The organism is Telluria sp. GW821-FHT07G12 (assembly GCF_059418525.1).
This window is the reverse complement of record NZ_JBWKQA010000010.1, coordinates 1-56,357: the sequence shown is the minus strand read 5'-3', so window position 1 is coordinate 56,357 and position 56,357 is coordinate 1. Positions and strand designations below refer to the sequence as shown.

The following is a 56,357-nucleotide window of genomic DNA, read 5'->3' as shown; positions in this document are numbered from 1 at the left end:
CACCGGCGAAGGCCGCCTGCAGCCGGGCGACCAGGACGACGGCAAACCGCTGGCGGAAGTTCTCCCGCTGCACATGGACATCGGCCATATCGCCGCCGCCGGCATCACCTCGATTTCGCTGTACATGGTGGGCATGCTCAGCTTCCGCCTCTTCGATTTTCCGGCGCCGGTCGTCATGTTGTTCGTGGCCGTCATGTTCAAGCTGTCGCGCGCGGTCTCGCCCCAGCTGCAGCAAAGCTCTTACGTGGTCTACAAATTCTTCTCGACGGCCGTCACTTATCCGCTGCTGTTCGCGATCGGCGCATCGATGACGCCCTGGGACAAGCTGGTCTCGGCCTTCAACCTCGTCAACCTCACCATCATCGCGTCGACCGTCGTCAGCCTGATGGCGACCGGCTTCGTGGTCGGGCGCAGGATGAACATGTACCCGATCGAGGCGGCCATCATCAACGCCTGCCACAGCGGCCAGGGCGGCACCGGCGACGTCGCGATCCTGACCGCGGCGAACCGCATGCAGCTGATGCCCTTCGCGCAGATTGCGACGCGCATCGGCGGCGCCATCACGGTCACCCTGACGCTGATTGCGATGGCGAAGCTGCACTGATGTTCGCCGTCTGCTGCCAATGAAAAACGCCACCCGAGGGTGGCGTTTTGCTTTGGAGCGCAGCTAGCCGGCGATCAGCCGCGGCGGCGGCGCGCCCAGCCCATCGCGCCCAGGCCGCCCAGCAGCAGCGCGATGCTGAAAGGTTCCGGCACGTCGCTGGCGAATGCGGTGGCAGTGACGCCGACACTGTCGACGAACAGGGTGGAATCCGCGGCGCCCGACAGGTTGACCGCGTTGAAGCTCAGCGTGTGGGTGTCGCCGCTCAGGCCATTGATGTCGAAGGAGTAGGAGGTCCATTCGTAGTCCACCGGGGTCAGCGTGGCCGCCACGGCTTTGCCGTCGAGCGTCACGTTGACGCTTTCCTGGTTGCCGCCGCGCTGGCGCAGCTGGAAGCTGACCGTGTAGCCGGTGGCCTTGGAGCTGAAGGTCTGCTGCAGGGACGGGTCTGCCCAGTTGAATGGGCTGTAATTCTGCAGGAAGGCCATGGTGCCCGGACCGCCCCAGGCGTTGTTCAGGATGCCGCTGCCGTTGATGAAGGTCCAGCCCGGCGCCTGCACGAGGGTGTAATTGAAACCGTTGCCATACAGGCCGACGCCGTAAGGGGCATTGGAATCGTCGAAATCACCGTTTTGAATCAGTGCAGCGTTGGCGGCGCCGGCCAGCATCAAGGTGGCGAAGGCAGCGATCAGAGTACGACGAATCATGGTGGGCCCTGTATGGAATGATTTAATTTCCATATTGTACATGTAATTACAAAATGGAAATACAAATTTTTATTTGACAACAGTTTCCGAGCGCATGAAACCCGATTAACAACAAAAAAGCCGCAGTCTCAGAGGAGAACTGCGGCTTTTCTTGAATTCTTGGTGGCCCGGGGCGGAATCGAACCACCGACACAAGGATTTTCAATCCTCTGCTCTACCAACTGAGCTACCAGGCCAAGGCGGCGAATTTTAACACATCCGCGCGCCTCGTCCATAGCCCTACGTGCGCATTGCCTGGCGCTCGGCGTGCTGGCGGTCCAGCGTCAGGCGCAGTTCCTTGCGGCCCTTGGCTTCCTCGAAGCGGCGTTCCTCGTCCGGGGTGGACGGCTGCAGCGGCGGCACCGTCACCGGCTTCTTGTCGTCGCCGACCGCCACCATGGTGAAGAAGCAGCTGTTCACGTGGCGCACTTCCTGGGTGCGGATGCTTTCGGCCAGCACCTTGATGCCGATTTCCATCGAGCTGCGGCCGGTGTAATTCACGGCGGCGAGGAAGGTCACCAGCTCGCCCACGTGGATGGGCTGGCGGAAGGTGACCTGGTCGACGCTCATCGTCACCACATAGGCGCCGGCATAGCGGCTGGCGCAGGCATAGGCGACCTGGTCGAGCAGCTTGAGGATATGGCCGCCGTGGACGTTGCCCGAGAAATTGGCGGTATCCGGGGTCATCAGCACTGTCATGCTGAGCTGATGGCTGGGAAGATTCATTCGATAACTCCTTGCTGATTGACGTGGTCCGGCTAGCGCATGCTGACATGGAAAGTCCAGCGCGGCAACCGCAGGCTCAGAACTCTTCCCAGTCCTCGGCGACGGCGGCCGGCTTGGCCGGCTTGGGTGGCGGCGCTCTGCGCACGGTGCGTGGGGCCGCAGGCTTCGCAGCCGCCGGCGCCGGCGCCGCGGGCTTTTTGGCCGGCAGGGCAGGGCGCGTGGAAGCCGAAGCCGGCGCACGCGCCGCCACCTCGACCTGGAACACGGCCACCAGCTCCTTCAGCTTGTGCGACTGCTCCTGCATGGCGAGCGTGGCCGCCGCCGACTCCTCGACCAGCGCCGCATTCTGCTGGGTCGCGCCGTCCATCTGCGTGATCGCCTGGTTGACCTGGGCGATGCCGCTGGCCTGTTCGCGGCTGGAAGCGACGATGTCGTTCATGATGCCGCTGACGCGGTCGATGCTGGTGACGATGCCCTGCATGGTTTCCCCAGCCTTGCCGGCCAGGGTCGAGCCTTCCGTCACCCGGCCGGTCGAATCGTCGATCAGGACCTTGATCTCCTTGGCCGCCGCGGCCGAGCGCTGGGCCAGCGCGCGCACCTCGCCCGCCACCACGGCAAAGCCGCGTCCCTGCTCGCCGGCGCGCGCCGCTTCCACCGCGGCGTTCAGCGCCAGGATATTGGTCTGGAAAGCGATGCCGTCGATGACGCCGATGATGTCGGCGATGCGCGAGGACGACTCATTGATCGCGCCCATGGTCTCGACCAGCTGGCCGACCATCGCGCCGCCCTGCTGCGCGACCCGCGAGGCCTTCGCCGCCAGCTCGTTGGCCTGCTCGGCGTTGTCGGCGCTGTGCTGGATGCCCTGGGTCAGCTGCTCGATCGAGGATGCGGTCTCCTCGAGCGCGGCGGCCTGGCTTTCGGTGCGGCGCGACAGCTCCTGGGATTCGGCAGACATTTCCGCGATCGATTCGCCGATGGAGGTGGTGCCCTGGCGGACCTGGCCGACGATGCCGGCCAGGCTGTCGCGCATGCGCTTGAGGGCGGCCATCAGGCTCGCCTGGTCGCCGTCCGCCAGCTTCACCTCGACGCGCAGGTTGCCGGCAGCGATCTCGCCGGCCACCGCCGCGGCCCAAGCAGGTTCGCCGCCGAGACGGCGGAACAGGGCGCGCGCGAACAAGTGCGCCGCGCCGATGCTGAAGATCAGCGTGGCCAGGCACAGGCCGACCAGCACGTTGGAACTCTGCTCGGCGCTGCTCAGCACGTCGTCGGTGCGCGCGCCGATCGCCTTCTGCTGCAGCGCCAGCAGGTCGCCGACGCGGGCGATGTAGGCGTCCATCACGGGCGCGAAGCTCTTCTCGTAAAGGGCGATCGCTTCATCGTTCTTGCCTTCGGCCTTCATCGCCATCAGGCGGTCGCGCACCGCGATGTATTCCTCGCGCGCCGCGCCGATCTGCGCGTAGACGGCCTTTTCGTCCGCCGTGTCGAGCAGCTCGCCGACCTGCTTCTGCAGCTCGGTGGTGCGCTTCGACTGCTCGACGGTCTCGCTGGCGAAAAACTTCGCCAGCTCGGCGTCGGAGGCGCGGGCGATGGCCGCGGTGCGCTTGGAGGAGGTCGAGATGTTCAGCAGCCAGCTCGAGACCAGCCGCTCCTTCGCCAGCGGGCGGTGGGTCAGTTCGTTGGTGTCGTTCGACAGCACCTGCAGGCGCCAGATGGCGACCGCGGTCGAGACGAAGGAGAGGATGATCACGATCGCGAACGCGAAGCGCAATTGGTTCCGTACGCTGGCAGTGAGGGTAGTGAACACTTCGTTTCCTTGTAGAGAGGGAAAAGTCAATTTAAGCATGGGCCGCACCTTGCTGCCCTGAGATGGCGCAACAATGGAAACGTTACCTAGAATGAATAATATATACCGCTTGTTAATATTTTTCAGGCAACGCCGGTTTTTCATCGCTTCGCTGCTTCTGCTACGATGGGCGCATGTCTCTCCTGCTCGTCCCCGGCTTCATGGCCGATGAAACCCTGTGGTCCGACCTCGAGGCGCCGCTGGCGCCTTTCGCGCCCCTGCATTACGCCGACCTGCGCCACGACGGCTCGATAGCGGCGATGGCACGCCGCGCGCTGGATACGGCGCCGCCTTCCTTCATGCTGGTGGGGTTTTCGATGGGCGGTTACGTCGCGCGCGAGATCGCCCGGCTGGCGCCGGAGCGCGTGCGGGCGCTGGTGCTGATCGCGACCTCGACCCGCCCCGACACGCCGGCGCTGCGCCAGCGCAAGGGCGCGATCGGCAATGCCGCGCCCTCGATCGCCTTCAGTGGCTTGAGCCGCATCGCGGTCGCTTCCTCGCTGCACCCGAAGGAGCGCAACAACGAGGCGCTGATCGAACGGGTGAGGGCCATGGGCACGCGGCTGGGCGGCGAGGTATTCCGCCGCCAGTCGATGCTGGAGCGGCCCGGCGACCTCGATCGCCTGCATGAGATCCGCTGCCCGACCCTGGTGGTGGCGGCCGCCCAGGACCAGCTGCGTAGCCTCGAGGAAGCGCGCGAGCTGCAGGCCGGGATCCCGGGCGCCACGCTCGACGTCATCGAGGACACCGGCCACATGATCCCGATCGAGGCGCCGCAGCGCCTGGCCGCGGTGATCGTGCCCTGGCTGGCGCAGTACGCGGACTGAAACGCCTCAGGCGCCGTAGGGCGTGTACACGATCCCGCTGCTGCCGACCACCTCCGCCACCGTCTTCACGTTCTCCTCGCTCTCGCTGAAGAAAGCCAGTACCCAGTTCAGCGGCGCCTGCTTGTTGTCGAGGATGCCGAGCCAGTAGGCATAGCCGCCCGGATCGGGCTCGCGATGCAGGATGTTGTGGTACAGGCGGTTGACGATGTCGGCATTGCTGGCGGCGCTGCCGTACAAATCGATGAATTCCTGCGAATGCGCGAAGCCGTCGGCGACGTCGCGCAGCGAAGCGCCATGCTGCAGGCGGTCGATCCAGTAGCCGAGGCCGCCGAAGTCGGGATCGCGGTCGAAGGCGGCGCGGTACAGGCGGTAGGCCTGGGATTCGAGCGCGTCGGCCGGTACGTCGAGGGCCACTGCCTGGTCGGCGAAGCTCAGCTTTTCCACGCCCTGCAGGGTGTCCCTGCCGTCGCCGTTGCTGCGCTTGTCTTCCACGTGCCAGCCGCTGGCGTCGTGGGTGATTTTGTAGTTCTCGAACTTGCTGTCGTAGGTGGCGGTGTCCCTGCCGTCGCCGCCGATCAGCAAGTCGGTGCCGCCGCCGCCGTGCAGGATGTCGTCGCCGGCGCCGCCGTCGAGCTTGTCGTCGTTGGCGCTGCCGGTGAGCTTGTCGGTGGCGTCGCTGCCGGTGCTGACCACGCCGGGGATGACGGGAGGGGAAGGTGGGGTGACGACGACCGGTGGGGTGACCACGGGTGGCGGCGTGACGACCGGTGGGATCACGACAGGCGGCGTGACCACCGGGGGCGGCGTCGGCGTGGGATCCGGCGTCAGCGGCCCCCCATGCGGATCGATATGCTGGACGAAGTTGTCGGCCGTGAGTGTGGAGGCCTGGACGTCCTTCAGGATCAGCAGGACCTGGGGCAAGGCGCTGCCGGCGGCGCCGTCTGGATCGTATTCCAGCCAGGTGTCCTTGCCGACCTGGGTCAGGAGCAGAAGATGGCTGCCGCCAAAGGGGTTGTCGCCGGCCTTCAGTCCCGGCATGAAGCGCAGGTCGCCCAGCGCGATCTGGTCGCCGTTCGCGCCGGCCTGGAAGTCGGTCACGGTGTTCCACTTGCCATAGCTCTGGTAGCCATCCCCGAGATCGAAGATGTCGAGTCCCGCGCCGCCGGTCGCCATCACCGAATCGGTCGACACGTCGCCTCTGTTATTGAAGCGGAAGGTGTCCTTGCCGTCGCCGCCGAGCAGCGTGATCGCATGGCGCGTCGAGGCGAACTTGTCGCCGACTTCCAGCAGGTCGTCGCCCGCGCCGCCGTCCAGCGTCGCGTTGTCGTCGCGGGCGATAAGGTGGTCGTTGCCATTGCCGCCCAGCGCCAGGTCGTTGCCCAGAGTCGCGTCGATGTAGTCGTCGCCGTCGCCGCCCAGCAGGGTGTCGCTGCCGAAGTCGCCGTGGATGGTGTCGTTGCCGGGGCCACCGTCGATGCTGTCGTTGCCCAGGTCGCCCACGAGGGTGTCGTTGCCCTGGCCGCCAGAGATGGTGTCGTCGAGCGCGGTGCCGGCAAGGAGATCGCCGGCATCGGTGCCCGTGATGACCTGGCCCTTGGTTGGACCGGTCGACGGCCAGCCCATCGTGTTCTCGGCAGTCAGCTTGGTGCGGTCGACGTTCTTCAAAGTGACGATGTCCGAGAACGCGGCGCTGCCGGAAGGACCGTCGGGATCGTACTGCAGCACCGCGTCGGTGCCGCGCTGCACGAACTGGTAGTAGCCGCTCGTGAACGGCGAGGACCCCTTCCACAGGCTGGAGTCAAAGGCGCTCAGGCGGTCGCCGCCGGCGCCGGTCTCGAAGTCGGTGATCGTCAACGCCAGGCCCGGCACATTGACGGGAAGGGCGAAGAGGTCGCTGCCGGCGCCGCCGGACATGGTGATGCCGAACGCGGACGTCGACGGATAGTAGGCGCTGACGAGGATGAAATCGTCGCCGTCGCCGCCGTTCGCCACCACCTTGTCGCCCAGGCGCGGGCCGACGCCGATCTCGTCCCCGATGAAGATGCTGTCGCCGCCGGCGCCGCCGTTGAGGGTGTCGCTGCCGGCGTAGCTCGACAATTGATCGCCGCCGCCACCGCCGTCGAGGCTGTCGCTGCCCTTGCCGCCGTCCAGGGTGTCGGTACCCAGGCCGCCGCTGAGCGTATCGTCGAGGATGCCGCCGGTGAGCTTGTCCGCGCCATCGGTGCCGGTGAGCGTCATGCCGGCGCTGCTGCCGTTCGGGTTGTAGCCGCTCCAGAAGTTGCTCGGCGTGAGCTGGTCCTTGGCGACGCCCTTGATGACGAGGAGATCGACGAAGCCGAGCGCGCCTGCGCCGTCCGGATCGAACTCGATTACGCTGTCGTCGCCGCGCTGCACCAGCTGGGCCACGCTGCCCGGCGCGAACGGATTGCCGCTCACGTTCCGCGTCAGGAAGCCGAGGTCGACCAGGTCGCCGCCGGCGCCGGTCTGAAAGTCGGTGACCGTGACCGTGCTGTCGCGGGAGGCCGCGATGAATTCGTAGGTGTCGCTGTCGGCGCCGCCGCTGACCACGACGTCGAGGGGGTTGGTGCTGTCGAGCGAAAACGTGAAGGTATCGTGGCCGGCGCCGCCGCTCAGCTTGACCTCGTGGCGCGGCAGCTGGACCGGGGGATAGCCGCCTGGTGAGTTGGCCACGTTCACGTGGTCGTCGCCATCGCCGCCGTCGACCGTGTCGTAGCCGCCATACGTGAGCACCAGGTCGTTGCCGGCGCCGCCGGACAGCAGGTTGTGGCCACGGCTGCTCGAAAAGAGCTGGTCGGCGCCGTCACCACCGTCCAGCACATTGTCGCCGTTGAAGACGTTCAAGGTATCGTTGCCTGCGCCGCCCCACAAGCTATCGCTGCCGGCGCCTGGGTAGGCGGCGCCGGTGAGCTGGTCGTTGCCATCGTCGCCGAACAATTGGGAGTGGCCGCCCGAAACCTCGATCCAGTCATCGCCGCCATTGCCATGGATGAGGTCCGCGCCGGCGCCGCCCTTGATGGTGTCGTTGCCGCCGCCGCCGCTGATGGTGTCGTCGAGCAGGCTGCCGTAAAGTCGATCGGCCTGGTCGGTGCCGGTGATCGTCAGGCCGGTCGAGGCGCCGTCCGGACGGAAGCCCAGCGGGAAGTTGTCGGCCGTGAGGCTGGCGGGCGCGAGATTCTTCAGCACCGCGACCGTGACCCAGTCCGTTGGGCCGGCCTTGCCGTCCTGGTCGAACTGCAGCAGGGTATCCGTGCCGCTGGCCGTCAGGCGCAGGTAGCCGGCGCTGCCGAAGGGATTGCCGGTGGGCGGGGTCGTCAGCAGGGTGCTCACGTCCAGTACGTCGCCGCCCGCGCCGGCCGCGAAGTCCAGGATGGTCAGCGCAACCGACTTCAGGGTCGTGGCATCGAGCAGGTAGGTGTCGCGGCCGGCGCCGCCGGTAGCGTCGACCGTGATCTTGCCCCCGCTATAGCCGGACACGGAAATAATGTCATCGCCATCGCCGGCATCGGCCACGACGTGGCGGTCGCCGGCCCAGCTGTCCAGCTGGACGTTGACTGTGTCCTTGCCGGCGCCGCCGGACAGCAGGTCGTTGCCGTTGCCGCCGTAGAGCGTGTCGTCGCCGTCGCCGCCATCGAGGATGTTGTCGCCGTGGTCGTAGGGAAGGTATTTATTTGCCGGTGTGGCGCTGACGACGTCGAGCACGTCGTTGCCGGCGCCGCCGTGCAGGGCGTTGGCGCCGGCCCTGTCGTAGAGGCGGTCGTCGCCGGCGCCGCCGTCCAGCGTGTCATTGCCTTCGTCGCCGTTCAGAACGTCGTTGCCGCCACCGCCGTCCAGGATGTCGTTGCCGCTACCGCCGCCCAGCGTGTCCGCGCCCAGGCCGCCGTGGATGGTGTCGTCCCCGGTCCCGCCGGACACCAGGTCGCCGGCGCCCGGCACCGTTTCGTCGCCGCCGTCGATCAGGTCATTGCCGGCGCTGCCGTCGATGACGTCGCTGCCGTCGCCGCCCTGGATGGTGTCGCCGAACAGGCCGCCGGTGATGGTGTCCGGCCCGGCGGTTCCGGTCAAGGTCAAACCAAGGCCCTTGCCGCTGATGTCGAAGCCGCCGACGAAGGCGCTGGGCGTCAGGGAGGCGAGGTCGACGTTCTTGAGCGTGACGAGCGAGGCCAGCTGGTAGCCGGTGTCGACGGAGCCGTCGGCATCGTAGCTGATCACGACGTCGCTGCCGGTTTGCGTCGCCTTCAGGTAGCCGGCGTCGAAGGGATTGTCTTTCAGGTTGCTCGGTAACAGCGCCACCAGGTCGATCTTGTCGCCGAGCGCCGCGGAAAAGTCGGTGATGGTGATGTCGCTCTTGCCGGGCAATCCATTGAACCGGAACAGGTCGGCGCCATTGCCGCCGCTGGCGCTGATGGCAGCGCCGGGGTTGATCATGAAGTTAAGGACGTCGTTGCCGTCCGCGCCGGACACGCTGATCGCATGCACCGCGGCGCCGCGATAGTACTGGCCGACGCTGATGACATCGTCGCCGGCGCCGCCGAGCAGCGTGTCCGCGCCGTAGCCGTCGGCGGAAAGCTGGTCGTTGCCGGCGCCGCCATCGAGCAGGCTGGCATGGCTGTCCATGGTGGTCAGCGTGTCGTTGCCTTCGCCTCCGAGCAGGACGTTGTCGCCGCCCTGGTCGAACAGGAAGTCGTTATCGAGGCCGCCCGACAGGGTATCGTTGCCCCTCCCGGCGAACAGATGGTCGCTGCCGGCGCCGCCATCGAGCGAATCGTTGCCGCCCTGGCCGTCGATGTCGTCATTGCCGCCCATGCCGGCGATGGTGTCGTCCAGCAGGCTGCCGTTCAGGATGTCGCCGTTCTCCGTCCCCGTCAGCCTGACGGCAACCGGGCTGAGCGCGCTAACGAAGCTGATCATGCTCGAGATCGAATCCGGCAGCGAAAAGCTGTTGCCGGCCATGTCGTTCACCTGCGCGCCGATCATCCAGATCATGTAGTAGGTCCCGTATTCGAGATGCTGGGACAGGTGCAGGGTCAGCGTATTACCGGAAATGGTGATCTCCGGGCTGGCGTTCACGATGCCTGAAAAGACCGTGTGCTGGCTCGCGTCGGTCAAGGCAAGGCGGCCATCGCCGGCCTTGATGGGTTCGTTGAACGTGAAGACAAGGTCGCCGTCGATGGCTTGGCCATTGATGGGCTTGGCGATCAGGACTGGTGGGGAGGTATCGGCCGTATCGGCGCCGCCGCCGGACATCGTGCCGTTCTGAAGAGTGGTCATCCCGGTTTCATTGTAGTTTTTATATGAACGATACTATGGATGAGCTCCTTTGTTGAGTCCAGAAAAAATTGAATGAAATGAATGGCTTAGTCGTGATTTTTGGTGAGAATTTCCTTCCAGAAATGAGGAAGCCGGGCGATGTCGGCGCCCGGCTCTTTGCTTGTCGCTGCTGTTGGTTCTGGCGCGTCAGGCCTTGTTGGCCAACGCGTAAATCGCCTCCGCCACCCCATTCCCATACGCCGGATCGGCGCGCAGGAAATGCCCGATCTGGCGGTCCTGGGTTGCCGCGTCGGCCTGGCTGAGCGCCCCGGCGATGTTGGCGATCAGGTTGCGCTTGCCTTCCTCGCTCAGCAGGCGGAACAGGTTGCCGGCCTGGGTGTAATGGTCATCCGTGGCGCGGGTGTCGTAGCGGCCCGCGGCGCCTTCGAGCTGCCAGCCGGCGTCGCCGTGGCCGAAGCCGCCGGCTGCCGGGACGCCTTCACGAACCGGATCGTAGTTGCTCGCCGCGCCGCCGTTGGCGATCGCCATCGCGCCGTCGCGCTGCTGGTTGTGGAAGGGGCAGCGCGGACGGTTCACCGGCAGGTGCTGGTGGTTGGTGCCGACGCGGTAGAGCTGGGCGTCGTGGTAGGCGAACAGGCGCGCCTGCAGCATCTTGTCCGGGCTGTAGCCCATGCCGGGGACGATGTTCGACGGCGACAGCGCGGCCTGTTCGACGTCGGCGTGGTAGTTGTCCGGGTTGCGGTTCAGCTCCAGGATGCCGACCTTGATGCGCGGGAAATCTCCCTGCGGCCAGACCTTGGTCAGGTCGAACGCGTCCCAGCCGGTTTTCGCTTCCCAGGCGGCGCGCTGTTCGTCGTCCATCACCTGGATCTCGACGCTCCAGCACGGGTAATCACCCTTGGCGATGGCATTGAACAGGTCGCGCTGGGCGTAGTCCGGATCCGCGCCGGCCAGGCGCACGGCGTCAAGCGCCGGCAGGTTCTTGATGCCCTGCAGGGTCTTGAAGTGCCACTTGACCCAGACGCGCTGGCCGTCGGCGTTGATCAGGCTGTAGGTGTGGCTGCCGAAGCCGTCCATGTGGCGGTAGCCGTCCGGGGTGCCGCGGTCCGAGAACAGGATGGTTACCTGGTGCAGGCTTTCCGGCGCACGGCTCCAGAAGTCCCACATCATCTGCGCGGATTTCAGGTTGGTCTGCGGATCGCGCTTCTGGGTGTGGATGAAGTCCGGGAACTTGATGCCGTCTTTCAGGAAGAAGGTCGGGGTGTTGTTGCCGACCAGGTCCCAGTTGCCTTCCTCGGTATAGAAGCGCAATGCGAAGCCGCGCGGATCGCGCTCGGTGTCGGCCGAGCCCTTCTCGCCGCCGACGGTGGAGAAGCGCAGGAAGGTTTCGGTCTGCTTGCCGACTTCGCCGAACAGCTTCGCCTTGGTGTACTTGCTGATGTCGTGGGTGACGGTGAAGGTGCCGTAGGCGCCCGAACCCTTGGCGTGGACCACGCGCTCGGGGATGCGCTCGCGGTTGAAATGCTGGAGCTTTTCGATCAGGTGAAAGTCCTGCAGCAGGACCGGGCCGCGCGGGCCGGCGGTGATCGAGTTCTGGTTGTCGGTGACGGGAATGCCGGCGGCGGTGGTGAGATCGGTCATGGCAGCTTTCTTCTTTGAAGTAAGGCTATCGATTTTCAATTTTCGATAGGATTTATGTGAGCGAGTCCATGGTAAGTCCGGGGCGGCATTTGTGCAAACTATCAATTTATATGGAGGCTATAGAAAAAATAAATGTAGATCCGGCTTGCCTATCAAAGTAGGCTATTGCTTGGAATCATCAAATTTTTCACCATGAACAAGCTATCGAGCACCATGAAAGCCGAAATTCTCCCCGCTGCAGAGCTGAAACTGTCGGAATTGATCGCTTCTCTCAGCTACGCCCTCGATATCACCGAGGGCCAGCCGCCCGGCCATTGCGTGCGCGCATGCTGGATCGGCATGCACATAGGCCGCCAGTTCGGCCTGCCGCCGGAGCAGTTGTGGGAGCTTTACTACACCCTGCTGCTGAAAGACCTCGGCTGCAGCAGCAATGCCGCCCGCATCTGCGAGCTCTATTTAACCGACGACCTGGATTTCAAGCGTGACTACAAGATCGTCGGCGACAGCCTGCCGCAAGTGCTGGGCTTCGTGCTCAAGCACACCGGCTTGAAGGCCGGGCTGGCGGAGCGCTTCCGCAGCGTGATGACGATCCTGCGCGACGGTCCCGAGATCGCGCGCGAGCTGGTCGCGACCCGCTGCCAGCGCGGCGCCGACATTGCGCGTCTGCTGCGCTTTCCGGAAGCGGTGGCCGAAGGGATTTATTCGCTGGACGAGCATTTCAACGGCAATGGCAAGCCGGCGCGGCTGGCGGGAGAGGCGATTCCCCTGTACGCGCGCATCGGCCTGCTGGCGCAGGTGATCGACGTCTTCCATACCGAAAGCGGCCGCGCGGGCGCGCTGAAGGAAGCCCGAGCGCGTATGGGCCAATGGTTCGACCCGGCCCTGGTGCAGGCCTTCGAGCAGGTGGCGCAGTCGGACGCCTTCTGGACCGTGCTGGCAAGCGAAGACATCGACGCGGCAGTGACGGCGCTGCTGCCGGCCGGGGCAGGGCGCCAGCTTGCGCTCGACGACGACTACCTCGACGACATCGCCACCGCCTTCGGCCAGGTGGTCGACGCCAAGAGCCCCTACACCAGCGGCCATAGCGCGCGGGTGGCGCTGTACACCGACATGATCGGCGAGTCGCTGGGGTTGTCGATGGACCGGCGGCGCTGGCTCAAGCGCGGTGCGCTGCTGCACGACGTCGGCAAGCTGGGCGTGAGCAACAGCGTGCTGGACAAGGCGGGAGCGCTCGACCGCGCCGAGTGGGACGCCGTCAAGCTGCACGCCGAGTTTACCGAAACCATCCTGGGCCGAATCGGCGCCTTCCGCGAGCTGGCGGCGATCGCCGGCGCGCACCACGAGCGCCTGGACGGCAGCGGCTATCCGCGCGGCCTGGCGGCGGAGGAAATCCGGATCGAGACGCGCATCATCACGACAGCGGACATCTTCGATGCAATCACCGCCACACGGCCTTACCGCGGCGCGATTCCGATCCCGCAGGCGCTGGAGATGATGAGGAAAACGGTGGGGACGGCACTCGATCCGGACTGTTACGACGCCCTGGTGCGGGCGGTGGAGCGGGTGCCTTTTCCTGAGGCTGCCTGAGCAAGCCCTTGCAGCCGGCCGGCAGCGGCCCGGGAGGAGGAGGGGACTCCCGGGCCGCGCGGCAGGTCTTACACGAGGGTCAGGGTGACGTCGATGTTGCCGCGGGTCGCGTTCGAGTAAGGGCAGACGCCGTGGGCGGCTTCGATCAGGTCCTGTGCAGCGGCGCGGTCCATGCCCGGCAGGCTGACTGCCAGTTCCACGGCCAGGCCGAAACCGGCCGGGATCGGGCCGATCGAGACGCTGGCGTCGATGGCGGCGTCGGCCGGCACGGCGATTTTCTTCTGGCCGGCGACGAATTTCATCGCGCCCATGAAGCAGGCCGAGTAGCCGGCAGCGAACAGCTGTTCCGGGTTGGTCGCGTCACCCTTGCCGCCCATTTCCTTCGGCGGTGCCAGGCGCACGTCCAGCAGGCCGTCGTCGGTGGTGGAACGGCCGTCGCGGCCGCCGATGGTGTGCGCTTTTGCGGTGTACAGGACTTTGTCGAGCTTGGTGGTCATCGCGTTACCCTTTCGTGGTTGAGTCGGTTAAATGTTGTGTCTGCTTTGATGGGATGAATCATAGCGCGAAATTAAATAGCGCGCTATTTAATTATTCCGATGAGGCCGATAGATGAAAATAATAACAAGCTTTTTTAGAGCGTCTTACAAAGCCCCAGGGCAAGGCGCACCGTCGAAGACAGTACTTTAGTACGGCGAGACGGTGCAACGCCGCCATGGGGTTTTGTTAGGCGCTCTACGGGCGGCCGAACATCTGGGTCCAGTAGGGGGTACGGTTCTCATTGGCCGGATTGACCGCGTAAGCCGCGCCCATCTCCGTAAAGGCCGGATTCATGATGTTGGCGCAGTGGCCGGGGCTGCCCAGCCAGTCGTTTACCGCCTGCGCCACCGAATGCTGGCCGGAGGCGATGTTCTCGCCGATGCGGCTCCAGCGGTAGCCGGATCGGGTGGCGCGCTCGGCCGGGTCGCTGCCGCCGGGCTCCTTGTGGCTGTGGTAGCGCTTGGTCGCCATGTCCTCGCTGTGGCCTAGCGCGGCCTGGGCCAGGTTCTCGTTCCAGGTCAGGGGCGGCGCCGCGCTGAAGGCTTGATCGCCGCAGCTGCGCGGCGCGGCGCGCGCTTCGTTGACGCGGGCCAGCAGTTCCTGGCTCAGCTGGGCCGGATCGGGCAGGGCGGGGAAGACCAGCGGGTGGGCCAGGATCACCTGCCACTCGTTGCCGCGGCGCGCCGTGCCGACCGCCGAGAAGTCGCCGCTCAGGATGCGGCCGCAGAATTTATCGCGGATGACCGCCATCGCCGCCGGCGCATCTTCCGGCCCCGTCACCGAGATCATCTCGGCGAGATCGGCGGGATAGCCGGCCTTCTTCAGCGCCGGTTCCAGAAAGGTGCCGGCGCCGATGCGCAGCCTGGCCAGCACCGCCTCCTTCGTCAGCGGCGCGGCGGGGCGGGCGGCGCGGCCCGCGCAGCTGCCGGGCGCGCTGCGGTAGGCGTTGATCAGGTCGGCGAGTTCGTCACCCTCGCGTGCGAAGACGGGCGGCGTGGCCGCGGCGGCGCAGGCGAGCGCAGCGGCAAGTAATGGCGGAAGTGCGCGATGGAATGCGGGCATGCAGCCGATGATGGGGCCGGCAGCCGCGATGTCAAGCGGGGCCGTCCTGAATGCAACACATGCATACGCAAAAACCATGGTGAAACCTTGGCATGGGGCAAAGATTAAATTAGGATCAAAGGTCCGATTTATCCGATTCACCATGGAGACACACCAATGAAGCGTACCCTGTGCAGCGCCCTGATCGCGGGCCTGTTCGCCGGCTTTGCCCACGCCGGCGCACCCGCCGCCAACCCGGCAACGGACGCACCTTCCGCCACGAGCGCAGCAGCAGCCCATGCCCGCTCCGGCGTCGACGCCGGCGCGCTGGACGCCGCGGTACGCCCGCAGGACGATTTCTTCCGCTACTCGCAAGGCAAGTGGCTGAAGGACGTCGACATCCCGAACGACCGCTCCAGCTGGGGCGCGTTCAACATCGCCGCCGATGGCGTCGAGACCCAGATCCGCACCCTGATCGAGCAGGCTTCCCAGGACAAGCATGCGAAGGCCGGCTCGGACACCCAGAAGATGGGCGATTTCTACGCCAGCTACATCGACGAAGCGCGCCGCAACCAGCTCGGCCTGGCCCCGCTCAAGAGCGAACTGGCCAGCATCGATGCACTGAAGGACAAGAAGGCGCTGGCCAAGGTGGCTGCGCGCTTCGAGCGCATCGGCGCCGGCTCGCCGGTCAACATGGGCGTCCACCAGGACAACAAGGATTCGACCCGCTACATCGTCGACATCTCGCAGTCCGGCCTCGGCATGCCCAACCGCGATTTTTATCTGCAGGACGAAGCGCGCCTGAAGGATACCCGCGCCAAGTACCTGGCCCACATCGAGAAGATGCTGACCCTGGCCGGCCACAAGGACGCCGCCGCTGAAGCGCAGGCCATCCTGGCGCTGGAAACCGAGATCGCCAAGGCGCAGTGGAGCGCCGTCGAGAACCGCGATCCGGTCAAGGGCTACAACAAGATGAAGGCGGCCGATCTGGCCAAGCTGGCGCCGGGCTTCGACTGGGCCACCTACCTGAAGGACTGCGGCGTTGCGGCCAAGGCCAAGGAAGTGATCGTCAGCCAGCCGTCCTACCTGCAGGGCCTGGACAAGATCATCGCCGCGACCCCGGTCGACACCTGGAAATCCTACTTCGCCTTCCGCCTGATCAGCGCCTACGCGCCTTACCTGTCGCAGCCTTTCGTCGACGAGAGCTTCGCCTTCCGCGGCGGTGTGCTGAGCGGCGCCAAGGTGAACCGCCCGCTGGACAAGCGCGCGATCGCCGAAGTCAACCGCGACCTGGGCGAAGTGGTGGGCAAGGTCTACGTGAAGAACTATTTCCCGGCCGAGCGCAAGAAGCAGGTCGAGGAGATGGTCCACAACTTCCTGCTGGCCTATAAAGAGCGCATCGAGACCCTGGACTGGATGAGCCCCGAGACCAAGAAGCAGGCCCAGGCCAAGCTGGCGAAGATTTCGGTGAAGGTCGGCTATCCGGACAAGTGGCGCGATTACTCCTCGCTGACCGTCAAGCGTGACGACCTGGTCGGCAACGTGATGCGCTCGCGCGAGTTCGGCCACATGTACGGCGTGAACAAGCTGGGCCAGCCGGTCGACCGCGGCGAGTGGCACATGACCCCGCAGACCGTGAACGCGTACTACAGCCCGGAGATGAACGAAGTCGTGTTCCCGGCCGCGCGCCTGCAGTCCCCGCTGTACGATGCGGACGCCGAACCGGCGATCAACTACGGCGCGGTCGGCATCTCGATCGGCCATGAGATCAGCCACGCCTTCGACGACCAGGGCTCGCAGTACGACGGCGACGGCAACCTGCGCAACTGGTGGACCAAGGAAGACGGCGAGAAGTTCGCGGCCAAGGGCAAGGTGCTGGTCAAGCAGTACGAAGGCTACAGCCCGGTGGACGGCTATCACCTGAACGGCGAGCTGACCCTGGGCGAGAACATCGCCGACAACGCCGGCGCCATCATGGCCAGCCGCGCCTACAAGATCTCGCTGAAGGGCAAGCCGGCGCCGGTCATCGACGGCTACACCGCCGAGCAGCGCATCTTCATGGGCCTGGCGCAGGCGCGCCGCGGCAAGGCCCGCGACGCGGCGCTGATCGCGCAAGTGAAATCGGATCCGCACTCGCCGGCCGAGTTCCGCGTGAACGGCAGCCTGCGCAACCACCCGGGTTATTACGAAGCCTTCGACGTCAAGCCGGGCGACAAGATGTACCTGGCGCCGGAAGACCGCGTCATCTTCTGGTAAGCGTGTTTTAGCCAGTAAAAAAGCCAGCCCACGGGCTGGCTTTTTTATTAAATGACTTTATAGGATAAAAAAGAAAATATGCTTATATTTCAGTAAGATTATCTATCAAGCTTTAGCCATCGCTCTTCAAGTTTTGCAAGTTCTGTAATGGCAATGTCTGCAGACATTGATAGCTTGAACCCTTCCGGCCATTCGCCAATTGCTACAGTCTTTTTATCTGATATTTTTCGTACAACAGCCAAGCGAAGTCTCGGAAATTTTAGTGACGATAAAATCTGAGCAATCTCATCCCTTGTCATTCTTGATGTGATATCAATCCGTCTGAAAATTTTCCAGTCCCGTATGTAGTCGCGAAGGGTGAGGATCAAAGCAATAAGAACTCCGCCGCCAAGAACTATGGCAACAGCGGATGCAACAACTATTTTAACTAAGTGCGACGAATGGTCAATAAGCCAAATAATCAATGTCACAAAAAGACCAAGTGCTGTTGCAAATGCAAGAAATTGAAGTATTGCAATCAAACGTTTCACCATAGATATGCGAAAAAATATCTGAAGCAAACTTTTTGCACGTCCAACCCAAAGCCAATCTATTGATAAAACAGCGAGAATGTACGCAACGCTAACAAGTTCGAATGATTTTGCGTAAGTTGATGGAAAAATGGAAATGCTTTCTCCCGCTGACTTCGTTGTTGTTATCGTGAACTGAGAGAGTGATACGATCCAAAGCAATCCAAGTGCGAACAAATGTTGATATGCTCTAAACATAGTGCGGGTACTAATTATCTTTAGAGTCGACCTAGTAGATTCTTTTTTTATTTCTGCTCTTGCGTGTGCCACGCTTGGATAGATTACGTAGTCCATAACAAAGAAAGAAAGGAGCCATGAAATAATCACAAGACACAGCTTTGGTACGAGTGCCGCGCCAACGAATAGGGCTCCGACTGAAGCGATAAGATTGCGCTTGCGCCAAATTGCAATTCTATGCGTCTCCTTCAGTGCATCAGATAACGCTAATGAAAATATTAAAGTACGACGATTATGCCAAAATTGATGCGCAGGCAAATTGATAACGTAAGCGTTAATTAGATTTTGAAGATCTGGTGATACCCTCGGTAAATGACGGCATGCACGAAAAGCCGTTTCTTGTAACCAGGAATTTGGACGTGACATTGCAGTTTGTAAAATTGGGATCGATGCAGAGTCTTTTAGAAGTCCTGTTGCCTCTAGGCAAATTTTAGCCTGAATAAGATCGTCTAAATCATTAACATGCTTGTTAATGAATATTTCTAATTCGTCTGTAAACGAGTTGACGGCAGTTCGTCTGGATCGGAAAGCATCCGTTAGAAAGCGAAGGCTGTGTATTGCCCGTAAACGGTTCTGCGGCTCATCAAAATGCTCGCAAACTTCTTTCCAGCAGAGTTGCGCTAATCTCGCAGCGTTTAAATCGTCACATAGCTGAGCATACAAGACCATTGCATCTCTTCCACGTGAGTCAGTAGGAATATGATCAAGAGGCAGATCTTCTGGGGCTGCTAATAGACGCGTCGTAACTAAATATTCGAGAAATCGACGATGGACAAAAGCAAAAGAAATCGTTTCGCCAGTTGTGACTCGTGCAATACGTGCATAACTTAAAATCTCGATAGTTTCACTCGCATGTAAGATTGTTGGCTCGTCTTTGAGTACTGATACAGGAGCTTCTAGTCCATACGATGGTGAATTAAAGACAAATGAAGCTATCTGCTTTGCACTTTCTAGAACGTCGTCAACGGTTAGCTTAAATTTTGCAGTTTTTGTATGGACTTTGCTTAGGCGGCTGTAAAGGTAGTTGTTATATAGCTCGGCTTGAGTGGTGGGAAGGGCCCTATGGTTACTTACCCATTCGCCAAGTAGCGCCATTAAGAACGGATTTCTTATTATTGATATAAGATCATAACGATCACGGAATAGCTGATTTTGAAGTTCTTGGGTAAACGCCGGATAACGTGCTAACGCCGATACGATTCTGTCTTCCGTCATTGGACGAATGTCAAGAATTTTTTGCGCAAGAAAAGCTTGTGTAGGCCGACGAAACATGCGGGAAGCGAGCACTCCGCGTGCGTTAATATTTGAGGATATAAATCGAGAAAGCAAGTCTGATAGACAGTCGATTAACCAAGATTCCTCGTTTACGTCGAGAAGTTCTGGAATCTCGTCAAAAGAATCAAAAATAAAAAACAGTCGACCGTGTTGCCACAAATCACGGAAGTATGTATCTGCAAAATCTTCGGTAAATACATCTCCTCGAGATTTGATATTTTCGATGACGAAAGCTTCCAACTCCTGCATCGTGGGAGGCTTCTGTTCCGTCCAAGAGGATTGTCGAAGGCCAATTACAGGTAGCCACTCGCGAAGATTAATATACAAAGGTATCCGCCCGGTCCGGTCAACTTCCAGTAGCATATCTCGGGCTAACTTGCGTAATGCCACACTCTTGCCACCGCCAGGGTCGCCAAGTATTAGAAATGCCTGGGTTTTTCGGTCTAGCCGAAGCGCGGATTGTAGATTAACAATTTTCTTTTTGCTACTAGCGCCTCCGATCGGGACAATCTCGACTTCTGCTTCCAACTCTGTGTAATAGTCTGGACTCCAATTAGCTTGACGATCAGTGGTCTCTAAGTGCTGGCGCAATGCAGCACAAAAAGACCGCAGCTTCAACTGGAAGCTGGGTTCTGTAAATTCTTTTTTTATCGGTATCGGATGAGTGCCTGCGATCGTTTTCTACGACATAAAATAGTTTACAATTAATATGACTATGGCTACAAAAACTAATACGGCGTTTGACGGCTCTGTGGGAAATTCAAAATTTTTTAGCCACGGCGCTGATTTAACGATAGACGGATAAGATGTAAGTGATTTGATCGCGGCATTGGCAACGTCAGCCCATAGACTATGTGATCCAACTAGGGAAAAAGTGGCTAGTAACGATATGATCCTTACTTTTGTCGCGCCTGCACCAGGCGGAAGCATTAACGGACGTAATAACCAAAGCAGAGATAAAATAAGCACTCCAACAGCTATTACTAATATACTTGGGAGGAAAATTGAGGAGGCAACAAAAAGGGAGATGGATAGTGAAAATATAAATAGGATTAAGCGGTGAGATGAGGTGAGATTATTGAACAAAATGGCCCCAGTGTAGATTAATTTGATAATTCTTATTGTTGGTATTCTTTTGCAATCTGATGAAAGATTTTTACTTTCCGCCACCGAGAATGGAAAGAATGACTTGATGTGGCCTTAACGGCCCAGCATCTCATGCAGGTCGTAACTCATGATGGCCAAAAACGCCGCCAGCCCCAGATACATCACCGCATAATTGACGCGCGCCTCCTGCGGCACCTGGTAGTACTCCGGCGGACGGCCATGGTCGCCGCTCAGCGCCGCCTTGATCTGCGGGTAGGCCAGCACGGCAATCAGGATCAGCATGGGACTCGGACGCCAGAAGAACAGCGCCGCCAGCAGCGGCACCCCGAGCAGCCAGACCTTGGGCGAGATGATCGCCGTGATGCGCCCGCCGTCCAGCGGCGAGACCGGGATCAGGTTGAACAGGTTCAGCATGCAGCCCGAGTAGGCCAGCGCCAGCAGCAAGTCGCTGCCGGTCTGGCGCGCCAGGCCGTAGCAGGCCATGGCGCCGGCGGTGCCGGCCAGCGGACCGGCAAAGCCGACGAAGGCCTCGGTCTCGACGTCGTGCGGCATCTCCTTCATCTCGATCCAGGCGCCGACGAAAGGAATGAAGGTGGGCATGCCGACCGCCAGGCCGCGCTTGCGCGCCGCGAGATAATGGCCCATCTCGTGGACGAAGATCAGCAGCACGAAGCCGACCGCGTAGCGCCAGCCGAAGATCCAGCTGTAGGCCAGCATCGACAGCAGCATGGTGCCGCCGGTGGTCAGCATCTTGCCGAACTTGCCGGCCACCAGTAGCCAGGCGAGGAGCTTGCCCATTATCGTTTGCTCAGGTCGACTTTGTCGGATTCATGCGCGGACCCGGGTGCGGGGTCGGCCGGGGTGTCCTCGAAGTGGACCGGCGGCGGCGCCGCATTTTTCTCGCGCTTGAAGAACTTCCAGATTCCCGAACCCACCGCGGCAACGCCGACGATGATCAGCTTCTTGAACGCCAGCAGCAGGGCGAACAGCTTGCCGAAGAAGCCCAGCTTGGCCGCCACGCCGCCCGCGACCAGCGCCGCGATGCCATATTCTGCCACCTTGTCGGTGCTGCCGTTGAAGTCCGCGTAGCGGTTGCCGGCCGTGAAGTTGGTGAAGGCCGTGACCTTCTGCATCTCGGTCTTGATCTGGCCGAGCTGCTCGATGCTGGCCACGGCGTTCAGCACCAGCACGCCTTCGCGGCCCAGCACGCGGATGTTGTAGTTCAGGCCGTGGTGCGCCTCGCCTTCGCTCTGCAGTTCCTTGGCCCAGTACAGCTTGTGGCTGGCCTTGTCGTAGTGCGGCTGCTCGGCCCAGCCGACCAGGCTCATGGCGCGGTAGCCCTGCTTCTTGCGCTCGGCATTGCTCTCCGCGAGGCCTTCCTGCATGTCCTTCAGCAGCTTGGTGTAATCGATGCCGTCGGCATCGTCGTCCTTGACGTGGCCGTCCTTGTCATAGGTGATGACCACGCCCCAGCTTTCGTTCGACAGCGGATTCACGCCGGCTGGCACGATCATGCCCAGCGTTTCGGCGCCGGGCGGATTGCCCCAGGCTTCCAGCAGGCGCGCGCTGTCGGCGACGCTCAGGTAGCGGAAATTCGCCGGCAGGTCCAGGGTCGCGATATTGCCCGGCAGGGTGATCTTGCCTTCCTGCGGCTTGAAGGAGGCGACCAGCTGCTGCTCGGACTGTTGTTGCGCCTGTTGCTGGGTTTGTTGTTGGGATGCGGCGTCGCCGCCGGGAGCGGCGCCTGCGCTGCCCAGCGCCAGGCACACCAGGGTTGCGAGCAGGATTTTGCGCATGATGTCTTTCAGTCAAAAACTTGAATATTACTGAAAGGAAATCTGTACAAAAACGCGAATTATCACGCTGTTGTTTTCTTGCTCTCAAACCATGTCGCGATTGTTACGCCAAGCGTAACAAACAATCCCCCTCCATCGCTATTTTTCGCCTTGGCCCCAGCGCTTACCATTTGCCTGTCAGCAAAACGCCCACAACAAGGCGACTGACGTGCCACCGTCGCCAGGTGGCACACCAGAACAAGGCCGGTGCGCCCACGGGCGCCCGGCACATCCAAGGGAAATCACCATGAACACCAAGCTGCTCCTGCCCATCCTCACCGCCGTTACCCTCGCCGCCGGTTCCACTGCCCTGGCCGCCGCCCAGCCGGCCGATTTCCGCGGCAACGCCGCCCCGGCCCAGGCCAGGGCCGACCACGTCATCGTCATCACCGAGGCGACCCGCCACGTCAACGTCACCGGCGGCTCGACCGTGCGCTTCGTGGTTGGCGGGCGCTCCTTCAGCTGGTGCTTCCAGAACGGCAGCGCCCAGGTGGTTCCGTTCGACCTGCAGCTGATCGCCCCGCAGGGCCTGCTGAGCCATCCTGTCACGGCTTACGTGTCCGATAATCCGCTCTACCGGAATAATTAAGTAAGATGCGGTCCTATGCGCAAGGATCTCGATTACGGACTGCTGCATGCGATGAACGCCTTCGTGCATGTGATGGATGGCGGCAGCTTTACCGCCGCCGCCGAGCACCTGGGTATGTCCAAGGCGCAGATTTCGCGCCTGGTGACCCTGCTGGAAAACCGCCTGCAGACCAAGCTGCTGCACCGTAGTACCCGGTGCATCTCCGCCACCGAAGCCGGCGAGCGCTACGCCGGCCATTGCCGGGCCATCCTCGACATGGTGGCCCAGGCGGAAGGGGAGGCCGCCGGCGCCGCGCACGAACCGGCCGGCCGCCTGCGGGTGATGAGCATGGCCGCCTTCGGCAACCGCTACGTGACGCCGCTGGTGAGCGCCTATTGCGCGGCCAACCCGCGCGTGACCGTCGAATACAGCTCTTCGCAAAGTCCGCCCGACCTGCTGGCGGAAGGCATCGACGTCAGCATCTACCTGGCGCAATACCTGCCCGATTCCGCCCTGGTGGCGCTGAAGCTGGGCCGCATGTTCTCGGTGCTGTGCGCGGCACCTGGCTATCTTGCGCAGCGCGGCGTGCCCCAGCATGCGCAGGAGCTGGCCCGGCATACCTGCCTGCGCCTGGTGAATTCCTCGTTCACCTCCTGCTGGCAGCTCGACCGCGACAAGGAACACCTGACCCTGGACCCGGAAGGTCCGCTGATCGGCAATACCACCGAGGTGCTGCTCGACGCCGCGCTGCGCGGCCTGGGCATCGCCCTGCTGCCGGCGTACAGCGTGGTCGATGACCTGCGCAGCGGCCGGCTGGCCCAGGTGCTGCCGGGCTGGCGCTCACCGGAGATCGGCATCTTCGCGCTGCTGCCTTCGAGCCGCTTCATCGACGCCAAGACGCGCGCCTGGATCGAGCTGCTGAAGGAAGAGCTGCCGCCGGCCATCGAGCGCGACATGGCTTACTTCACGGACGCCGCCACCTGCTGAAGCGCGACGGCAGTGCGGGCATCGATGCCAAGGTCCTTCGCCACCTGGTCGCCGGCACCCACCGAGCGCGGATCGCGCCCGGTGATATTGGCGAAGATGGTCAGCGCCTCGAGGTAGTAACCATACACGCTGCCGTGGTAGGCGTCCGGCGCCCACAGGTCGATGCCGGTCACTTTGCCGTCGTAGGGATTATCGTCCGCCAGGCCGATGGCGAAGGCGCGGTTCCAGGCCTGGCCGATCGGGATCACGCCGCCAATCAGGTCCGATGCCTGGTCCGCCTTGTCATAGCCGGCGCGCACGTCGAGCGCCATCTTGTAAATCGGCTGGCCGTACCAGGCGCCGCCCTGTTTATAGGTCTGGTCGGCGCGCGACCAGGTGGCGGCGAGGCGCACGTCAACCTTCGGGTTCTTCTCGTAAAAGGCCTGGGCCAGCAGGCCGGAATACTTGACCAGGGTGGCCGGATCGCCGGGCCTGGCGGCGTCCAGCGTGCTGTAGCTCTGCAGGACCACCTTGTCGAAGGGCCTGGCGATGGCGGCCAGCCTGTTCTCGTAATGCCAGTCGAGGCCCTTGCCGGGCGCGGTCTCCAGGCTGACCTCGTAGTCCAGCCCAGCCTGCACGGTCAAGGCCTTGAACAGGGCCGGCACGCCGCCGAGGTGGGTGCCGTTCAGGTCCGTCACCGTGTCGGGACGGTATTCGCGCACCAGCGGGGCGGCGCCGGCCGGATCGCCGTAGGTGAAGCTGTTGCCGATGAAGAGGATGGTGGTGGCCGCTGAAGCAGGCACCGCCAGTGACAGGATGCTTAGTAGGGCGACGGTGCGGGGTGAGGACATGATGGTCTCCGATATGGTGTGCCCATATTGTAGAGCCAAGAACGCTTAGGCCTTCCCCGCTGGTTTCGCCGCGCGCCGGCAGCGCTCGGAACAATACTTGACCTGGTCCCAGTCGCGCTCCCACTTCTTGCGCCAGCTGAAGGGCAGGGCGCAGTGGGCGCATAGCTTCTGCGGCAGGTCCGCCTTCTTGCGCATCTTCATCGCCCGCTCCTCATGCATGCCGGGCGTATGATGCCACGCGTCCGCGGTTTACTGTCGCAGCTCGGAGCGGTCCGGCTGGCCCGTCTGCAGGGTTTGCAGCGCGGCCGTCGCCGGCGCCGTGTCGTAGTAAGAGTCGACCCGCTCGACCATGCCGTCGCTCAGCGTGAACACATGGACCCATGGCGTTTCGTACTCGCGCCCGGTCAGGCGGTTGTGCCAGGCGCCTTCGCCGATCGCGACCACCTTGTCGCCTTCCGCGATCAGGTCCTTGACGGCGAAGCTGGTGGCCTGGACGGTGGCGTCGAGCTTGGCGAAGAACTGCGCGATCCCCTGCCTGCCGTGGAAATGGCCGGCAAACGGTATGAGCTCGGAATCCGGGCTTGCCCACACGGCGTCGTCGCGGAAGCGCGCCAGCAGGCCGGCAATGTCACCGGCCTGGAACAGCCGGTAGCCTTCGAGGACGAGTTGCTTGTTTTCTTGTGTGCTCATGGTCGTCTCCTGTGTGCGGCGCCCGACGGCAAGCGCGGATGCCCATGCCGCAAGTGGCCGCTTCCTGAGCCTAGTTGTCATATGCCTAAAGTCAAGGGGCGTTTGCGACTTTCGGTTGCATTTGCCGTGCATGGGCGTAGCGCCATTACAATCGGACAACCATCGTCATCGGAGAACACCATGCATTGCCGCGTTTTCATCGTCGCCACCCTGCTTCCCCTTGCCGCCGCATCGGCGTCCGCCCAGACGACGGTGAAGATCGGCAGCGTCTCGCCGCTGTCCGGCACCGGCGCCCACCAGGGCAAGGACATCGAGAACGGCGCGCAGATGGCGGTGGACGACCTGAACGCGAAAGGCCTGACGATAGCCGGCAACAAGCTGCGCTTCGTGCTGCAGGCCGAGGATGACGGCGCCGACCCGAAGATGGGCACGGCGGCGGCGCAGAAGCTGGTCGACAATGGCGTGGTGGCGGTGGTCGGCCACCTGAATTCCGGGACCACGGTGCCGGCCTCGAAGATCTACAACAGCGCCGGCATCCCGCAGATCTCGCCTGCCGCGACCACGCCGCTGTACACCCGCCAGGGCTACAAGACGGCCTTCCGCGTGGTCGCCAGCGACAGCCTGGTCGGCAAGACCCTGGCCGCGTATTCCATCCAGACCCTGAAGGCGAAGAAGATCGCGGTGATCGACGACCGCACCGCCTTCGGCCAGGGCCTGGCCGACGAATTCACCAAGGGCGTGAAGGCGGTCGGCGGCGCCCAGCTGGTCAGCCGCCAGTTCACCACCGACAAGGCGACCGACTTCAACGCCATCCTGACCCAGATCCGCGCCCACAAGCCGGACGTGATCTTCTATGGCGGCATGGACGCGGTGGCCGGCCCCATGCTCAAGCAGATGAAGGCGCTCGGCATCGAGGCGAAGCTGGTGTCGGGCGACGGCGTGTGCTCGGAAAAGCTGCCGCAGCTGGCCGGCGACGCGCTGGGCAGCGACAAGGTGTTCTGCGTGGTGGCCGGCGGCGTGACCGGCGCAAAGGAAGAAGCGGCGGCCGCCGCCTTCGCCGAACGCTACCGCCAGCGCTACAAGATCCCGCTGCAGACCTACGCGCCCTACGCCTACGACGCGACGATGGTGTTCGCCAGCGCCATGCAGCAGGCGAATTCCACCGACCCGGCCAAGTTCCTGCCGGCGCTGGCGAAGATCAAGTATCACGGGGTCACCGGCGACATCGCCTTCGACCCCAGCGGCGACCTGCACAACGCCGCGCTGACGCTCTACACCTACCGCGAGGGCAAGCAGGTCAAGCTGCAGGTGGTGCGCTAAGCATCAGCTGCGCCTGGCGCGCACGGCGCGCAGGCCCAGCAGGCCGGCGCCGAACAGGGCCAGCGAGAGCGGTTCGGGCACCGGCGTGTCCGGGCGCGCATAGGCTGCCACGTACATGGTTTCCGGCGTCGCTTGCGTCGTGCCCTCTTGGAACTGCAGGCCGCCGCCGATCACGCAGCGGTCCAGGTCCGGGCAGAAGCTGTTGGCCTGGCCGGCCTGGATCGCATCCATGATGAACAGGTTGTCCCCGGACTGGCCGACGCCGCCCGAATCGCCCAGCTCCAGCGGCGCGCCGGTATAGAGGAAATTCTTTTGCGTTCCGAGGTCGAGGTTGTACAGGCTCAGGTACAGCTTGGTCATGACCGCCGTACCGCCCGGCTGGCCTTCGCTGACGTTGACGACCAGGGCCAGATCGCCGGCGTGCATCAGCTGGTCGATGTCGGATGCCAGCTGCACCTGGTTCAAGCCCGTGTTGTCGCCGCCGTCCAGGCCCTCCTGGCAGGCAGTGCTCGGCGTGTCGAGATGCCCGTTCTGGAAACCGTTGTAGGTCACGCAGCCAGACTCCAGGCCTGGCACCTGGCGCGCGCTGGGGACCGTATTGTCCTGGATGGTAGCCAGGGTGCTCACATGCCCGAGTCCAGTGCCGGTGACCTGGGTGCCGGGTACTTGCATCAGGCCGGCGAAGGCCGGGATGGCGGAGGCCAGCAGCAGTGCTGCAATTACCGGCTTTAAAACGGGGACGTTCATGGCGTTTCCTTTCATTGAACCTGGTGGGTTGAAGGACGCAAGAGCTACGTAAAGACAGAGCCAGCCCTATGCATAAAGCGCGCCAGTCCAGATAAGCCGTATGGATTCAAGCACTTGGCGGAGAGCCTGACAGCAGCGGCGGAAAAGTGTAAATTCCATCGACGCTGTAGAGTGTTTCGATTTTGCAATTTATCGCCGGATGTACGTCCGCGAACGTTGCCAAGGCCTGGATTTCTCTAGACTGGGCCACATCGACATCGCTGTGCGAGGTACCCGTGCGCTATATGGATTTCAGTTCATGGCAGGGCGTGTTCACGACGCTGATGAGCCTGATCGTGGTTACCCTGCTCGGTGTCGGTATCCGCGTGCTGATGATGCAGACCATCCAGCAGCGCCGCGAGCGCATGAACCGGCAGATCAACGAGCGCCTGCGGACCCTGATCGCGGCCTATAAGACCCTGGGCGGCTCCTTCACCGGCGAGCTGACGGTCGATCCAACCCATCTGCGCGAGCTGCGCACGGCCGCGCCGGTGGCCGGCGACACTCTACCTGCGGCGCAGCCGGACGCACGCGTCAATTCCGACCGCGCACGGCGCATCCGCGACGCCGTCGAAGCGGCGCTGGCCGACATCCTCCTGCTCGGCACCGAGGAACACTGCCGGCTGGCGGGGCAGGCGGCCACCGACATGGCGGCCGGGCGCCCGATTCACACGGCGGAGCTGGTGGTCGCGCTGCGCGACTTCATCCGCGAAGCGCTGGACCTGGGGCCGATGCCGAAGGATGTCGCGATTCCGTTGCAGGGACCGACCCGCACCCAGGGCAGCGGCGGCGCGCGCGGCCGCGGAGAAGGTGGTGGTGGTGGCGGTAAAGGTGGCGGTGGCGGAGGCGGCGGCGCCGATGCCGGCGGCGGCATGGGCATGGGTCTCGGCATGGGCCTCGGCCACGCGGCCGGCGAGCACGATCACAACGGCTAGCGCGCGTCACGATCCTGTCACGATCCCGGTCTACATTAGCGGCACACACAGACCGGGGTCTCTCATGCTGCCGATATCGCCGTATCAAGCCGTGCCGCGCCTGCCCGCCGTTCACGGGACGGGTGCATCGTGAGGGATACCGGCTCAGGCGCGCCCATGGCCGGCAAGACCATCCTCCTGCTCAGCGTGCCCGCCGGGGCCGGGCATACCCGCGTGGCCGAGGCCATCCAGGCCTGCGCCGCGGATGCCGGTGCGGACATCGATATCGCGCACCTGGACGCCACCGCCTTCGCATCGAAGCGCCTGCGCAGGGTGTATACGGACCTGTATCTGTTCCTGGTAAAGCGCATGCCGGCGCTCTGGAGCCTGGTCTACCGCTGGACCAACCGCCCCGGGCCGGAGCGCTGGATGGACCGCCTGCGGCGCCGCATCGAGCGCCACGACAGCCGCGCCCTGATCGCGGAAGTGCGCAGGCGCGATCCCGACATCGTCGTCTGCACCCACTTCCTGCCGGCCGAGATCCTGTCGCACGAAGTCGGCGCCGGCCGTTTGCGCAGCCAGGTCTGGGTCCAGGTCACGGATTTCGATGTGCACCGCATGTGGGTGCATCCGCACGTCACGGGCTACTTCGCCGCCAGCGAGGAAGTGGCTTTCCAGCTGCGCCGTCTGGGCGTGGCGGCAGGCCGCATCCACGTCAGCGGCATTCCGGTCATGCCGGGTTTTGCCGCGCGTCCGGGGCGGGTCGAATGCGCGCACGCGCTCGGGCTCGATCCGTGGCTGACGACGGTGCTGCTGATGGGCGGCGGCGCCGGGCTGGGAGACCTGAGCGGCGTCGCCCGCCACCTGCTTGAGACGGACGACAGGCTGCAGCTGATCGTCCTGGCCGGCAGGAACGCGGCGCAGCTGGCCGCGCTGCGCGAACTGGCCAAGGCCTATCCGGGCCGGCTGGCGCCGCAGGGCTATACCGGCCAGGTCGAGCGCCTGATGGCCTGCGCCGACCTGGTGATCACCAAGCCGGGCGGTTCGACCACGGCCGAGTGCCTGGCGATGGGCCTGCCCATGATCGTGAATTCGCCGATTCCTGGGCAGGAAGAATGCAATGCCAACTATCTGCTCGAGCAGGGCGCGGCGCTGAAGGCCAGCGACCTGCCGACCCTGGAATACCGCGTGCGCTGGCTGCTGGCCTGCCCGGCCAGGCTCAAGGCCATGCGCATGCGAACCAGGGAGCTCGGACGCCTGCGCGCCGCCGGGCAGGTGCTCGCCACGGTCCTGCAGCACCCCCAACATGAAAGCCAAGATGCAAGAATTTGAGTGGCCGATGCTGGCCGGGGTCCTGATCGCGGCCTATTTTTTCGCGCGTGTCGAAGTGGAGATCGAGGGCGAGGCCGGCTGGGCCGCTAACCTGCCCACCTGGCGCATCGAGAACCACCGTCTTCTCGACCTGTTCTGGGGCGGGCGCGCGATGACCGGCTACCACGCCTGGATGTTTTCCTTCATCGCTCTCATCTTCCACTTCCCGCTGTGCTTCATGGGCGAGTGGTCGCTGCGGCTGGAGGGCAGGGTGCTGGCATGCGTGATGCTGTTCTGGGTGGCCGAGGATTTCCTGTGGTTCGTGGTCAACCCCGCCTTCGGCTGGCGCCGGTTCAAGCAGGAACACGTGTCCTGGCACAAGCACTGGGCCTGGGGCGCGCCGGTCGATTACTGGATCTTCGGCGCCGCCTGCGTGCTGCTGTTCTGGCTTACGGCTTGAGACGCACCTGATCGAGGTCGAGGGCGTGCCGCACGCGCAGGCACAGCTCGGCCGAGGTGCGCGAGATCAGCTCGTGCGGTATGTCGAATTTGTCCGTCAGCCGGTCGTAGTCTTCGAAGCCGTAGGAGACCATGAAGGGGTGCATGCCGGTGCCGACTGCCGCCGCGAAGTCCTTGTGCTCGTCGCCGCAGCAGTAGGCGCGCGCCGGGTTGATGCCGAACTGTTCGCGGATCGCGCGGAAGTGGCTGGTCTTCTTGTCGCTGAGCGGGATGTGGACGAAGAAATCGAGTTCGCTGATATCGAAGTCATGGCGCGCGAACAGCTGGCGCAGGGTTTCCAGCGGCTCGTTGGTGATGTTGCGGGTCACCATGCCGACCGTGACGTCGGGCGCCGCCACCAGGGTCCGGATCAGTTCGGCGATGCCCTTGTACAGGCGCGCCTCCTGGCGGTAGACCTCCGTCAGGCTGTCGACCAGCTTGGCGCGGCTGTCCTTGCGCAGGTTCTTCTTGACGATGGACGGGAATTCCTTCAACCCGCCCAGGTACTTCAACAGGTGGCGCCGCTTGCGGAAACTGGTCTCGTCGCCGATCGCCAGTCCGTGCCGGGCAAAGGCTGCTTCGATGGCGGAAAACGCGTCGATGGTCGTGCCGTCCGCGTCGAGGATCAACAGCCGTTTATCGCTTTTGTACATGCATGCCATCATACCGGCGGCATTGTTACCGGCGTATGACGGCGCCACCTGCCAGTGCTTAGTCCGTCACGACGTGCCAGGCGTTCATGGCTTTGTCTCCGGCCTTGTCGCCCGGCTTCTTGTCCTTGACGAAGGTGTAGAGCGGCTTGCCCTTGTAGGCCAGCTGTTTGCTGCCGTCGTCGCGGGTGATCATCGAGTAGGGTGCGGTGGGCGCCGCATCGCCGGGCTGGACGGCTGGCCAGTTGGCCGCGCAGCCGCCGCTGCAGGCGCTCTTGCCGCTGTTGGCCGTGTCCTTGTCGAAGGTGTAGACCGTCATGCCTTTCATGTCGACCAGCATGCCGTCCTTTTTCATGACGGGCGCCGCCTGGTCGGCCGCGTGGGCGGAGAAGGAGAGCAGGGTGATGAGGAATGCAGAAGCAAGACTGAGCGTTTTCATGGACATCTCCTGTGAACTATTCAGTGGGGAACTGCTTGAACTGCGCGGCCATTGTAGCCGTGTAGGAGGAAGCCCCGCGCACTTTGTGTATTAGCGTACGGACAACGATATGCGCCCGGGGCACCATGGAGCCGTACTCATCGCACAACATTGAAAGGAGCACGATCATGGGCAAATATTTCCTGGCGTGGATTCTGGGCGTTCCCGCAATCGTCCTGGTGCTGATCTACATGTTCTTCCATTGATCAGACAAGCAGCAACAAGCGAAACGCCAACCTGCACGGTTGGCGTTTTGCTTTATCGCCGAGAACCGGTGCGCTTCCCGCCTGTCTGACTCTTTGGGGTAGGTCGAACTTACGGGAGGCCTGAAGAGCATGAGCCCAGGTCTGCATGACGACACCATTCCGGCAGAATTGGAAAAAACCTGTGCACAGGAAAAAATTCACCTGCTGGGCACCGTCCAGTCCTATGGATTCATGACGGTGGTGGACCTTGCGAGCCGGTCCATCGTACAAGTTTCCGCAGGCATCGTGCGCCATTGGCCGGGCTTGCCAGACGCCGACGCGCTGATCTCCAGGCCCCTGTCCAATTGGGTCGTCGGCGCCGACCCGGCCGATCCGCTCGACATCGCCGCGCTGCCCACCTCGCATCCCGTGAACCTGCCCTGGCGTCCCCGCTTCGAGCAGACCTGCGCCCATCGAGAGACGCTTGCAGCGCCGCAATGGGAATGCCTCGGGCACCGGCAGGGGGCGATGGCGGTGCTCGAATGGCTGCCCTTGAACGTCAGCGTGGATGAGTTGCGGCGGCAAAACGAGATATTTTCCGACTTCGCGGAAGTGATGGCCCGCCTGCGCCGCGCCGAAGGGCTCGACGCCTTCTTTCGCGAGTGCGTGAAGGTGGTCCAGGAAATCAGCGGCTTCGACCGCGTGATGATCTACCGTTTCCTGGCCGATGGGAGCGGCGAAGTCGTGGCCGAGCGGACCTCGCCGGATTATCCGCAAAAATACCTGGGCTTGCGCTTCCCCGCGTCCGACATCCCCAGCCAGGCGCGTACGCTCTACCTGACCAACAAGCTGCGCGTGCTGGCGGACGTGGAAGCGGCGATGGACGCGCTGGTGCCCCCGCTGCTGCCGAATGGCGAGGTGCTCGACCAGAGCCACTGCATGCTGCGCGGCCTGTCGCCGGTGCATCTGTCCTACCTGCGCAATATGGGCGTGCGCGCCACCCTGACCCTGTCGATCGTCTGCGAGAGCAAGCTGTGGGGCCTGATCGCCTGCCATCACCACAGCCCGAGGACGCCGCCGCACCAGCTCCGCGACGGCATGCGCCAGCTGTCCGAGCTGCTGGCGGAAATCGCGAACATGCGCATCGAGGGCCTGACCAACCTGGAAGCGGTACGCCATCGCCTGACGCTGGACCGTCTGATGAACGAGTTTCACCAGGCCCTGATCCAGGACGGCGATATCACGACCGTGCTGGAATGCTGGCTGCCCAAGCTCTTGCCGGCGTTCAATGCAAACAGCATGGGCGTGGAGATCGGGACCCTGGCCTGTGTGAACGGCGGGGGAAGGCAGCAGGGCTCCGCGCACCAGATCCTGGACGAAGTCGGGTCGCGGCTGGACAGCCGCAAGACCAGCCCGGGCGTGCAGATGTGGGACGACCTTCTGACCTCCCCGAAAAAATCCCTGATGCACCTGCCGGAGGCGGCCGGCCTGTTGCTGGCGCAGCGGCATGACGGCGACCTGATCTTCTGCTTCATGACGCGGGCTGAAGTGGTGCAGCAGGTGCGCTGGGGCGGGGAGCCGGTGAAGGATGTGATCGCCCTGCCGAATGGCCGCATCCGCCTGGAACCCAGGCGATCGTTTGCCGAATGGCAGCAATCGGTCAAAGGCCACTCGGTCCCATGGCAGCAGATCGACGCCGATGCGCTGCAGAACCTGCTGCGCATCCTGAGCGAGGTGAACAAGCTGCAGGTCAACCGCAAGATGCAGGAAACCCTGCACTGGCGCGCCCACCACGACCACCTGACCGGGCTGTACAACCGCCGGGCCATGGAAGACGAGGTATCGCGGCGCCTGGACGATGCGGAATACAACAACGCGCTCATGCTGCTGGACCTCGATCACTTCAAGAAGATCAACGACACCTATGGCCATGAAACCGGGGACGTGGTTCTGCAGCAGCTGAGCCTGAGGCTGAAGGCGGTGGTGCGGGAATTCGACCTGCTGGCGCGCCTGGGCGGCGACGAATTCATGCTGCTGCTGCTGCAGATTCCGCACCCGAGCGCCGCTTCCGCGCTGACCTTTGCCGAGCGCCTGCACCAGGCGGTGGCATCGCCCTTCGACATCAAGGGGCAGCGGTTCCGCCTGGGGATTTCCGTGGGCATTGCGATTCCGCCCGGCCATGGCCGCACCGTGAGCGAATTGCTACGCCATGCCGACCTGGCCCTGTACCAGGCCAAGTCCGAGGGACGTGGCCGCAGCGTGGTGTTCGAACTCGCGATGGCGGCGAACCAGCGCGACTACTACCTGCTCGAGCGCGACCTGGACGAAGCGGTGGAGCGCAACCAGCTGTCGCTGGTGTTCCAGCCCAAGGTGGACCTGATCACCCGGAAAGTGGTCGGCCTCGAGGCGCTGGTCCGCTGGAACCACCCGACCCGCGGCCAGAACAGTCCCGGCGCCTTCATTCCGATTGCCGAGCACAGCGACCAGATCATCCGCATCGACCGCTGGGTCATGCGCAATGCGATCGCGGAATAGGCCAACTGGCTGCGCCATGGCATGGCGAACCTGCCGGTGGCGATCAACCTGTCGATCGCGGACATCCTGTCGCCGAACCTGGTCGCCTACCTGGCCGAGTTATTGGAGGAATACCAGGTGCCGGCGGCGGCCCTGCAGGTCGAAGTGACCGAATCCTGCTTCATGCGCCAGCTCGACGAGACCCAGAACGTGCTGCGGGCCCTGAACGAGACCGGCATTTCCACGGCGCTGGACGATTTCGGCACCGGTTTTTCCTCGCTGAGCTATCTGCGCCAGTTGCCGCTGCAGTGCCTCAAGATCGACCAGTCCTTCACCCAGAGCATGCTGGAAGACCCGAACGCGGAAAAGCTGACCCAGGCGATCGTCGCGATGGGGAACGCGCTGAAGATGAATATCGTGGCGGAAGGGGTGGAGACGCGCGAGCAGATGAACTGGCTGCTCGCGCATGGCTGCCATATCGGCCAGGGCTATTATTTCAGTCCGCCGGTGCCGCCCGAGGACGTGCACCAGGTGATCGAGCGGATCGAGTTGCGGCTGACGGCCTAGACGGCCGCCTCAGATCTTGCGGACGAATTCCGATTTCAGGCTCATGGCGCCGAAACCGTCGATCTTGCAATCGATATCGTGGTCGCCGTCGACCAGGCGGATGTTCTTGACCTTGGTGCCCTGCTTGACCACGCCGCCGCCGCCCTTCAGCTTGAGGTCCTTGATGACAGTGACGGCATCGCCGTCCTGCAGGATGTTGCCGGCGGCGTCGCGCCACACGCGCTGCGCGTCTTCCGCCGGCGCTTCGCCATTCACCGGCCATTCGTGCGCGCATTCCGGGCAGACGTAGTTGCCCGAGCCGTCTTCGTAGGTCAGCGTGGAGCTGCAGGCGGGGCAGGGTGGGAGAGCGTTCATGGCGGTATCCTAGGCGACAAAAAACAAAAACGCCACCCGGAGGTGGCGTTTTCTGAATTCTTGGTGGCCCGGGGCGGAATCGAACCACCGACACAAGGATTTTCAATCCTCTGCTCTACCAACTGAGCTACCAGGCCAAGAGAGGCATGATTATAGCCAGTGGTTTCCGAGCCCGCAAGTCCCGGGCGGCAATTTTTTCAGCTCCCCGGCCCGCTGGCCGCGTTCTGGTGGGCGAAGCCGCTCTGAGGCAAAGCGATATAATGTCTCCATGACTACACAGACCTCTTCCTCCGCAGCACGACGTAGCGACGCCCGCCACAGCGACGTCTGCATCGTAGGCAACGGCGCGATCGCCAAGACCGCCGCCCTGGGCCTCTCCCAAGCCGGGTACAGCGTCACCCTGCTGGTGCCGCCCGCGCGCCCGGGCGCGGAAGAGTCTGCTTCTTCATCTGCGAGCGGCGAAAAGCCCTGGGATGTGCGCGTCTACGCGCTCAACCACACGGCGCAAAAGCTGCTGTCCTCCCTGAAGGTCTGGGGCGCGCTCGACATGGCGCGCGTGGCGCCGGTCGACGCCATGGACGTCAAGGGCGACGGCGAGCAGGGCGGCCACCTGGGCTTCGATGCCTTTGGCGCCCACACCGGCACCCTGGCCTGGATCGTGGAGGACAGCAACCTGAACACGGCGCTGGATGCGGCCCTGCGCTTCGCCCAGAACGTCGACGTCGTCAGCGGCCGCGCCTGCAAGCTGACTTGCAGCGCGCGCGGCGCCAAGGTCGAGCTGGAGGAAGGGGCGCCGATCGAGGCCCAGCTGCTGCTCGGCGCCGACGGCCGCGAATCCTGGGTGCGCGGCCAGTGCGACATCGGCATCGACTACCGCTCCTACCACCAGCACGCCATCGTCGCCAACTTTTCCTGCGAGAAGCCGCACCACAACGTCGCCCACCAGTGGTTTACTTGCAAGGAAGGCATCATTGCCCTGCTGCCGCTGCCGGGCGATAAGGTCTCGCTGGTCTGGTCGGCGCCGGAAACCCTGGCCGACACCATCATGGACGAGTCGCTGGGCGAGCTGGCGATCCGCCTCGGCCAGTACTCGGAAAGCACCCTTGGCCTGCTCAAGCCGCTGCAACCGGAAGCGGTGAAGGCGATTCCGCTGGCGCTGGTGCGCCCGCACGCCATCACGGCGCCGCACGTGGCCCTGATCGGCGACGCCGCCCACGCCGTGCATCCGCTGGCCGGCCACGGCATGAATCTCGGCTTTGCCGACATCGTCGACCTGCTGCGCGTCGTGAACGAACGCGAAGCCCAGCACGGCATCGGCGACGAGCGCGTGCTGGCGCGCTATGCACGGGCGCGCAAGGAAGACGTCTTCCTCATGCAACTTGCCACCGACGGGCTCGAACGTTTGTTCGGCGCCAATCTCGAACCGGTGCGCGTTGTCCGCAATTTGGGATTAAACTTGCTGGATAAGTTGCCGCTCGTTAAGCGCAGACTGATCGCCCATGCGATGGGCAAATAAGTAGGCACACATCTTTAAGGAATGAAGTTCATGGTCAAGACCAAATTTGCCGTCCTGCTGGCGGCCGGCCTCGTTACATCCTGCGTCGGCGCGCAGAACTCGGTCGAGGCCACCATCAAGAAGAATATCGAGCCGCGCCTGGGCGGCGCGAAGATCGAGTCGATCAAGGAAACCCCGTACGGCGGCCTGTACGAACTGCGCGTCGCCGGCGACATCCTGTACACCGACAAGAAGGGCGAATACCTGGTCATCGGCCACGTCTACGATGCCAAGACCACGCGCGACCTGACCCGCGAGCGCATCGACGACATCAACAAGATCAAGTTCTCGGATCTGCCGCTGAACGACGCCATCAAGCAGGTCAAGGGCGACGGCAAGCGCGTGATCGCGGTCTTCGAAGACCCGAACTGCGGCTACTGCAAGCGCCTGCGCCAGACCGCGCTGAAGGACCTGGACAACGTCACCATCTACACCTTCATGTACAACATCCTGTCCGAGGATTCCTTCGTGAAGTCGAAGAACATCTGGTGCGCGCCGGACCGCGCCAAGGCCTGGGACGACTGGATGATCGCCGGGAAGGCCGCGGCAGCGGCGCCGGAAAGCTGCCCGACCCCGAACGACAAGGTGCTGGCGCTGGGCCAGAAGCTCAAGATCCAGGGCACGCCGGCGATCTTCTTTGCCGACGGCTCGCGCATTCCGGGGGCGGTCGATCTGCCGACCCTGGAAAAGAAGCTCGAATCGATCAAGCAGTAAGGTTGGCGTGGGCACGTGGTGCCCACCCTACAGCGATAGGGTAGGGTGGGCACCCCGTGCCCACGTACACAATAAAAAGCAGTTCCCGTCCAAAAACTAGGGAGTAGAACTTGGTCACTCTGAACATCAACGGGCGCGACCAGCAGGTCGACGCCGATCCCTCCACGCCCATCCTCTGGGCGCTGCGCGACAACCTCAACATGACCGGCACCAAGTTCGGCTGCGGCGCTGCCCTGTGCGGCGCCTGCACCGTGCACCTGAACGGCGAGGCGATCCGCTCCTGCATCACGCCGATCTCCGCCGCCGCCGGCCAGAAGATCACCACCATCGAAGCGATGGAGGCCGACAAGGTCGGCAAGGCCGTGCAGGACGCCTGGGTCAAGCACGACGTGCCGCAGTGCGGCTACTGTCAGAGCGGCCAGGTGATGAGCGCCACCGCGCTGCTGCGCGTGAACAAGGCGCCGAGCGACGCCGACATCGACAACGCCATGAGCGGCAACATCTGCCGCTGCGGCACCTACCAACGGATCCGCGCGGCCATCAAGGATGCCGCCAAGACGATCGCGTAAGGAGCCGACATGCGACCAACATGGTTCAAGAACGCGGGCCTGCCTGGCGCCGCAGCTGGTGGCGTTTCGCGCCGCGGTTTCCTGAAAGCCGGCGCAGTTGCCGGCGGCGGCCTGGTGCTGGGCTTCATGCTGCCCCAGGGTGGCCGCCTGGCGCGCGCGGCGGAAGGAAAGCCGGTCGTCTACGCGCCGAACGCCTTCCTGCGCGTGGCGCCGGATAACACGGTCACCGTGATCGTCAACCGCCTCGAATTCGGCCAGGGCGTGCACACCTCGCTGCCGATGGTGATCGCCGACGAACTCGATGCCGACTGGGCGCAGATGCGCGCCGAGCTGGCGCCGGCGGGCGAGGCCTATAAGGACCCGGCTTTCGGCATGCAGATCACCGGCGGCTCGGGCACCATCGCCCACTCCTTCACCCAGTACCGCGAAGTCGGCGCCCGCGCCCGCGCGATGCTGGTGGCTGCCGCCGCCGATCAGTGGAAGGTGAAACCGGAGCAGTGCCGCACCGCCAAGGGCCTGGTCTACGGCCCGGCAGGGCAGAAGGCGACGTTTGGCCAGCTGGCCGACGCCGCGATGAAGCAGCCGGTCCCGGAAGCCGTCACCCTGAAGGATGCGAAGCAGTTCCGCTACATCGGCAAGCCGATGAAGCGCCTGGATGCGCGCGCCAAATCCAGCGGCCGCCAGCAGTTCGGCATCGACTTCAAGCCGGAAGGCGCGAAGGTGGCCGTCGTCGCCCACCCGCCGGTGTTTGGCGCCAAGGTCGCCAAGTTCGACGCGGCCAAAGCCAAGGCGATCCGCGGCGTGCTCGAAGTGCTGGAAATCCCGGTCGACCGCGGTGGACGCGGCATCGCCGTGATCGCCGATGGCTACTGGCCGGCCAAGCAGGGCCGCGACGCGCTCGAGATCGAATGGGATACCGCCGGCGTCGCCAAGCTTGATTCCGCCGCCCAGCTGGCGGAATTCGCCGAGCTGGCCAAGACCCCGGGCGCAGTGGCGCGCCAGGCCGACACCTCGAAGCTGGCCACGGCCGCGAAGAAGATCTCGGCCGTCTACGAATTCCCGTATCTGGCCCACGCGCCGATGGAGCCGATCAACTGCACGGTCGACCTGAAGGACGACAGCTGCACGCTGTGGGTCGGCTCGCAGTTCCAGACCGGCGACCAGGCCGCCGCCGCGAAAACGGCGGGCCTGAAGCCCGAGCAGGTGACCCTGCACACGATGATGGCGGGCGGCGGCTTCGGCCGGCGCGCGGTGCCGACTTCGGACTTCGTGGTCGAGGCGGTGAATATCGCCAAGGCCTGGAAGGCAGCCGGCCACCAGGGCCCGATCAAGATGATGTGGAGCCGCGAGGACGACATCCGCGGCGGCTACTACCGCCCGTCCCACCTGCACCGCGCCGAGATCGGCCTGGACGCGCAGGGGAATATCGTCGCCTGGGACCACGTGATCGTCGGCCAGTCGATCATGGCCGGCACCCCCTTCGAAGCCTTCATGGTCAAGAACGGCGTGGACGGCACCATGGTCGAAGGCATGGGCGAACCCTATGACCTGCCGCTGAACCTGACGGCGCACACGGCCAAGGCCAACGTGCCGGTGCTGTGGTGGCGCTCGGTGGGCTCGACCCACACCGCCTTCGTGATGGAGACCCTGATCGACGAGGCCGCGCATGCGGCCAAGGCCGACCCGGTTGCCTATCGCAAGAAGCTGATCGATGCCAAGCACGTGCGCCACCATGCGGCGCTGGACCTGGCGGTGGCCAAGTCCGGCTACGGCAAGAAGACGCTGCCGAAAGGCCGCGCCTGGGGCGTGGCCCTGCACGAATCCTTCAATACCGTGGTCGCCTACGTGGTCGAAGCCTCGATTGCCAAGGACGGTACGCCGCGCCTGCACAAGGCGACCGCCGGCGTGCACTGCAACCTGGCGGTGAATCCGCTCAGCATCGCGGCCCAGGTCGAGGGCGCGGCGCTGATGGCGCTGGGCACCACCCTGCCGGGCGCGCGCATCACGCTGAAGGATGGCGTGGTCGAGCAGCAGAACTTCGGCGACTACACGGTGGCGCGCATGAACGACATGCCGCAGGTCGAGGTGCACATCGTGCCTTCGAACGAGGCGCCGACCGGCCTGGGCGAACCGGGCCTGCCGCCGCTGGCGCCGGCCTTTGCCAATGCGCTGTTCAAGCTGACCGGCAAGCGGCTGCGCAAGCTGCCCTTCGATCTGGCTTCGGCCTGAGCGTATGGGCGCCCCTGTCGTCGGTGTCTTACTGGCCGCCGGCAGGGGACGCCGCTTCGATCCGCTGGGGCAGCGCAACAAGCTGGTCCAGATGCTTCCCGATGGCGATCCGGTCGTTGTCGCCAGCGCGCGCAAGCTGCTGGCTGTTGTGCCCACCGTGATTGCCGTGGTGCCGCCCGAGGATGGCGGCGTCGGCGCGCTGCTATCGTCTCTCGGCTGCGAAGTCACCGTCTGCGCGGACGCCGATACCGGCATGGCGGCCTCGCTGGTGCACGCCATCCGTCACTCCCTTTCTCACGATCCCGCTGCCTGGCTGGTGGCGCTGGGCGACATGCCGCGTGTCGCCCCTGCCACACTGTGGCTGCTGGCCGATGCGCTGGCTGCCGGCGCGGAGATCGCCGCGCCGGTGCTGGATGGCCGGCGCGGCAACCCGGTGGGCTTCGGCCGCGTCCACCAGGGCGCGCTGCTGGCGCTGAGCGGCGACCAGGGCGCGCGCCGCCTGCTGCAAACCTGTCCTGTTACCGAAGTCCCGACCGCGGACCGCGGCATTTTCCATGACATCGACACCCCCTCAGATCTTTAGGTATGCATACGTTTTGGACACCTTTCGCTGAAGAATCCGATTAAACTACGGTGGAAAAGTGAGAGATTGTTCAAAAACCATGAAAAAAACCAATCAGAAGAAGCCGGCCGGGGTGCAGTACACCATCGTGCCGAAGGACCTCGCGGGCCACCTGTTCAACGTCACCGTGACCGTCGCGGCGCCCAGTCCGGAAGGGCAGGTGTTCGCGCTGCCGGCCTGGATCCCGGGCAGCTACATGATCCGCGAATTCGCGCGCAATATCGTGCGCATCCGCGCCGAAGCCGAAGGCCAGGCGGTCGACCTGGTCAAGCTCGACAAGCACACCTGGCGCGCCGCCCCGGTGGCCGGGCCCCTGACCCTGCACTACGAAGTCTATGCCTGGGACCTGTCGGTGCGCGCCGCCCACCTGGACCAGACCCACGGCTTCTTCAACGGCACCAGCGTCTTCCTGCGCGTGCAGGGCCAGGAAGCGGCCCCTCACCAGGTCGACATCCAGCGCCCGGGCCATCCTGCAGCCTCCGACTGGCGCGTGGCCACCTCGCTGCCGGAACTGGGCGCCAAGCGCTACGGCTTCGGGACCTATATCGCCGCCGACTACGACGAACTGATCGACCATCCGGTGGAGATGGGCGACTTCGCGCTGGCCAGCTTCAAGGCCCACGGCATCCCGCACGACATCGTCGTCACCGGGCGCGTGCCCAACCTGGACATGGAGCGTCTGCAGCAAGACCTGAAAGCCATCTGCGAAACCCAGATCGCCTTCTTCGAGCCGAAGACAAAAAAGGCGCCGATGGACCGCTACGTCTTCCTGACCATGGCGGTCGGCGACGGCTACGGCGGCCTGGAACACCGCGCCTCGACGGCCCTGATCTGCTCGCGCAACGACTTGCCGACCACCGCTGCGCCCAAGACCGCCGAACGCAGCGAGGGCTACGTCACCTTCCTCGGTCTGTGCAGCCACGAGTACTTCCACACCTGGAACGTCAAGCGCATCAAGCCGGCCGTGTTCGCACCCTACGACCTGCAGGTCGAGGGCTACACCCCGCTGCTGTGGCTCTTCGAAGGCTTCACCAGCTACTACGATGACCTGATGCTGGTCCGCAGCGGCATCATCAGCGAAGCGACTTACTTCAAACTGCTGGGCAAGACCGTCGGCAGCGTCCTGCGCGGCAGCGGCCGCACCAAGCAGAGCGTGGCCGAATCCAGCTTCGACGCCTGGACCAAGTACTACCGCCAGGACGAGAACGCGCCGAACGCCATCATCAGCTACTACACCAAGGGTTCGCTGGTCGGCCTGGCCTTCGACCTGACGATCCGCGCCAAGACCGGCGGCGCGAAGTCGCTGGACGACGTGATGCGCGCGCTGTGGGAACGCTATGGCCGCGACTTCTATGCCGGCGCTTCGGGCAGCGGCCGCGGCGTGACCGAGAAGGATGTGGAAGCCCTGTTCGACGAGATCAGCGGCGTGCGCCTGAAGTCCATCTTCGACCGCTACGTGCGTGGCACCGAAGACATCCCGCTGGCCAAGCTGTACGCGGCCTTCGGCGTCAAGGTCGTCGACGATCGCAAGAACGGCAAGCCCTCGCTGAACGTCGGCGTCGGCCGCGACCCGCTGGGCGTCAAGCTGAGCCAGGTGCATGAGGGCGGGGCGGCCCATCAGGCTGGCCTGTCGGCGGGCGACATCGTGATCGCCGTCGACGGCCTGCGCGTGAACGGCAACCCGCCCAATCTCGACCAGCTGTTCGCGCGTTACCGCGTCGGCGACGCCGTCACCGTCCACGCCTTCCGCCGCGACGAGCTGATGAGCTTTGACGTGACCCTGCAGGGCTGCGTGGCGCCGGCTATCACGGTGGGCGTGGCGCCGGCCGGTACGCGGCGCGCGGCGACCATTCCGCGGCCCAGCGCGAGCTGAGTCTGGCAGGAATCGCCCTAAGATTGTCATTGTTGTCAGCATCTCTTCCTTTACGCTGAGCGCTGTTAATTGCTCAACTAAAGGATGTCGATGAAAGGCGTGTTGAACAGGGCGGCCCGTGCAGCCCTGCTGGTGGTGATGGCGGGTCTGTCCCTCTCGGCGAACTGTGCACAGGCGGCCGGCGCCTATGCCGTCCGCGCCGAAGCATTGGTGCGGGACTTCGTACGCGACGATTTGTTCAGCGGCGTCGTCCTGGTCGCCAGGGATGGCAAGCCGGTGTACCGGAAGGCCTTCGGGGCCGCCAACCGCGAATGGGCAGTCGCGAACACGCCGGCCACCCGGTTCCGCATCGGATCGATCACCAAGCAGTTCACGGCCGCCGCCATCATGCGCCTCGTGGATGCGCATAAACTCGCGCTCGACGATGCGATCGGCAAATATGTCCAGGATTTGCCGGCGAGCTGGCAAACGGTGACCATCCGCCAGCTGCTCCAGCATAGCTCGGGCATTCCCCGCTACACGGCGCTCGACGGCTTCGACGACACGCTCGTCCGCATCGAACGCACGCCGCGCCAGATCATCGACCTGATCAAGACGCAGCCGCTCGAATTCGCACCGGGTTCGCAGTTCAGGTACGACAACACCGGTTATATCCTGCTCGGCTGCATCATCGAGGCAGTGAGCGGCCTCGCTTACCAGGATTATCTCGAACAAAAACTGCTCGAGCCGCTGGGCCTGACGCATGCCGGCTACGACGACGGCCGCCGGATTCTCGCGAATGCCGCGCAATCTTATACGGATGGCGCCGATGCCGTGAGAAAGGCAGGCCTGGCCGACATGAGCAACGCCTGGGCCGCTGGCGCCATGGTTGCCGACGCCGATAGTCTGCTGGCCTGGCAGCAGATGCTGGTGAAGGGCAAAGTGCTCGGCCCGGACAGCACTGCGGCGATGTTCACCGATGGCGGGCACCATTACGGCCTGGGCTGGTATATCAAGGACCGCTTTTCACGCAAGGTGTTCGAGCATGGCGGTTCCTGGCAAGGCTTCCAGTCCCTGCTGGCGTATTACCCTGCCGACAAATTGACCGTCATCGTGCTGGGCAATTACGGCGACCAGGAGGTAGTGGAAAACATCGCCGACGGCCTCGCGCGGCTGGCGTTCGGGGTGGCCCCGGCACACCGCGAGGTCAAGGTCGACCCGCGCCTCTTCGCCCGCTTCGTGGGGCGCTACCAGCTGACGCCGGACGCGATTTTGACGGTATCGCGCAGGGACGGGCGTCTGTTCGCACGGCTGTCCGGGCAAAGGCAACTCGAAATCTATCCGGAAGACGCCTATCGCTATTTCTACAAGGGCGCCGACGCGCAGCTGTCCTTCGACGCCGGCAATCCGCAGCGTGCGGACTTCCTCATCCTCCACCAGAACGGCGAGCAGATGAAAGCGCTGCGGATCGATTAGGGTGTCCGTAAAATTATTCCGAGGCCTGCGGCCCCGCCAGGCTGCGCAACTGGTAGCGGTTGCTGTCCGCAAACAGGAAGGTCTCGGAGAATTTCAGCTTGCCGTCCGCTTCCGCCAGCTGGTGCGGCGGCGGCAGCGGTGTACTGCGCCGCATCGAGTCGAGCGCGACCTGCGAGGCATCCGGGTCGCGCGAGCGCTGTACCGCGACCTTGGCCAGCTGGCCGTCGCGGTCCACCGTAATCTCCAGGACGACGATGGCCGGCAGCAGCGGCGGCAGCGTGCCCTTGTAGGTGTGGCTGGGATTGTGCTGCACGACGTGCTGGGCGACCTGGGTTTTATAGGCGTCCAGGCCCGGCGGCGCCGGCTGCGAAGCTGGGGAGGATTTGAAGGGGCGGACCGCTGCGCTGGCGACGTTCCCCACGGTGGAGACGACGGCTGTGGTGGCCGTGATCACGGTCGAGCATCCGCTCAGGCCTGCAGTTAAACACAAAAGAACCAGGCCAGGGCGGATGATCGTTTTCATGATCTAGTCGAATAATCGTCGCAGTTCCGTGCCAGGATCGGGCGCGCGCATGAAGGCTTCGCCCACCAGGAAGGCATGCACGTTGGCGTCGCGCATGCGCTTGACGTCGGCCGGCGCCAGGATCCCGGACTCGGTCACCACCAGGCGCTCCGCCGGGATGTTCGGCAGCAGGCCGAGGGTGGTGTCGAGCGTGACCTCGAAGGTGCGCAGGTTGCGGTTGTTGATGCCGAGCAGCCTCGTCTTGAGGCGCAGTGCAGCGTTCAATTCGTCGCCGTCATGAACTTCGACCAGCACATCCATGCCGAGTTCCTGAGCACAGGCTTCCAGTTCCGCCATCAGGCCGTGATCCAGCGCGGCGACGATCAAGAGGATGGCGTCGGCGCCCATCGCGCGTGCCTCATACACCTGGTACAGGTCGACCATGAAATCCTTGCGGATCACCGGCAGCTCGCAGGCGGCGCGTGCCTGCTTCAAATACGTCGCCGAACCCTGGAAGAACTGCTCGTCGGTCAGCACCGACAGGCAGGCAGCGCCGCCCTTGGCATAGCTTTCGGCGATGGCGGCCGGCTGGAAGTCGGCGCGCAGCACGCCCTTCGAGGGCGAGGCCTTCTTCACTTCGGCGATCACGCCGGGGCGGTCGGCCTCGATATTGCGGCGCAGGCTGCCCTCGAAACTGCGCAGATTGGCGCGCAGTTCGGTGTCGCCTTCGACCTCGCGGCGCAGGCTGTACAGGTCGCGGTGTTTTTTGGCGGCGGCGACCTCAATGGCTTTCACCGCCAGGATCTTGTTCAGGATGTCGGACATGGGAGACCTTCAGGATTGCCTGGCCAGCGCCAGTTTGACGCCGAGCCAGACGAACAGGCTGCCGGTGACGCGCTTGAGCCACAGGGCCACGGTGGGGCTGAGCCTGACGCGCTCGCTGGCCCGGGCCGTGAACAGGGACAGCGCGTTACACCACAGCATGCCGTTGAAATTGAAAATGCAGCCGAGGACGATGAAGGCCAGGGCCTTGTTCGGCGCGTCGGCACTGATGAATTGCGGGACGAAAGCCAGGAAGAACAGCGCCACTTTCGGGTTCAGCACGTTGGTGAGAAAACCCTGGGCGAAGATATTCCGGTAGGGCAGACGCGGCAAGGCAGGCGCAGCAGCCGTCGGTGCGCCGCCCGCTTTGCTGCGCAGGAGCCCGACCGCCATCCACAGGATATACGCCGCGCCGACCAGCTTGACGGCCGTGAACGCGGCGGCGGAGGTCGCCAGCACCGCGGACAGGCCGAGCGCCGCCGCCAGGATGTGCACGAAGGTGCCGGCGCCGATGCCCAGAGCGGCCGCACTGCCGGCACGCCAGCCCTGGGTGGCGCTGCGGGTCATGATCAGCAGCGAATCGGGGCCGGGCAGGATGTTGAGCAGCAGCCCCGAGAGGATGAAGAAGGGCAGGTCGTGGATGCCCAGCATCTCAGTTGGCCGCGCCCAGCTGGCGGGTCACGCTCACGAACTGGTCCAGCTTGGCCAGCGCCGCACCGGAAGCGATGGCGGCGCGCGCCTTCTGCAGGCCCTCTTCGATCGATGCCGCGACACCGGCCGCATACAGCGCGGTGCCGGCATTCAGCGCCACGATGTCGTGCGCCGGACCCGGTTCGCCGCGCAGCGCTTCCATCACGCGCAGCTTCGACTCGGCGGCATCGGCCACCTTCAGGTTGCGGCTGGCGATCATCTGCAAACCGAAGTCTTCCGGGTGGATCTCGTATTCGCGGATCTCGCCATTCACCAGTTCACCGACCATGGTGCCGGCGCCCAGCGAGACTTCGTCCATGTTGTCGCGGCCCCAGACCACGACGGCATGCTCGGCGCCGAGGCGCTGCAGCACGCGCACCTGGATACCGACCAGGTCGGGGTGGAACACGCCCATCAGGATGTTCGGCGCACCGGCCGGATTGGTGAGCGGCCCGAGGATGTTGAAGATGCTGCGCACGCCGAGTTCGCGGCGCACCGGCGCCACGTTCTTCATCGCCGCGTGGTGGTTGGGTGCGAACATGAAGCCGATGCCGGTCTGGGCGATCGACTGGGCGATCTGCTCGGGTTTCAGGTCGATCTGCGCGCCCAGCGATTCGATCAGGTCGGCGCTGCCGCTCGACGAGGACACGCTGCGGCCGCCGTGCTTGGCCACGCGCGCACCCGCTGCGGCGGCCACGAACATCGAGGCCGTCGAGATATTGAAGGTGTGGGCGCCGTCGCCGCCGGTGCCGACGATGTCGAGCAGGTGGGTGGTGTCCGCCATCGGCACCTTGGTCGAGAACTCGCGCATGACCTGGGCCGCGGCGGTGATCTCGCCGATGGTTTCCTTCTTGACGCGCAGGCCCATGGTGATGGCGGCGATCATGGTCGGCGACATGTCGCCCGACATGATCTGCCGGAACAGGTGCAGCATTTCGTCGTGGAAGATTTCGCGGTGTTCGATACAGCGCAGCAGCGCTTCTTGCGGGGTGATCATGTCAGCGCTCCAGGAAGTTCTTCAGCATCGCGTGGCCGTGCTCGGACAGGATGGACTCGGGGTGAAACTGCACGCCCTCGATGTCGAACTCCTTGTGGCGCACACCCATGATTTCGCCGTCGTCGGTCCATGCCGTCACTTCCAGGCAGGACGGCAGCGAGGCGCGTTCGATCGCCAGCGAGTGATAGCGGATCACGGTGAAGGGGCTGGGCAGCCCTTTGAATACGCCTTCGCCGGTGTGGGCGATCTTCGAGGTCTTGCCGTGCATGACCTGCTTGGCGCGGATGATCTTGCCGCCAAAGGCTTCGCCGATCGCCTGGTGCCCAAGGCAGACGCCCAGGATCGGCAGCTTGCCCTTGAATTCCTTCAGCACGTCGACCGAAACGCCGGCATCCTTCGGGCTCTTCGGGCCGGGCGAGATGCAGATGCGGTCCGGGTTCATGTCGGCGATCTGTTCCAGCGAGATCTCGTCGTTGCGCACGGTGCGCACGTCCTCGCCCAGCTCGCCGAAGTACTGGACGATGTTGTAGGTGAACGAGTCGTAGTTGTCGATCATGAGCAGCATGTCAGATCTCTCCATCCAGTCCGTCTTGCACTTGCTCGGCCGCGCGCAGCACGGCGCGCGCCTTGTTTTCCGTTTCCAGCCATTCCATCTCGGGGATGGAATCGGCCACGATGCCGGCCGCCGCCTGCACGTAGAGGTTGCCGTCCTTGATCACGCCGGTGCGGATCGCGATGGCGACATCCATCTCGCCGCCGAAGGAAAGATAACCGCAAGCACCGCCGTAGATCCCGCGTTTCACGGGCTCGAGTTCGTCGATGACTTCCATCGCCCGTACTTTCGGCGCGCCGGTCAGGGTGCCGGCCGGGAAGGTCGCGCGCAGCACGTCCAGGTTGGACATGCCTTCCTTCAGCTCGCCCTCGACGTTGGAGACGATGTGCTGCACGTGCGAGTATTTTTCGATGACCATCTGGTCGGTCACCTTCACCGTGCCGGTCTTGGCGATGCGGCCGATGTCGTTGCGCGCCAGGTCGATCAGCATCACGTGCTCGGCGACTTCCTTCGGATCGTTCAGCAGCTCGTGGGCGAGTTCGGTGTCGCGTTCCGGCGTCGAGCCGCGCGGACGGGTGCCGGCGATCGGGCGCAGCGTGACCTTGCGGCCGCCTTCGGGCTGCTGCTCGTTGCGGACCAGGATCTCCGGCGAGGAGCCGACGATCTGCATGTCGCCGAAGTTGTAGTAGTACATGTAGGGCGACGGGTTCAGCGAACGCAGCGCGCGGTACAGCGACAGCGGCGAATCCACGTAGGGCTTGCGGATGCGCTGGCCGATCTGCACCTGCATCAGGTCGCCGGCCATCACGTATTCCTTGGCCACCGCCACCGCCTTCAGGTAATCCTCCTTGCTGAAGTCGCGCACGGCTTCGGTGCGGACCGAGCTCGAAGTGACGGGCGCATCGACGCTACGGCGCAGCATCATGCGCAGGTCCTTCAGGCGCTGCTTCGCTTTCGCATAGGCTTCCGGCTGGGACGGGTCGGCGTAGACGATCAAATACAGCTTGCCCGACAGGTTGTCGATCACGGCCAGCTCTTCGGTCTGCATCAGCTGGATGTCCGGCAGGCCCAGCTCGTCGCGCGGCGCCTTGCCGGCCAGCTTGCGCTCGATGTGGCGCACGGTGTCGTAGCCGAAATAGCCGGCCAGGCCGCCGCAGAAGCGCGGCAGTCCCGGGCGCAGGGCCACCTTGAAGCGCTGCTGGTAAGCCTCGATGAAGTCGAGCGGGTTGCCTTCATGCGTCTCGATGACTTCGCCGTTGCGCTCGACCGTGGTCACGTCGCCGCGGGTAGCAAGGATCGTCTTCGCCGGCAGGCCGATGAAGGAGTAGCGCCCGAAGCGCTCGCCGCCGACCACCGACTCCAGCAGGAAGGTGTTCTTGCCGGCGCCCTGGCTCTGGGCCAGCTTCAGGTAGAGCGTGAGCGGGGTTTCGAGATCGGCGAAGGCTTCCGCGATCAGGGGGATACGGTTATAGCCTTGCGTGGCAAGCGATTTGAATTCGAGTTCGGTCATGCTTTTCTCCGGGCCGGCCGAGGGGAGGGAGGTCGGGCGGCGTTTTCTTCAAAAAACCTGCCGGTATTTATACACGCAGGAGCGTGCGCCGGCAGCAATCAACGGGGGTTAGTTAGCCCAGGATTGCCAGCGTCGCCACAGCCAGGCCTCAAGGGCGCCGGTTTGGTTGACGGTGTGTTTTTTGGTGAAAAACATGTATAGATAAGTTAGTTTGACGTGCTGTTGTGAACAGATATCAGCTTCGCTGCGTCCAGCAGCGAATTAACTATACCATCGGAATTAATAGTTTGCACAGGCATTCCGTGGTTATATCCATATGGGACTGTGAGCACAAAACAACCGGCGGCGCGCGCGGCCTCGGCGTCGTTGCTCGAATCGCCGATCGCCACCACGGCTGAAGGCAGGACGCCGAAGTCGCGGCAGACCTGCTGCAGGGGCAGGGGATCGGGCTTCTTTTTCGGCAGCGAGTCGCCGCCGTAGACCAGCTCGAACCAGGGCGCCAGGCCCTTGCGCTCCAGCAGCGGCGTCGTGAAAGCGATGGGCTTGTTGGTGACGCAGGCGAGGCGCAGGCCGAGTTCTTTCAGCGCCTTCAGGCCGTCGATCACCTCGGGGTAGAGCGTGGCGCGCTCGCCGTTGATCGCCAGGTAGTGCCGCTGGTAGGCGGCCATGGCCTGGTCGAACACGGCGTCGATGCGGGCGCTGTCGTAGTCGAGGGCCAGCACGTCGCGAATCAGCTTTTCCGAGCCCTTGCCGACCATCGGTTCGATGGTGGCCTGGTCAATCGGATTCAAGCCGAACTCCGCGCGCATGCCGTTCAGCGCCAGTTCGAAATCCGGCACCGTGTGCAGCATGGTGCCGTCGAGGTCGATGATGGCGGCCTTGATCGCCGCTGCGCCCGATCGCATCCTTACTTCGCCTGGCTAGAGGCCAGCTCGGCGCGCATGGCGTCGATCACGGTCTTGTAGTCCGGCTTGCCGAAGATGGCGGAGCCGGCCACGAAGGTGTCGGCGCCGGCCGCTGCCACCGCGGCGATGTTGTCGGCCTTGATGCCGCCGTCGACCTCCAGCATGATGTCGCGGCCCGATTCGTCGATCAGGCGGCGCGCTGCCGCGACCTTCTTCAGCGCTTCCGGAATGAAGGACTGGCCGCCGAAGCCCGGGTTGACCGACATGATCAGGATGATGTCGATCTTGTCCATCACGTGGTCGAGGTAGTGCAGCGGGGTGCCCGGGTTAAACACCAGGCCGGCCTTGCAGCCGTTATCGCGGATCAGCTGCAGCGAACGGTCGATGTGCTCCGACGCTTCCGGGTGGAAGGTGATGATGTTGGCGCCGGCCTTGGCGAAGTCCGGGATGATGCGGTCGACCGGCTTGACCATCAGGTGCACGTCGATCGGCACCTGCACGTGCGGGCGGATGGCCTGGCAGACCATCGGGCCGATGGTCAGGTTCGGAACGTAGTGGTTGTCCATTACGTCGAAGTGGATGATGTCGGCGCCGGCGGCAACGACGTTCTTCACTTCCTCGCCCAGGCGGGCAAAGTCGGCGGACAGGATGCTGGGAGCGATGCGGTACGTGGTCATGGCGGTCTGGAAGTCTGCAATTCAAGAAGACCGCTATTGTACGACGCCGCGCTTTTTGCCAGCGTTGTATGATGGCGTCTTAGAAAAAAGGAAACAAGATGGCCGCCTACGATTTCGCGATCAATGTCAGGACCCAGTACCTGCCGGAACAATCCAAGCCCGAGCGGACGCTGCATGTGTTCACCTACACGATCACGATCAAGAACACCGGCGACGTGCCGGCCCAGCTGATCTCGCGTCACTGGGTGATTACCGACGCCAGCGGCAAGAAACAGGAAGTGCGCGGCCTGGGAGTGGTCGGCCACCAGCCGCTGCTCAAGCCGGGCGAGGAATTCGAATACACCAGCGGCACCCAGCTGGAAACGGCCCAGGGTTCGATGGTGGGCGAATATTTCTTCGTGGCCGAGGACGGGCACCGCTTCGAGGTGCCGATCCCGGAATTCGTGCTGACCCTGCCGCACGCGCTGCATTAATCGCTCATTTTCGCCCTGAGAACATCGTCCACCAGACGATGAAGATCAGCAGCAGCAGCGCCGCCCCCGCTTCCAACACCAGTATCCACATATATCGGTCCCTTATGTTTTCGACACGACCAAGTGTACCTGTGCGCGGCATCGCCGGGCTAATTTCCCTCGCGACCTTGCTGGCCGCCTGTACGACAGCGCCGCCCACACCGGGGCCGCAGCCTTCGCCCCAGCCGAAGCCTCAGCCCAAGCCGGCGCCGCAGCCGCAGCCGCCGGTCAAGCTGCCGCCGCCGGTGACGCCCGTGCCCTCGGCCCCGGGCCAGCTGCCGCCGGCGCCGGCGCCGGTATTCACGCCGGTCGCCTTCGAGGCGCTGCCGGGCTGGCAGCAGGACGACCTGCGCCAGGCCTGGCCGGCCTTCACGGCCTCCTGCCGCGCCCTGGGCGCCAAGCCGGACTGGAAAGCCCCCTGCGCCGCTGCCAAGCAGGTCGATGCCGGCGACGGCGTGGCGATCCGCCAGTATTTCGAGACGTATTTTGTGCCGAACATGGTGCGTGCCGCCGATGGCGCGGACAGCGGCCTGATCACCGGCTATTACGAACCCATGCTGCACGGCTCGCGCAAGCGCGGCGGCGCCTACCAGACGCCCTTGTACAAGGTGCCGGACGACCTGATTACCGTCGACCTGGGCAGCGTCTATCCGATCCTGAAGGGCATGCGCCTGCGCGGCCGCCTGGTCGGCAAGACCGTGGTGCCCTACGGTAGCCGCGCCGAGATCGAGCGCGCGCGCCTGCCGGGCAAGGAACTGGTCTGGGTCGACGACCCGGTCGAGGCCTTCTTCCTCGAGGTGCAGGGCTCGGGCCGGGTGCAGCTCGACGATGCCGACGAAACGGTGCGCATCGCCTACGCCGACCAGAACGGCCATCCCTACAAGGCGATCGGGCGCTGGCTGGTCGAGCAGGGCGAATTGACGGCCGCCGAAGCCTCGGCCCAGGGCATCAAGGCCTGGATCGCGGCCCATCCGGAACGCCGCCAGGAACTCTTCAACGTCAACCCGAGCTATATCTTCTTCCGCGAAGAGCGCCTGCCGGATCCTTCGGTAGGGCCGAAGGGAGCATTGGGTGTGCCGCTGACGCCGGGCCGCTCGGTGGCGATCGACCCGAGCTTCCTGCCGCTGGGCGCGCCGGTGTTCCTGTCGACCACCGAGCCGGCCAGCGAGGCGCCGGTGCAGCGCCTGATGATGGGGCAGGATACCGGCGGGGCGATCCGCGGGGCGGTGCGCGCCGACTTCTTCTTCGGCTTCGGCGGCCAGGCGGCCGAGAATGCCGGGCGCATGAAGCAGCGCGGCCAGCTGTGGGTGCTGCTGCCGCGGCCGGCCACCGTGCAGGCCTCGCGCTGAGCGTTTAAGCAGCGGCTGCGCAGGCGCCGCTTGCGCGGGCGCGCAGCTCGGCCATGCTGGTGACGATGGTGGCGGTCAGGCGCAGGTCCATCGTGTCGAAGTCGCCTTCGTAGGTCTGGATGATGACCTTGTCGCAGCCATCGCTGCGATCGACTTCGCTTGCGGCCAGTGGAATGGGGGACATGGGGTGCTCTCCGTGGGCATGATCGTGATCGTATAAACGATTATGCGGACCGCCATGCCCCGTGTCTGCCACCACCCTTGGGGTCTTGTCGGGCGCTCAGCCCTGGATGCGGTGCAGGCGCGTGCCGAACAGGGTGCTCGCCGTCAGCAGCAGGGCGCCGCCCGCCACCACCGCCAGGCCGCCGCGCACGCCGATCCGCTCCGCCAGCAGCCCGGCCCCGGCCGCGCCCAGCGGCGCCATGGCCACGGTCATGAAGCGCATGGTCGAGGTCATCCGTCCCAGCAGGGCGTCCGGCGTGACGCGCTGGCGCAGGGCTAGGTAGGGCAGGAAGAACAGGGTGGCGCCGCAGTCCAGCCAGAACACCACCACCGCATAGGCCGCCGCGCTGGCCGTGCTGCTGCCGAGCAGGTCGCGCGGGATGGCGGGCATCAGCACGAAGCCGATCGCCGAGGCACATAGTCCGATCGCGACCGTGCCGCCGGCGCCGAAGCGCTGCGTGAGCGGTTTGAGCAGCACCGAGCTGGCCAGCACGCCGACGCCGCCCAGCATCTGCGCCGTGCCCATCATCCCTGGCGACAGGCCGAGCTCGCGGGTGGCGAACAGCACGTACAGCGCCAGGTAACCGTAGAACAGCAAATGCCAGCAGGCCGAGGTCCAGGCCAGCAGGCGCAGGGTCGGCTGGCGCCAGACGAAGGCCAGGCCGTCCAGCATGTCGCGCACCGCATGCGATTCGGGCGGCGCCGGCTGCGGCTCGCGCGCGCGGATGCGGCGCAGGTTCGAGATCGACACCGTGAAGCCGGCCACGTTGCAGAGGATGGCGACGGGTGCGCCCAGCGCCTGCACCAGCACGCCCGCCAGGCCCGGCCCGAGCAGGCGCGAGGCCGATTCGGTGGCGGCGAACTTCGACTGCGCGTCGATCAGGCCGTCGCGCCCGACCAGGAAGGTCATGAAGATCTGCTCGGCGCCGCCGCCCACCACCAGGCCGGTGCCGAGCACGAACTCGACCGCGTACATCCAGTGAATGCTGAGCCAGCCCTGCCACCAGGCCAGCGGCACGCTCGCCAGGCTCAGCGCCACCATCGCATCGCTGCACAGCATGACGGGCAGACGCCGGCTGCGGTCGAGCAGGACGCCGACCGGCAGCCCGAACAGCAGGAAGGGCAGCGAACCGAGCGCCGCCAGGGTGCCCATCTGGCTCGGACTGGCGTGCAGCAGCAGCGCCGCGCAGATGGGCAGGGCCAGCAGGGTGATCTGGGCGCCGAAATTGGTGAGGATGCTGCTGAACCAGAAGCGGCGGAAATCGGCGTTGCGCAGCTGCTGGTCGCTGCCGAGTTGTCGGAGGAAGCTGATTATCCTTGTCATTTATGCCATCGCAGGCGCTACAATCGCAGCGTTAATTTTACTAAGAGGTGTCCCATGGAATATTCTGATCTGCTGATCGAGCAACATGGCAAGGTTGTCGTGATCCGCCTGAACCGTCCGAAGGCGATGAATGCCCTGAACGACAACATGATGAACGAGCTGGGCGATGCACTATACAAGTTCGACGCCGACCCGGCCGTCAACGTCATCGTCCTGACCGGCAGCGAGAAGGTCTTCGCGGCGGGCGCCGACATCGCCGCCATGGCGAACTACACCTATGCCGATACCTACCCCGGCAACTACATCGGCCGCAACTGGGAGCACATCCTGAACGTGCGCAAGCCGGTGATCGGCGTCGTCTCCGGCTATGCACTGGGCGGCGGCTGCGAGCTGGCGATGATGTGCGACTTCCTGATCGCCGCCGACAGTGCCAAATTCGGCCAGCCGGAAATCAAGGTCGGCGTGACTCCGGGCGCCGGCGGCACCCAGCGCCTGCCGCGCACGATCGGCAAGTCGAAAGCGATGGACATGCTGCTGACCTGCCGCATGATCGACGCGGCCGAGGCCGAGCGCACCGGCCTGGTGTCGCGCGTGTTCCCGGCCGAGAAGGTGATGGAAGAGGCGCTGGCGGTGGCCAATACCATTGCTGCGATGCCGGTGTCGGTGGCCATGCAGATCAAGGATTCGGTCAACCGGGCCTTCGAGACCACCTTGACCGAGGGTGTGCGCTACGAGCGCCGCTATTTCCATGCCGGCTTCGGTACGCCGGCACAGAAAGAGGGCATGAGTGCGTTCCTGGAGAAGCGCAAGCCGGACTTCGACGGTCTCTGATCAGAGGCAGTTGCCCGGGACCCGACCGCACAGGGCCGCAAACATGTTGACCCAGCGGTCGTCGAGGTTCGAGGCGCCCTGCACCTTGGGATCGCGCGGCGAGTAGCCATACGAGGTCACGCCGACCACGCGGTTCGGGAGGCTGTTCGACCCCGAAGCGCCGCCGATCTGCAGCTCCTGGAAATTCATGACCAGCGGCCCGCCGCTGGAGCCGCCTTCGGCGTCCGAGCCGTATTCGACGTTGTTGGGATCGACGTTGCGGAAGGAGGCGGCGCTGATGATCTGCATCCGGATGCAGCGGTCGAGATTGCAGGGATAGCCCAGCCGCGAGGTGTGGTTGTCCGACAGGCTGGCGGTCTGCCAGCCGAGCCAGCCGGTCACATTACCCAGGGACTGGGTGCTGCCGCCCACCGGCTGGTCGGCGAATTCGATCATTGCATAGTCGGCGGCGTTCGGCACCGTACCGCCGCCGCTGGCCCAGGTGCCGCTGACGATCACGGCATTCCAGTTCCAGGACTGCAGGGGCGCGGTGCCGTCGCGGTAGGCAGGGATGAACACCCAGTTGCTGTAGAAGCCGCTCGCGGTGCCGCTGTGCACGCAATGGCCGGCGGTGGCGACGACCCGCTTCTGGATCACCGAGGCCGAACATAGATAGGGCACGTTGTCGATCGAGAAGAACAGGATGCCGACCGTCGAGTAGGGATAGTTGCGGTCGGCGGAATAGGGCGCGCCCGCGCCGTTAAACATCGGGAACACACGGCTGCTGGTGTAGTGGGCGCCAAAGGTTCCGACGGCGCCCGGCGTGATTACGTCTGGACTGCGTTTCTGCACCGGATCCGGCGTGAACAGGCGCTTCAAGGACGGGAGGGCGCGGATGCTGGGCGCATGGGCGTCGCTGGTGGCGACCGGGCCGGCGCTGCGGGACGCTTCCAGCGCCCGGACGGCGCCGAACGAGGCTTGTGGCAAGGGCAGCGGCTTGGCCGCCTTGAAGCGCTCGGGCGTCCAGTAGGCCACGGCGGCCTTGACGTTCGGGTTGGTCAACATCACTTTGTTGTCCTGCTTGCTGTCTTGTGCATGGCTGGCCGAGGCGCTGAACAGGAAGAGCGCGAGGGCGGGCACGCGTGCACGCGTGAGAAATTTCATGCCGTCTCCAATGAGATAGTGTTGACCGGTGCGGCGCAGCTGGCGACGCGCTGGACGCTGCTGAGGGATGGTGCGCGCTCAGATTAAGACTTTGCTTGGCAGAGAGTTCCCTGCATTGCGCAGTTTGCTGATGAGCATCAAGTCAAGCTGGGGTGGAGGCGATGGAGCAGTGTGGCGCGTTCGACATTTGGGCCTTGCGTGCTCTGCAGTGGATTTGCTATAGTGCGCGTCCTGCTTCTGCAGCGCCGGAAAAGCTGAACGAAATCAAGTAGTTGAGCTGGATGTTTTGATAACTCCGCTGGTGTTGCAGAAAAACGAGGGGTTGACGAGTTAAGCGAAACACTGCATAATCTCATTCCTCTGCTGCTGACGAACAAAACGATTCGTCGACAAGGCAAGCAGATCAGAACACGGTTCTTTAACAATCAACAGTCGATAAGTGTGGGCGTTTGATGAAGTGCCAGCAGCTGCGTAAGCGGTTGCTGAATGCTTAAATTATCAAATGTTCACAAAAAGTATAACGTTGCTCAGCAA

The 56,357-nt window shown here is 64.1% G+C and carries 48 protein-coding genes, 2 tRNA genes and 1 pseudogene (1 of these 51 running past the window's edge); 21 read left to right on the top strand and 30 right to left on the bottom strand.

The window, feature by feature from the left end; all coding sequences use genetic code 11:
• On the top strand, nt 1-604 hold the end of the coding sequence (locus tag AC07PE_RS25795; RefSeq protein ID WP_498770081.1) for a 2-hydroxycarboxylate transporter family protein. It extends 662 nt beyond the left edge of the window; the window shows 604 of its 1,266 coding nt (coding positions 663-1,266); its start codon lies beyond the left edge, outside the window; it ends in the stop codon at nt 602-604.
• A gap of 74 nt (nt 605-678) precedes the next feature.
• Here AC07PE_RS25795 and AC07PE_RS25790 read toward each other — a convergent pair whose 3' ends face one another.
• The 4 genes from AC07PE_RS25790 to AC07PE_RS25775 all read right to left on the bottom strand — a co-directional run bounded on the left by AC07PE_RS25790 (nt 679) and on the right by AC07PE_RS25775 (nt 3,877).
• Nucleotides 679-1,308 carry a PEP-CTERM sorting domain-containing protein gene (locus AC07PE_RS25790; protein ID WP_498769955.1) on the bottom strand — a complete coding sequence of 210 codons (630 nt, stop codon included), beginning with the start codon at nt 1,306-1,308 and terminating at the stop codon, nt 679-681.
• 160 nt (nt 1,309-1,468) lie between these two features.
• Nucleotides 1,469-1,544, bottom strand: a tRNA-Phe gene (locus AC07PE_RS25785).
• Between the two features lie 43 nt (nt 1,545-1,587).
• Nucleotides 1,588-2,073, bottom strand: a complete 486-nt coding sequence (locus AC07PE_RS25780) for an acyl-CoA thioesterase (RefSeq protein WP_498769952.1) — start codon at nt 2,071-2,073, stop codon at nt 1,588-1,590.
• A gap of 76 nt (nt 2,074-2,149) precedes the next feature.
• Nucleotides 2,150-3,877, bottom strand: a complete 1,728-nt coding sequence (locus AC07PE_RS25775; RefSeq protein ID WP_498769950.1) for a methyl-accepting chemotaxis protein — start codon at nt 3,875-3,877, stop codon at nt 2,150-2,152.
• 173 nt (nt 3,878-4,050) lie between these two features.
• Here AC07PE_RS25775 and AC07PE_RS25770 point away from each other — a divergent pair, with 173 nt between their 5' ends.
• On the top strand, nt 4,051-4,743 hold the full coding sequence (locus AC07PE_RS25770; RefSeq protein ID WP_498769947.1) for an alpha/beta fold hydrolase: 693 nt from the start codon (nt 4,051-4,053) through the stop codon (nt 4,741-4,743).
• Nucleotides 4,744-4,749: 6 nt separating this feature from the next.
• Here AC07PE_RS25770 and AC07PE_RS25765 read toward each other — a convergent pair whose 3' ends face one another.
• On the bottom strand, nt 4,750-10,032 hold the full coding sequence (locus AC07PE_RS25765) for a type I secretion C-terminal target domain-containing protein (RefSeq protein ID WP_498769945.1): 5,283 nt from the start codon (nt 10,030-10,032) through the stop codon (nt 4,750-4,752).
• 186 nt (nt 10,033-10,218) lie between these two features.
• A complete protein-coding gene (locus AC07PE_RS25760) occupies nt 10,219-11,673 on the bottom strand; it encodes a catalase (RefSeq protein WP_498769943.1) in 1,455 nt (484 codons plus the stop codon).
• A gap of 192 nt (nt 11,674-11,865) precedes the next feature.
• Here AC07PE_RS25760 and AC07PE_RS25755 point away from each other — a divergent pair, with 192 nt between their 5' ends.
• The gene (locus AC07PE_RS25755) at nt 11,866-13,260 is read left to right on the top strand and encodes an HD-GYP domain-containing protein (RefSeq protein ID WP_498769941.1); all 1,395 of its coding nucleotides are present in this window, start codon (nt 11,866-11,868) and stop codon (nt 13,258-13,260) included.
• A gap of 68 nt (nt 13,261-13,328) precedes the next feature.
• On the opposite strand, the gene AC07PE_RS25750 is transcribed toward AC07PE_RS25755, so the two are convergent.
• Both AC07PE_RS25750 and AC07PE_RS25745 read right to left on the bottom strand, forming a co-directional pair.
• Nucleotides 13,329-13,757, bottom strand: coding sequence for an organic hydroperoxide resistance protein (locus tag AC07PE_RS25750; protein ID WP_498769939.1), 429 nt, complete (start codon nt 13,755-13,757; stop codon nt 13,329-13,331).
• A 235-nt stretch (nt 13,758-13,992) separates the two neighbouring features.
• A complete protein-coding gene (locus AC07PE_RS25745) occupies nt 13,993-14,859 on the bottom strand; it encodes a CAP domain-containing protein (RefSeq protein WP_498769937.1) in 867 nt (288 codons plus the stop codon).
• Between the two features lie 156 nt (nt 14,860-15,015).
• Between AC07PE_RS25745 and AC07PE_RS25740 the strand changes: the two genes are divergently transcribed.
• On the top strand, nt 15,016-17,094 hold the full coding sequence (locus AC07PE_RS25740) for a M13 family metallopeptidase (protein ID WP_498769935.1): 2,079 nt from the start codon (nt 15,016-15,018) through the stop codon (nt 17,092-17,094).
• 98 nt (nt 17,095-17,192) lie between these two features.
• Here AC07PE_RS25740 and AC07PE_RS25735 read toward each other — a convergent pair whose 3' ends face one another.
• From AC07PE_RS25735 to AC07PE_RS25725, 3 genes are all read right to left on the bottom strand, one after another.
• Nucleotides 17,193-19,703: an NACHT domain-containing protein gene (locus tag AC07PE_RS25735; RefSeq protein WP_498769933.1), complete on the bottom strand. Its 2,511-nt coding sequence runs from the start codon at nt 19,701-19,703 to the stop codon at nt 17,193-17,195.
• A gap of 672 nt (nt 19,704-20,375) precedes the next feature.
• A complete protein-coding gene (locus tag AC07PE_RS25730; RefSeq protein ID WP_498769931.1) occupies nt 20,376-21,080 on the bottom strand; it encodes a site-2 protease family protein in 705 nt (234 codons plus the stop codon).
• Nucleotides 21,080-22,078 (bottom strand): DUF2167 domain-containing protein, encoded by a 999-nt coding sequence (locus AC07PE_RS25725; protein ID WP_498769929.1) that lies wholly within the window; start codon nt 22,076-22,078, stop codon nt 21,080-21,082. The genes AC07PE_RS25730 and AC07PE_RS25725 overlap by 1 nt, the downstream gene beginning before the upstream one ends.
• Nucleotides 22,079-22,364: 286 nt before the next feature.
• On the opposite strand from AC07PE_RS25725, the gene AC07PE_RS25720 reads away from it, so the two are divergent.
• Together AC07PE_RS25720 and AC07PE_RS25715 are read left to right on the top strand one after the other, a co-directional pair.
• Nucleotides 22,365-22,706, top strand: coding sequence for a CzcE family metal-binding protein (locus AC07PE_RS25720; RefSeq protein ID WP_498769927.1), 342 nt, complete (start codon nt 22,365-22,367; stop codon nt 22,704-22,706).
• A 15-nt stretch (nt 22,707-22,721) separates the two neighbouring features.
• A complete protein-coding gene (locus AC07PE_RS25715) occupies nt 22,722-23,672 on the top strand; it encodes a LysR family transcriptional regulator (protein ID WP_498769925.1) in 951 nt (316 codons plus the stop codon).
• Here AC07PE_RS25715 and AC07PE_RS25710 read toward each other — a convergent pair.
• From AC07PE_RS25710 to AC07PE_RS25700, 3 genes are read right to left on the bottom strand one after another with little or no spacing between them, the layout of a single operon-like run.
• Nucleotides 23,645-24,502, bottom strand: a complete 858-nt coding sequence (locus tag AC07PE_RS25710; RefSeq protein WP_498769923.1) for a PEP-CTERM sorting domain-containing protein — start codon at nt 24,500-24,502, stop codon at nt 23,645-23,647. The two genes, AC07PE_RS25715 and AC07PE_RS25710, sit on opposite strands and share 28 nt — an antisense overlap.
• Before the next feature lie 45 nt (nt 24,503-24,547).
• A complete protein-coding gene (locus AC07PE_RS25705) occupies nt 24,548-24,703 on the bottom strand; it encodes a DUF2256 domain-containing protein (RefSeq protein ID WP_498769921.1) in 156 nt (51 codons plus the stop codon).
• 48 nt (nt 24,704-24,751) lie between these two features.
• Complete coding sequence (locus tag AC07PE_RS25700) at nt 24,752-25,192, bottom strand: nuclear transport factor 2 family protein (protein ID WP_498769919.1); 441 nt, start codon at nt 25,190-25,192, stop codon at nt 24,752-24,754.
• Nucleotides 25,193-25,372: 180 nt separating this feature from the next.
• Here AC07PE_RS25700 and AC07PE_RS25695 point away from each other — a divergent pair, with 180 nt between their 5' ends.
• On the top strand, nt 25,373-26,512 hold the full coding sequence (locus tag AC07PE_RS25695) for a branched-chain amino acid ABC transporter substrate-binding protein (RefSeq protein WP_498769917.1): 1,140 nt from the start codon (nt 25,373-25,375) through the stop codon (nt 26,510-26,512).
• Nucleotides 26,513-26,515: 3 nt separating this feature from the next.
• Here the strand turns inward: AC07PE_RS25695 and AC07PE_RS25690 are convergent, their stop codons facing one another.
• Nucleotides 26,516-27,259, bottom strand: coding sequence for a PEP-CTERM sorting domain-containing protein (locus AC07PE_RS25690; protein ID WP_498769915.1), 744 nt, complete (start codon nt 27,257-27,259; stop codon nt 26,516-26,518).
• Nucleotides 27,260-27,543: 284 nt separating this feature from the next.
• Between AC07PE_RS25690 and AC07PE_RS25685 the strand changes: the two genes are divergently transcribed.
• From AC07PE_RS25685 to AC07PE_RS25675, 3 genes are all read left to right on the top strand, one after another.
• Nucleotides 27,544-28,233: a hypothetical protein gene (locus AC07PE_RS25685; protein ID WP_498769913.1), complete on the top strand. Its 690-nt coding sequence runs from the start codon at nt 27,544-27,546 to the stop codon at nt 28,231-28,233.
• A gap of 156 nt (nt 28,234-28,389) precedes the next feature.
• Nucleotides 28,390-29,544, top strand: a complete 1,155-nt coding sequence (locus AC07PE_RS25680; RefSeq protein ID WP_498769911.1) for an MGDG synthase family glycosyltransferase — start codon at nt 28,390-28,392, stop codon at nt 29,542-29,544.
• The gene (locus tag AC07PE_RS25675; protein ID WP_498769909.1) at nt 29,531-29,983 is read left to right on the top strand and encodes a hypothetical protein; all 453 of its coding nucleotides are present in this window, start codon (nt 29,531-29,533) and stop codon (nt 29,981-29,983) included. The genes AC07PE_RS25680 and AC07PE_RS25675 overlap by 14 nt, the downstream gene beginning before the upstream one ends.
• Here AC07PE_RS25675 and AC07PE_RS25670 read toward each other — a convergent pair.
• Nucleotides 29,973-30,674 carry an HAD family hydrolase gene (locus AC07PE_RS25670; protein WP_498769907.1) on the bottom strand — a complete coding sequence of 234 codons (702 nt, stop codon included), beginning with the start codon at nt 30,672-30,674 and terminating at the stop codon, nt 29,973-29,975. The two genes, AC07PE_RS25675 and AC07PE_RS25670, sit on opposite strands and share 11 nt — an antisense overlap.
• Nucleotides 30,675-30,732: 58 nt before the next feature.
• A complete protein-coding gene (locus AC07PE_RS25665; RefSeq protein ID WP_498769905.1) occupies nt 30,733-31,110 on the bottom strand; it encodes a COG4315 family predicted lipoprotein in 378 nt (125 codons plus the stop codon).
• A gap of 374 nt (nt 31,111-31,484) precedes the next feature.
• Between AC07PE_RS25665 and AC07PE_RS25660 the strand changes: the two are divergent.
• Nucleotides 31,485-34,415 (top strand): annotated as a pseudogene (locus tag AC07PE_RS25660) (bifunctional diguanylate cyclase/phosphodiesterase).
• Between the two features lie 9 nt (nt 34,416-34,424).
• On the opposite strand, the gene AC07PE_RS25655 reads toward AC07PE_RS25660, so the two are convergent.
• Together AC07PE_RS25655 and AC07PE_RS25650 are read right to left on the bottom strand one after the other, a co-directional pair.
• Nucleotides 34,425-34,769 carry a zinc ribbon domain-containing protein YjdM gene (locus tag AC07PE_RS25655; RefSeq protein ID WP_498769903.1) on the bottom strand — a complete coding sequence of 115 codons (345 nt, stop codon included), beginning with the start codon at nt 34,767-34,769 and terminating at the stop codon, nt 34,425-34,427.
• A 61-nt stretch (nt 34,770-34,830) separates the two neighbouring features.
• Nucleotides 34,831-34,906: transfer RNA gene (locus AC07PE_RS25650), tRNA-Phe, on the bottom strand.
• 131 nt (nt 34,907-35,037) lie between these two features.
• Between AC07PE_RS25650 and AC07PE_RS25645 the strand changes: the two genes are divergently transcribed.
• The 7 genes from AC07PE_RS25645 (at nt 35,038) to AC07PE_RS25615 (ending at nt 43,786) form a co-directional block, all read left to right on the top strand.
• Nucleotides 35,038-36,285 carry an FAD-dependent monooxygenase gene (locus AC07PE_RS25645; RefSeq protein WP_498769901.1) on the top strand — a complete coding sequence of 416 codons (1,248 nt, stop codon included), beginning with the start codon at nt 35,038-35,040 and terminating at the stop codon, nt 36,283-36,285.
• Nucleotides 36,286-36,315: 30 nt separating this feature from the next.
• On the top strand, nt 36,316-37,038 hold the full coding sequence (locus AC07PE_RS25640; protein WP_498769899.1) for a DsbC family protein: 723 nt from the start codon (nt 36,316-36,318) through the stop codon (nt 37,036-37,038).
• Between the two features lie 110 nt (nt 37,039-37,148).
• A complete protein-coding gene (locus tag AC07PE_RS25635; protein ID WP_498769897.1) occupies nt 37,149-37,607 on the top strand; it encodes a (2Fe-2S)-binding protein in 459 nt (152 codons plus the stop codon).
• A 9-nt stretch (nt 37,608-37,616) separates the two neighbouring features.
• Nucleotides 37,617-39,836, top strand: a complete 2,220-nt coding sequence (locus tag AC07PE_RS25630; protein WP_498769895.1) for a xanthine dehydrogenase family protein molybdopterin-binding subunit — start codon at nt 37,617-37,619, stop codon at nt 39,834-39,836.
• Nucleotides 39,837-39,840: 4 nt separating this feature from the next.
• A complete protein-coding gene (locus AC07PE_RS25625; protein WP_498769893.1) occupies nt 39,841-40,419 on the top strand; it encodes a nucleotidyltransferase family protein in 579 nt (192 codons plus the stop codon).
• A gap of 79 nt (nt 40,420-40,498) precedes the next feature.
• Nucleotides 40,499-42,331, top strand: coding sequence for a M61 family metallopeptidase (locus tag AC07PE_RS25620; RefSeq protein WP_498769890.1), 1,833 nt, complete (start codon nt 40,499-40,501; stop codon nt 42,329-42,331).
• 90 nt (nt 42,332-42,421) lie between these two features.
• Nucleotides 42,422-43,786, top strand: a complete 1,365-nt coding sequence (locus AC07PE_RS25615) for a serine hydrolase (RefSeq protein ID WP_498769888.1) — start codon at nt 42,422-42,424, stop codon at nt 43,784-43,786.
• 13 nt (nt 43,787-43,799) lie between these two features.
• Here AC07PE_RS25615 and AC07PE_RS25610 read toward each other — a convergent pair whose 3' ends face one another.
• The 8 genes from AC07PE_RS25610 to rpe all read right to left on the bottom strand — a co-directional run bounded on the left by AC07PE_RS25610 (nt 43,800) and on the right by rpe (nt 50,442).
• Nucleotides 43,800-44,309, bottom strand: coding sequence for a TonB C-terminal domain-containing protein (locus tag AC07PE_RS25610; RefSeq protein WP_498769886.1), 510 nt, complete (start codon nt 44,307-44,309; stop codon nt 43,800-43,802).
• A 3-nt stretch (nt 44,310-44,312) separates the two neighbouring features.
• The gene (gene trpC / locus AC07PE_RS25605; RefSeq protein WP_498769884.1) at nt 44,313-45,113 is read right to left on the bottom strand and encodes an indole-3-glycerol phosphate synthase TrpC; all 801 of its coding nucleotides are present in this window, start codon (nt 45,111-45,113) and stop codon (nt 44,313-44,315) included.
• Nucleotides 45,114-45,122: 9 nt separating this feature from the next.
• The gene (locus AC07PE_RS25600; protein WP_498769880.1) at nt 45,123-45,761 is read right to left on the bottom strand and encodes a LysE family translocator; all 639 of its coding nucleotides are present in this window, start codon (nt 45,759-45,761) and stop codon (nt 45,123-45,125) included.
• Between the two features lies 1 nt (nt 45,762).
• Nucleotides 45,763-46,797 (bottom strand): anthranilate phosphoribosyltransferase, encoded by a 1,035-nt coding sequence (gene trpD / locus AC07PE_RS25595; protein ID WP_498769877.1) that lies wholly within the window; start codon nt 46,795-46,797, stop codon nt 45,763-45,765.
• Nucleotide 46,798: 1 nt separating this feature from the next.
• Entirely contained in the window at nt 46,799-47,362 is a 564-nt protein-coding gene (locus AC07PE_RS25590) for an anthranilate synthase component II (protein ID WP_498769875.1), read from the bottom strand.
• 1 nt (nt 47,363) lies between these two features.
• On the bottom strand, nt 47,364-48,860 hold the full coding sequence (trpE, locus tag AC07PE_RS25585; protein ID WP_498769873.1) for an anthranilate synthase component I: 1,497 nt from the start codon (nt 48,858-48,860) through the stop codon (nt 47,364-47,366).
• Nucleotides 48,861-49,066: 206 nt separating this feature from the next.
• Entirely contained in the window at nt 49,067-49,765 is a 699-nt protein-coding gene (locus AC07PE_RS25580; protein ID WP_498769871.1) for a phosphoglycolate phosphatase, read from the bottom strand.
• 2 nt (nt 49,766-49,767) lie between these two features.
• Nucleotides 49,768-50,442, bottom strand: coding sequence for a ribulose-phosphate 3-epimerase (rpe, locus tag AC07PE_RS25575; protein ID WP_498769869.1), 675 nt, complete (start codon nt 50,440-50,442; stop codon nt 49,768-49,770).
• 98 nt (nt 50,443-50,540) lie between these two features.
• Between rpe and apaG the strand changes: the two genes are divergently transcribed.
• On the top strand, nt 50,541-50,915 hold the full coding sequence (gene apaG, locus AC07PE_RS25570) for a Co2+/Mg2+ efflux facilitator ApaG/CorD (RefSeq protein WP_498769867.1): 375 nt from the start codon (nt 50,541-50,543) through the stop codon (nt 50,913-50,915).
• Nucleotides 50,916-51,019: 104 nt separating this feature from the next.
• The gene (gene mltA, locus AC07PE_RS25565) at nt 51,020-52,303 is read left to right on the top strand and encodes a murein transglycosylase A (protein WP_498769865.1); all 1,284 of its coding nucleotides are present in this window, start codon (nt 51,020-51,022) and stop codon (nt 52,301-52,303) included.
• Nucleotides 52,304-52,307: 4 nt separating this feature from the next.
• Here the strand turns inward: mltA and AC07PE_RS25560 are convergent, their stop codons facing one another.
• Together AC07PE_RS25560 and AC07PE_RS25555 are read right to left on the bottom strand one after the other, a co-directional pair.
• Entirely contained in the window at nt 52,308-52,487 is a 180-nt protein-coding gene (locus tag AC07PE_RS25560) for a hypothetical protein (protein ID WP_498769863.1), read from the bottom strand.
• 96 nt (nt 52,488-52,583) lie between these two features.
• Nucleotides 52,584-53,849 carry an MFS transporter gene (locus AC07PE_RS25555; RefSeq protein WP_498769861.1) on the bottom strand — a complete coding sequence of 422 codons (1,266 nt, stop codon included), beginning with the start codon at nt 53,847-53,849 and terminating at the stop codon, nt 52,584-52,586.
• A 54-nt stretch (nt 53,850-53,903) separates the two neighbouring features.
• Here AC07PE_RS25555 and AC07PE_RS25550 point away from each other — a divergent pair, with 54 nt between their 5' ends.
• Nucleotides 53,904-54,680, top strand: a complete 777-nt coding sequence (locus tag AC07PE_RS25550; RefSeq protein ID WP_498769859.1) for an enoyl-CoA hydratase — start codon at nt 53,904-53,906, stop codon at nt 54,678-54,680.
• Here the strand turns inward: AC07PE_RS25550 and AC07PE_RS25545 are convergent, their stop codons facing one another.
• Nucleotides 54,681-55,823, bottom strand: a complete 1,143-nt coding sequence (locus AC07PE_RS25545; RefSeq protein ID WP_498769857.1) for a trypsin-like serine peptidase — start codon at nt 55,821-55,823, stop codon at nt 54,681-54,683.
• Nucleotides 55,824-56,357: the final 534 nt, after the last annotated feature.

Bases quoted from the DNA above. Each gene is read 5' to 3' on its own strand.
- AC07PE_RS25790 (WP_498769955.1), bottom strand. From the start codon at position 1,308: ATGATTCGTCGTACTCTGATCGCTGCCTTCGCCACCTTGATGCTGGCC.
- AC07PE_RS25780 (WP_498769952.1), bottom strand. From the start codon at position 2,073: ATGAATCTTCCCAGCCATCAGCTCAGCATGACAGTGCTGATGACCCCG.
- AC07PE_RS25770 (WP_498769947.1), top strand. From the start codon at position 4,051: ATGTCTCTCCTGCTCGTCCCCGGCTTCATGGCCGATGAAACCCTGTGG.
- AC07PE_RS25765 (WP_498769945.1), bottom strand. From the start codon at position 10,032: ATGACCACTCTTCAGAACGGCACGATGTCCGGCGGCGGCGCCGATACG.
- AC07PE_RS25760 (WP_498769943.1), bottom strand. From the start codon at position 11,673: ATGACCGATCTCACCACCGCCGCCGGCATTCCCGTCACCGACAACCAG.
- AC07PE_RS25755 (WP_498769941.1), top strand. From the start codon at position 11,866: ATGAACAAGCTATCGAGCACCATGAAAGCCGAAATTCTCCCCGCTGCA.
- AC07PE_RS25750 (WP_498769939.1), bottom strand. From the start codon at position 13,757: ATGACCACCAAGCTCGACAAAGTCCTGTACACCGCAAAAGCGCACACC.
- AC07PE_RS25745 (WP_498769937.1), bottom strand. From the start codon at position 14,859: ATGCCCGCATTCCATCGCGCACTTCCGCCATTACTTGCCGCTGCGCTC.
- AC07PE_RS25740 (WP_498769935.1), top strand. From the start codon at position 15,016: ATGAAGCGTACCCTGTGCAGCGCCCTGATCGCGGGCCTGTTCGCCGGC.
- AC07PE_RS25730 (WP_498769931.1), bottom strand. From the start codon at position 21,080: ATGGGCAAGCTCCTCGCCTGGCTACTGGTGGCCGGCAAGTTCGGCAAG.
- AC07PE_RS25725 (WP_498769929.1), bottom strand. From the start codon at position 22,078: ATGCGCAAAATCCTGCTCGCAACCCTGGTGTGCCTGGCGCTGGGCAGC.
- AC07PE_RS25720 (WP_498769927.1), top strand. From the start codon at position 22,365: ATGAACACCAAGCTGCTCCTGCCCATCCTCACCGCCGTTACCCTCGCC.
- AC07PE_RS25715 (WP_498769925.1), top strand. From the start codon at position 22,722: ATGCGCAAGGATCTCGATTACGGACTGCTGCATGCGATGAACGCCTTC.
- AC07PE_RS25710 (WP_498769923.1), bottom strand. From the start codon at position 24,502: ATGTCCTCACCCCGCACCGTCGCCCTACTAAGCATCCTGTCACTGGCG.
- AC07PE_RS25705 (WP_498769921.1), bottom strand. From the start codon at position 24,703: ATGAAGATGCGCAAGAAGGCGGACCTGCCGCAGAAGCTATGCGCCCAC.
- AC07PE_RS25700 (WP_498769919.1), bottom strand. From the start codon at position 25,192: ATGAGCACACAAGAAAACAAGCAACTCGTCCTCGAAGGCTACCGGCTG.
- AC07PE_RS25695 (WP_498769917.1), top strand. From the start codon at position 25,373: ATGCATTGCCGCGTTTTCATCGTCGCCACCCTGCTTCCCCTTGCCGCC.
- AC07PE_RS25690 (WP_498769915.1), bottom strand. From the start codon at position 27,259: ATGAACGTCCCCGTTTTAAAGCCGGTAATTGCAGCACTGCTGCTGGCC.
- AC07PE_RS25685 (WP_498769913.1), top strand. From the start codon at position 27,544: ATGGATTTCAGTTCATGGCAGGGCGTGTTCACGACGCTGATGAGCCTG.
- AC07PE_RS25680 (WP_498769911.1), top strand. From the start codon at position 28,390: ATGGCCGGCAAGACCATCCTCCTGCTCAGCGTGCCCGCCGGGGCCGGG.
- AC07PE_RS25675 (WP_498769909.1), top strand. From the start codon at position 29,531: ATGCAAGAATTTGAGTGGCCGATGCTGGCCGGGGTCCTGATCGCGGCC.
- AC07PE_RS25670 (WP_498769907.1), bottom strand. From the start codon at position 30,674: ATGTACAAAAGCGATAAACGGCTGTTGATCCTCGACGCGGACGGCACG.
- AC07PE_RS25665 (WP_498769905.1), bottom strand. From the start codon at position 31,110: ATGAAAACGCTCAGTCTTGCTTCTGCATTCCTCATCACCCTGCTCTCC.
- AC07PE_RS25655 (WP_498769903.1), bottom strand. From the start codon at position 34,769: ATGAACGCTCTCCCACCCTGCCCCGCCTGCAGCTCCACGCTGACCTAC.
- AC07PE_RS25645 (WP_498769901.1), top strand. From the start codon at position 35,038: ATGACTACACAGACCTCTTCCTCCGCAGCACGACGTAGCGACGCCCGC.
- AC07PE_RS25640 (WP_498769899.1), top strand. From the start codon at position 36,316: ATGGTCAAGACCAAATTTGCCGTCCTGCTGGCGGCCGGCCTCGTTACA.
- AC07PE_RS25630 (WP_498769895.1), top strand. From the start codon at position 37,617: ATGCGACCAACATGGTTCAAGAACGCGGGCCTGCCTGGCGCCGCAGCT.
- AC07PE_RS25625 (WP_498769893.1), top strand. From the start codon at position 39,841: ATGGGCGCCCCTGTCGTCGGTGTCTTACTGGCCGCCGGCAGGGGACGC.
- AC07PE_RS25620 (WP_498769890.1), top strand. From the start codon at position 40,499: ATGAAAAAAACCAATCAGAAGAAGCCGGCCGGGGTGCAGTACACCATC.
- AC07PE_RS25615 (WP_498769888.1), top strand. From the start codon at position 42,422: ATGAAAGGCGTGTTGAACAGGGCGGCCCGTGCAGCCCTGCTGGTGGTG.
- AC07PE_RS25610 (WP_498769886.1), bottom strand. From the start codon at position 44,309: ATGAAAACGATCATCCGCCCTGGCCTGGTTCTTTTGTGTTTAACTGCA.
- trpC (WP_498769884.1), bottom strand. From the start codon at position 45,113: ATGTCCGACATCCTGAACAAGATCCTGGCGGTGAAAGCCATTGAGGTC.
- AC07PE_RS25600 (WP_498769880.1), bottom strand. From the start codon at position 45,761: ATGCTGGGCATCCACGACCTGCCCTTCTTCATCCTCTCGGGGCTGCTG.
- trpD (WP_498769877.1), bottom strand. From the start codon at position 46,797: ATGATCACCCCGCAAGAAGCGCTGCTGCGCTGTATCGAACACCGCGAA.
- AC07PE_RS25590 (WP_498769875.1), bottom strand. From the start codon at position 47,362: ATGCTGCTCATGATCGACAACTACGACTCGTTCACCTACAACATCGTC.
- trpE (WP_498769873.1), bottom strand. From the start codon at position 48,860: ATGACCGAACTCGAATTCAAATCGCTTGCCACGCAAGGCTATAACCGT.
- AC07PE_RS25580 (WP_498769871.1), bottom strand. From the start codon at position 49,765: ATGCGATCGGGCGCAGCGGCGATCAAGGCCGCCATCATCGACCTCGAC.
- rpe (WP_498769869.1), bottom strand. From the start codon at position 50,442: ATGACCACGTACCGCATCGCTCCCAGCATCCTGTCCGCCGACTTTGCC.
- apaG (WP_498769867.1), top strand. From the start codon at position 50,541: ATGGCCGCCTACGATTTCGCGATCAATGTCAGGACCCAGTACCTGCCG.
- mltA (WP_498769865.1), top strand. From the start codon at position 51,020: ATGTTTTCGACACGACCAAGTGTACCTGTGCGCGGCATCGCCGGGCTA.
- AC07PE_RS25560 (WP_498769863.1), bottom strand. From the start codon at position 52,487: ATGTCCCCCATTCCACTGGCCGCAAGCGAAGTCGATCGCAGCGATGGC.
- AC07PE_RS25555 (WP_498769861.1), bottom strand. From the start codon at position 53,849: ATGACAAGGATAATCAGCTTCCTCCGACAACTCGGCAGCGACCAGCAG.
- AC07PE_RS25550 (WP_498769859.1), top strand. From the start codon at position 53,904: ATGGAATATTCTGATCTGCTGATCGAGCAACATGGCAAGGTTGTCGTG.
- AC07PE_RS25545 (WP_498769857.1), bottom strand. From the start codon at position 55,823: ATGAAATTTCTCACGCGTGCACGCGTGCCCGCCCTCGCGCTCTTCCTG.